Here is a 57,671-nt window from a genome sequence, read left to right on the forward strand (position 1 = left end):
ACTCAGGTGCGGCGTCAGGAAGGCGGCCGCAGCGCTGTGCCGTTTACCGGCCTTGAGTGTTTTCTGATAAAAACCGCCGACACCTTCTTGTTGCGCGCCATTGAAATCCCAATCCTCGCCGACAAACCCACGCTCGCCCGCTGCAGCCACGAAGCCCGAACAAATTGAATCCTTCGTACGCGGTGTAGTTACGCTCAACGGGCCGCCCACGCCATGATAAGCACAAGCGCCACGCTCATAGTCTTCCGACTTCTTGAAGAACGGCAGCACCTCGTCATAACTCCAGCCGCCGTTGCCAAGGGAACTCCAGTGATCGTAATCAAGCCGATGTCCGCGAACGTAGATCATGAAATTGATCGAGCTGCTTCCGCCTACGACCTTACCGCGCGGCCAAGGAATGCGGCGACGATTCAGGTTCGGCTCTTCTTCCGTCAGATAATTCCAATCCACGCCCGACTGCGGGCCTTGCAGCAAAAGGTAGCCGGCAGGGTCGTGGATTTCCCGGTTGTCGTCCGGCCCACCCGCTTCCAGAACCAACACGCTCGTGTCGCGATCCTCCGTCAAGCGACTGGCGACGACACATCCGGCCGATCCCGCACCGACGACGACATAATCAAACTCTTCTCGTTCGCTGGACAAAACTGTTGCCGTTTCAACTTGCTTCACCGCATTCGGCTTTGAACTCGCTTGCATCAGTTCAATTTCTCCACTCAATCAATTTCCGAACTACTTTGGCGTGCTCTTCGGTTACGATGATTTTATTCGGGTAAATCCACACGATGAAATCCTCCGCGTCTTCAGGAATGTCTTGATCTTCCGGGCTTTCCCAAAGAAGCGACTGGCACCAAATGATCCACTCATTGCGGGTTTCACACAGTATCCGTTGAACTGCCAAGGCAATCTCACGGAATGATTCGTACGCCGCGTAGCCATAAATTATGACTCGTTCCGTCCGGTGGAAGCCGCTGGTGTAGGGAAGATGAAAATCTTTTTCGTCCTTGAAATGTACTGAAAGTGCCTCGCGGATCTCGTTCACCAACCACCCACGCTCGCTGGCCAGCATCCTCTCATTACATTCGCCACTCCGAATCCCGAACGGCATTTTGGAATCGTAGTAATCAAAACTTTCTTGATTGACGACTTGAAGGTCCAGGGAGGGTTTGACGCCTTTCGCATCGGACTTGAATTCGCCGTTCCACGAAGTCAACCCCGCACGCAACGCGTGCAGTTCCGAAGCATCACAAATTGATTCGTCATCCATCCGCACCTCATGAAGCACAGGCAACCCGGCGAGGCATGTTAGCCTGTGAAGCTTTCGGCATCTGATAAACAAGGAACGCAATGCATACAATTCTCGCAGCGGCTCGACGCTGAGAGTCTTCGATGTGGATACGTTAACATGGGTCAAAGCCTTCAGTGCCTCCAACGAATTAAGCGACGAGTATCTTCCATTCATGAGGCTCAGAGCCTCCAAAGAACGGAATCTCTCGATTCCCGCCAAGTCTTTTACATTCCAAGCATCGAAGACCGCCAATGATGGCATCTTGGGAAAGCGACCAAGGTCTTCGATCGCATCGTCGCCGGTGATTTTTAATGTGTGAACCTTGAGCAGCCGCTTGCATTCGATGAAAGCAGGAACTTGATCTGTCGAGATTGAGAGTTTTTGAAGATTTGGAAAAGTCTCTAGCACGCTGAAAGACGCCACCGGATTTTCGGCAAGCGACAATTCTTCTAACAGCTGAAGATGCCCGATGGGTGATAAATCACGTATGCGATTGTGGTGGCAGTTCAGGTATTTGAGCCGAATCATTGAGGACAAGGGCCGCAAGTCTTCGACACAATTGTTTTGCAAAACAAGGCTTCGGAGATTCGTCAGACCCTCCAAAGGAGTGATTGTCGAAATTTTCTTGTCCACATCGTTCGTGGTTTGTTGACTAAACCAATCTTTCTCAACCAGTAACTTCCACGCCGCGTCCAACATTGCGGGATCAATCAATGAACGATAGTTCTTTCGTTTGCCTTCGAGCCAATGCCAGTCCCAATCCTCCTTAAGTTGCCATCCCACCGAATCAATCATCCGACAAATAGTGAATGCCGTCTCTTGATCGAGATCAGGCTTCCTCGCGAGCGCCAGAAATGGTGGTTGGCCAGTCTTCATCCCTTGAACGAATCCACCTCGTCCACATTGATTGTCTTGTAATGCCGGTAAATCGCGATGATGAGCGCCAGGCCGACCGCTGCTTCCCCCGAGGCAAATCCCAGCTTGTCGCCCACTTGATCCGTGTTAAGCTGTGGGCGTATGGCAAACCTGACTTTGGAAGCCACCATTGACCACGGACGCATCACCGTCGCCGAACCGGATAAACTGCCGGTCACGGGCAAGGCGTTGCTTACGGTGCTGGATTCCCCGGAGCGCAAGCCGGATTGGAACAAGGTAATGTCGGTTTTAGGCACCCTGAAAACGGACGTTGACGGAGCAGAGTATGAACGGCAAGTCCGCGCGGAATGGGACGAGCGCGAGCGCCGCGAATGGGGCAAACGCAGAAAGTAGTAAAAAGAGGAAAAACCAAATGAGTGCCACAGAGATACTGAACGAGCTTCCCAAGTTGAAACGCGAGGAGCGTCGCGCAATTGCCCGCCGCGTGTTTGAGTTGGAGGAGGAGCGCGAGGAATTGGAATGGGCCGCGCAAGCCACAGACCTCGCATTCCAGGAACTCGACAAACTGGAGGAACAGGATGCCTCGTCCAGTTCGCGGTGAGGTTTGGATGATCGACTTGGGGCTGGCAGCCAAGGTGCGCCCCTGCCTGCTGCTCACCGATTGGCCAGCCGACAACGAACTCGCCCTCATCACCGTGCTGGCTCACACGCGGACGCTGCACGGCAATCCGTGGGAACACACTGTGCCGAAACCGTTTCTCAGAGAAGGCGCGTTTCACCTTCAACAAGTTCATTCCGTGCCGAGCGTCAAACTGGAGCGGAAGCTCGGCGACTTGACCGCTGCCGAGATGAGCGTCATCGAACAACTCTTGCGAAAGCGACTCAAATTGTAGCTTGCCTTTGAAACTTGATTGGAGTTGGTCGGTCAATCGGTTCATCCCTTCATTGAATTCACTGCATCTACATTGGTCGTCTTGTAGTGCCGGTAAATGGAGATGATGAGCGCCAGACCGACCGCCGCTTCCGCAGCAGCGACGCCGATCGAGAAAATTACGAACATTATTCCAGTGAGCGTTTCCGGGTGTTCGCTGAAACGCCAGAACGCGATGAAGTTCAGGTTCGCCGCGTTGAGCATGAGTTCGATGCCGATGAGGACGATGATGGTATTGCGTCGCGTCAGCGCTCCGGCCAGGCCGATGGCGAAGAGCATCGCGGAGAGCAGAAGGTATGCGGAAAGGGGGGTCACGGTTCAAACCTCCAAATTCCAAGCTCCAAGCTCCAGAGAAACCCCAAATTCCAAGCGCCAAAAGCAGAGTGCGAAAGCTCGCTTGAAGCTTGGAGCTTGGTGCTTCTCTGGAGCTTGGAGGTTGGTGCTTGGTGCTTCACGTCTTCTCCTCCTTCATCGCAATGATGACTGCTCCAATCAAAGCGGCGGTCAGCAGCAGGCCGATGACTTCCAACGGCAGCACAAACCCGGTCATCAGCGCGTCGCCGATTTGTTTGACCGTGGCTTGGGCCGCCTCCGCTGGTTCACGCTGGCTGGCTATGCTCTTCATGATTGTCCAAGCCAGCACGCCAAACACGACTACAGCCACGAGCAGTCCCGACAACCATGAGGTGGAGAATACGGGCTTTTCCGGTGGCTCGCCGCTCCGAGTCAGCAGAATGGCGAACACGATCAAAATGGCGATGGCGCCGATGTAAATCAGCACTTGCGCGAAGCCGACAAACTGCGCGCTGAGTTGCAAGTAGAGCGCGGCGAGTCCGCCGAACGTAACCGCGAGCGCGAGCGCGCAATGGACGAGATTGCGCAAACTCATCGCGGCCACGGCGGCGGCGATGGTTAGCGCGGCGATAATGGCGAAAGGTAACGACATTTTTGATTTACGATTTACGATTTACGCTTGGATCACTCCGCATAGCGATAGGTGCGTTTCATTATCGTTTTGCTTGCGGCCAGCGCCGAACCGAATGCCAGATATGGCACCGCCACCACCAGCGAACAAACCAGCCAGCGCAGGAAACCGGCGGACATAAAATGCCAGAGAGCCGCAGCGACGAGGTTGATAAGCGCCATCGGCAGCATGAATTTCCAGGCGAAGTTCATGAGTTGATCCATACGCAACCGTGGCAGCGTGCCGCGCAGCCAGATGAAAACAAAAATGATCGCCAGCAGCTTCGTGAAAAACCAGACGTAAGATGGAATCCAAGTCAGCCACGAAAACGGCGCCGTCCAGCCCCCCAGAAACAGCGTGATCGCCAGACCGCTGATCGCGAACATGCCGAGGTATTCGCCAAGAAAGAACAATGCGAACTTGAAGCCGGAATACTCGATGTAATAACCGGCGATGATTTCCGATTCACCTTCCGGCAGATCAAAGGGGGTGCGATTTGATTCCGCCGCCGCCGCGATCATGAACAGAATGAAACCGGCCAGTCCCCACGGCGTAAAGACGAACCAATCCGGTAGCAGGCCGTTGTAGGTCGCCTGGGCTTCGACAATCTTCACCGTCGAGAGCGAACCGACCATCATGATCACCACCACAGCCGAAATGATCAGTGGGACTTCGTAACTCACCATCTGCGCAATCGCCCGCATCGCGCCGAGGAGCGAGTATTTGTTGCGGCTCGCCCAACCCGCCATGAACACGGACAGTTCGGTGGATGCGCCGACCGCGAAGAAAAAGAGCACGCCCGCATCGAGATCAATCGCGACCATGTTGCGGCCGATGGGCAGAACGGCGTAAGCCAACAGCACCGGCACGACGAGCGCAAGGGGCGCGAGGTAGTGGACGACTTTGTCCGCCGTGCGCGGCACGAGGTCTTCCTTGATTATGGCTTTGATGCCGTCGGCGATGAACTGGCCGAAGCCGAACAGGCGAATGTCCGTGAGCGGAATGCCGACGCGATTCGGGCCAAGCCGGTTCTGGATGCGGCCAAGCCCTTTGCGCTCGAGCACGGTGACAATCGCAAACAAAAGCGCAAAAACGAGGATGATCGCAGCAACGGAAATCACAATGGAGATAAGCCATTGAACGCTGCCAGGAAACAGCCCGACCAGCCCGTGTTTGAGCGTGACGAAGAGTTGGTCGAGAGCGTTGGTCATGCGGAAGAACCTCCAAGCACCAACACGTAGGGAGTTGTCGGCGATGAGCTCATTTTATGCAGTGAGAGGCGCGGGAGCAGATTTCGCCGCGACGGCTTTGGTTTTCGCTTCCGCATCAGCTTTCGCTTTCGCCTCGGCTTTGGCTTTTTCGGCGGCCAGACGCGCGTCCACTTCGGCGGCTTCGGTCGGGTGTATCTTGCGGTAGTGCTCGTTGGACTTTGCGAGTTTGTGTTTATCGAACAACAGCCCACCGAAACGATCGGTGTTGCTCAACTCGAATTCCGTGTCCATCTTGATCGCTTCAAACGGACAGACCTCCACGCAAATCTGACAGCTCATGCAAACCGAAATGTCGATGTCGAACACCTTCGGTTGGAACTGCATCTTGCCGGTGTGGTCAGGCTTCTTCGCCGTGTCCTTGACGATGTAGATGCATTGCGGCGGACATTCCTTCTCGCAAATGAGGCAGGCCACGCAGCGCAGGCCAGCCATCGGGTCGTCGCCGTCAAAGACGAGGAAGGGAAAGTTGCGCGCGGCTTCCTTGGGCGGGATGCGCTCTTCCGGATATTGGACAGTCGTCAGGCGTTCGTCATCGACATAACTGCCGACGAAGTTCTTCGCCGTTTCGACCATGCCTTTGATGATGCCTTCGCCGAGCATTTGTTTCGCCTATTTCCGTTGGTTGAAGAAAACGTGAAAGGCATCGTGCGCGAAAGTGAGAAAGTGAGAAAGTGGGAAAGTGGGAGGCACGCGCACAAAGGGATAACCCACCTGCCCACTTTCACACTTTCTCACCTGCCCTTCGTTCATCGATCCACCTCCCCCAGCACAATGTCCACACTGCCGAGAATCACGACGACATCGGCCACCATGTTGCCGAGACACATGTCTTCAAGAATCGTCAGGTTGATCAAGCTTGGCGGGCGGACGCGGTAACGATACGGATTTGGTGAGCCATCACTGATCACATAAAAACCAAGCTCGCCCTTCGGCGCTTCAATCCGGCCGTAAGCCTCGCCAGCTTTTGGACGGAAGCCGCGTAGTTTAGCTTTCGGATCAATAATGGGGCCAGACGGAATGTCCTTCAACGCCTGCTGTAAAATCTTGGCCGACTCATGCATTTCCAAAACGCGGATCATGAAACGGTCGTAGGTATCGCCGTGGTCGCCGAGCGGCACGCGGAATTGAAATCGGTCGTAGATGCCGTATTTGTCCACCTTGCGAATGTCGTAGTTCACGCCGCTGGCGCGGAGCATCGGCCCGGTGACGCCGGCGTTGATGGCGAGTTCCTTCGGCAGCACACCGACGCCCTGGGTGCGGGCCATAAGGATTTCGTTTTCGCACAGCAGCTTTTCAAATTCGTCCAGGAAACGTGGGAAATTATCGGCCACTTGCTTCGCCTCCTCGATCCAGCCGGCGGGCAGATCGCAGCGGCAACCGCCGAAGCGCATGTAATTGCACATCATCCGCGAGCCGCTCAAAGACTCGAACAGGTCGAGAATCTTTTCGCGTTCGCGAAACGCATACATTACCGGCGTGCCGAGCGCGCCCATGTCCTGCAACAGAAAACCGATGAGGCAGGAGTGATTGAGCAGTCGCGTCAACTCCCCCGTAATGACGCGGATATATTCGGCGCGTTCGGGCACAGCCAGACCTGCGAGTTTCTCGATGCTGAGCGCGTAAGCCCAATTGTTCGTCATCGAGCAAAAGTAATCGAGCCGATCGGTGTACGGCATCGAGCCAAGATAAGTCGTGTTCTCGGCAATCTTCTCGTGGTTGCGATGCAGGTAACCGAAGACCGGCTTGAGTTTCACGACGCGCTCGCCGTCGAGAACGACGTCCATGCGAAACACCCCGTGGGTGGACGGGTGTTGCGGCCCCATGGCGACTTCGAGGAAGTCGCCTTCGGCACCGGCCTTCGGTAACAGTTCAAAGTTCTTTGGAGGCATCTCGGCAACTGCACTCATGCTTTCACCTCCTCCGCCTGATGCTGCTTCACCTTCTCCAACACTTCATCGTGTGGTGTCGGCTCGTATTCGTAATCGTCCGGCTCGACATAATCTTTGCGCATGGGAAAATCTTTGAACTCGTCCCACATCAGGATGCGGCGCAGGTCGGGATGGCCGTCAAACACAATGCCGTAGAGATCGAATATCTCACGCTCCTGAAATTCCGCACTGCGCCAGGCCGGAGTGAGCGACGGCAGATGATTCTTGTCCGTGCGGTTCTCCGTGCGAAAACGAAGGATGACCGGCCCATGCTTCTTCTCCATCGAGTAAAGATGATAGACCGCTTCAAGATAGCCGGGGCGCAGGGTCTTCTTCACTTCCTCGACTTCCTTTTCCACGCCATCCACGATTTTCTTGACTCTTATCTTCTCGGTCAATTCGGCTTCCGGCCAGTCAACACCCGTGGCGTTTGCGCAATAATCCAGTCGCAGCTCCGCATCGTCGCGCAGAAACTTCGCGACGGCCAGTGCGTGCGCATTGTCCAAGAGCAACGAGTGCTGGCCGGACGGTGAATCATTGCGAATGATTTCCAACTTCGCGCCAGACACGGCGGCTTCGACTCGTGATTTTATTTGTTCCAACGCTTCCATTTTCTGTAGCGGTCATCTGTGACCACGGGAATCAGACGCCTCTCGCCAGTACCGGCGGCTGCCACACACCCGGATTATTGGTCGGCTCTAAATCGTGCGCGCCAAATTTTGGGACGGGAAATTCACTAGGTGCCTCCGGATCAAAATGACGGGCGCGGTCTTTGCCAGTCAGTTTTTGTTTATCGATCATCTTCTGCAATGTCATAAAAGCGTGCAACAGCGCTTCCGGTCGAGGCGGACAACCGGGGATGTGCACATCAACTGGAATGTAGCGATCAATGCCTTTGAGCACGTTGTAACCTTGTTTGAACGGCCCGCCGGAAATCGCGCACGCGCCCATGGCGATGACGTATTTCGGCTCCGGCATCTGGTTGTAGAGCCGCACGACCTGTGGCGCCATCTTCTTCGTCACCGTTCCAGCGACGATCATCAGGTCGGCCTGTCGCGGCGAGGGACGAAACACCTCCGCGCCGAAGCGGGCTAGGTCATAACGCGCCATTGAAGCGGAAATCATTTCGATGGCGCAACAGGCGAGGCCAAACGACAGCGGCCACACGGAATTCTTCCGACCCCAATTATACAAATCTTCAAGGGTCGTCGTGAAGATGCCCTGTTTCTGCAACTCGCTTTTTAATCCTTCGTCCATTTTGGGATTCTTGATCTTAATCCTACTCTTACTCTTAATCTTCTTCTTCGCTGCGACGCAGATTAAGATTAGGATTAAGATGAAGATTAAGGCATAGAAATCATTTCCACGTCAGCACGCCTTTCACCCAGGCCCACACCAGACCTTCGACCAGCAGCAGCAGGAAAACCATCATCGCAAGAAACGCCCCGACCGATAAACCGGTGAAAGCCACGGCAAACGGCAACAAAAAAACAGTCTCCACATCGAAAATCAGGAAGATGATGCCGTAGAGATAATATTCTGATTTGAACTGCACCCAGGCATCGCCTTTGGATTCCAATCCACATTCGTAGATCGCATTTTTTTCCGGACCGGGTTTGGGTGGAGAAAAAAATCTCGCCCACAGCCACGCTAGCGCCAGCGGTGTGAGGCAAAATGCGACGCCGCCGATCAATAAGACTGTAATGAACCAGTAGGGATTGTCTTCATTCATTGGGTCAGTCTTAGATTGTTACTTTTTTCACAAGCAACCGTACCAGTTGAAAATTGAGGCGTCAAGGAACGCAGCCGCTGATTGGATGATTCTCAGGCTGATAATGATCAGCTTCGTTCCGGCTTATGCTGGCGAAGTCCAACGGATTGGGCGATTTCGTCGAACTCCTCATGGCTGACGTCTTCGAGTTGCTTCCCCTTGGCCGCCAGCTTTTCGTTTATCTTGATGGCCTTCTCCGTCATCTCCTCATGCGTGTCGTGCGTGCCGCCGACGAGCGCAAAATTATGGCCCTGCGTAATGCGCTTGTGGCCGTCGGAGTCGAGGCCGATGCCGAGCATTACTGCTCTACGTCGCTTCCTTTTTTTGTCCGGCAAATTCGCCATGACAAAAAACTAAAGTTTCGCGGCCAAAGTGCAAGGTTCAAAGTGTCCCACCGGCATCAAGCCACGCTCGAAGGCTTGCCATTGTCACACGGTCCCAGTTGCAACAGGAACGGAACGGCCTTCTTCGCCCATTCATCGGCGGTGGGAAAACTGGACGCCGAATCGCCGAAGGAGCTTCGCAACATGTCGGTATTGATGATGCCGGGGTTTAGCGCAACCGCGGCCATTCCAGTTGGCAACTCTTGAGCGAGCGACTGCGTGAGTCCTTCAATTGCCCACTTGGTCGCGCAGTACGGCGCAACCTCGGCATCCGTAGAGCGGCCCCAGCCTGAACTGAAGTTCACAATGACGCCGCTTTTTCGTTCGACCATCGCCGGCACAAAATGGCGGATGACATTCGCCACGCCCTTGATGTTCACGTCGATGACTTCGGAGAATTCCTGAGCGGGCACTTTCCACAACGGCGCGTTTTTGTTGATGAGCGCGGCGTTGTTGAGCAACAAGTCAGGCGGGCCGTAGTTTTCCAGCACTCGACCCGCCCACAATTTGACCCGTTCATCCGACGCCACATCGACTTCCGCGAACTCATGCGGTCTTCCGAACGACATCCGCAGTTGCGCAATGGCCTGCCGGGAGCGGCCACAGCCCAATACTGTGTGGCCAAGACGAACGAATTCATCCACCATCGCCCGGCCGAGCCCGCGTGTAACCCCGGTTACCAGAATGACGTTATCGCGTGGCATTCGATCGAATTCTGTGTTTCAGACCATGGCGTTACAATTCAATTATTGCTGCAAACGTGCCTTTGCGTACTACCTGCAGGTTTCGACTGGCATGAGGCGGTTAAGTGCGACCTCCAGGTTTTGGTGGCCTTGCCAAAACTCTTGCAGGCTGGGAATCCAGCAGATTCAACGCCCGCCCTCATCCCGGCCTTCTCCCCCAAGGAGAAGGCGAATCGTTCGCCGACTCACTCGAAAACCCGTAGGAGATTTCGTGGATCAGCGACGTTCCCAAAAATATGCAACGAAAACTCTGAAGTGAAGAACTTCTATTTCGAACTCGGCAGGACGTTTGGTCAGACCTCCGCCTATGCGCCGGAAGTCTGCATGCCCATGCTCGGACAGATGTGGCAAGTGCCCAACGGCGAGGACCGGATTCTTTGGGGCACGGATTCCATCTGGGGTGGCAGTCCGCAGAGTCAGATCGTCCGCTTGCGCCGCTTGCAAATCAAAGATGAATTGATCGAGAAGTATCATTACCCGCAACTAACCGACGCGGTGAAAGACAAAATCTTTGGCCTGAACGCGGCGAAGCTGTTCAACGTGGATGTGAAAGCCGCGCGCAAAGCGATCAAGACCGACAAGCTCAACGCGTTCAAACAGGAATACAAAACCGCACCGCAACCCAGCAACACCCAGTATGGTTGGGTCCGGAAACCTGAGCGCGGGAAAAAACCAGCGGCGCCGATCAGAACTTGATTATTTCTGAGCCGTCACCGTCCGCCGATAGACTTTGTGCATGCCCGCCTGGTCGGTGGCTTTGATCAGCATTTCATCGATGCATACATGCGGTGGACGGCTGGCCGCCCAAACGATGGCTTCAGCGATGTCTTCAGCCTTGAGCGGGTTGGTGCCTTCATAGACTTTCTTGGCGCGCGCCGTGTCGCCCTTGAAGCGCACCACGGAAAATTCCGTTTCCGCCAACCCCGGATCGATGCTGCCCACGCGCAGGCCGCTGCCGCAGAGTTCAAGACGCAACGCGCGCGTGATTTGGAGTTCGGCGGCTTTGGCCCCGCAATAAGCCGAGCCACCTTCATAAGCCACACGACCCGCATACGAGCCGACGTTAAAAATGCTCCCACCAGGATTGTTCATCATCAGTGGCAAAACCGCGCGGCACATCCGCAGCACGCCCAGCACGTTGGTCTGCAACATCCCCTCCCAATCTTCGTCCTTCCCTTGGGCGACGGTGTCCAAGCCCAGCGCTCCGCCAGCGTTGTTGATCAGCACATCAACGCGGTCGGTGCGGGTACGAACCCACTTCACGAACGACTCCACGCTGGGCGTTTGCGAAACATCAAGTGCATGAAACAAAGCCTCGGGCGAGCCGGCAGCACGGCATTCTGAAGAAACCTTCTCCAGCCGATCCAGTCGTCGCGCGCCCAGCAGCAACCTCGCGCCCTCCGCTCCAAAAGCACGCGCCGTCGCCGCGCCGAACCCGCTCGATGCTCCCGTAATGATCACCCATTTGTCTGCCAGTCGCGATTTCATGGCGAAATGATTTACCAGAGAGAAATCAAAGTGGTAGTTTTTCTTTTGCGCACGCCCGGTTGACAAAGCACTTTTCGCCCGCACATTGAAGACGCTTTATGATCACGATTCGTAAATCCGCGGAACGAGGCCACGCCAATCACGGCTGGCTCGACACGTATCACACCTTCTCGTTTGCCGACTACTACGACCCGCAACACATCCAGTTTCGCAGTCTGCGCGTCATCAATGAGGATCACGTTGCTGGCGGCGGCGGATTCGATACCCATCCGCACCGCGACATGGAGATCATCACCTACGTTGTCTCCGGCGCGCTCGAACATCGCGACAGCCTGGGCAATCATGGCGTGATCAAACCCGGCGAAGTGCAACGCCTCACCGCCGGCACGGGCATTCAACACAGTGAATTCAACCACTCCGCCACCGAGCCGGTCCACCTCCTCCAAATCTGGATCTTGCCCGACAAGACATTTCTACACCCGAGCTATGAGCAAAAGGCGTTTGCCGATGAACCGTCGAACGGCCGGTTACGACTTGTCGCTGCCAAAGACGGCCGGAATGGTGCGGTCACCATCAATCAGGACGTAAATGTATTCCTCGGCAAATTCGGCCCTGGGGATGTTGCCACTCGTCACCTCAAACCTGATCGCCATGCCTGGCTGCAAGTAATCAACGGCGACTTGCTGCTCAATCATAACAAACTCAAAATGGGAGATGGGGCTGCTGTCAGCGACGAATCATCGTTGAAGATCGTTGGCAACGAGAAAACCGACTTTCTGCTGTTCGATTTGAACTGAGTCGGAGGAGAGGCCGGCAACTCGTCAACTCTTTGAACTACCGGCCTTCTCTTCTTTGCAACGGCAGTTCGAAATAGAATATCCGATTCTCGTCCTTGTCGCTTCCGACCTGGTCTGCAGAAATCTCGAGACGATTTCCCACGAGGGTATTGGCCAGATCGTTTCCATCCGGTCCGGTCACCAGGAACTCAGCCGGATGGACAAAGACGATGGGGATTTTGTTCTCGCGAGATCTGGATCGCACAATCGGGTCATTGCTCCTCGGGCCATACATGCCGCCAGATGGACAGATGAGAAAATCGGCTCCCGCCGCGCAGAAGCGCCGGACAATCGTCGGCTCGGTGCGGTCCGCGCAAATCATGATGCCGACGCGGCCGTAAGGCGTCTCAAACACCGGCGAGCTGTCGCCCGGCGTGTTGCGCACCAATTCGTGCTGCAATTTCTGTTTGTGGTATTTGCCGATCAGTTTGCCATCCGGCCCGATCAAGACCGAAGTGTTGTAGCGCGCGTCTCCATCCGCCTCCAACATGCCTGCGACCAGATGAATCTTCAGTTCTTTCGCGAGGGATGTCAGTTTTTGAAAATATTTTCCCGATGGAATCGGCTCGCCCAGCGCACGATATTCTTCCAGCGGAATGCTCTTGTCTTTGATCGCGTAGCCGTCCAGAAAACACTCGGTCGTGCAAACGATCTTCGCGCCATTCGCGGCAGCCTCGCGAATCATCGGTTCGGCGCGACGATAATTAGCCTCTTTGTCCGCGCGAATCCACTTGAGCACAATGCCGGCTACCCGGACAGTTTGCGGGGTGTCGGCATCTGCCGCTCGTGACGAATCAAACCCAAGCAACACCCCCGCCATGATGCCCAAAGGAAACCATCTGATTATCTTGTGAACCGCGCGCATGTTTGTATGTCTCGTCACGAAACTGAACGGCTAATTACTAAACTACTTCCTGAGGCGGAAAATCAGCAGTGCCGCAGCACCCAAACCAGCCAAAGCAAACGTTGACGGCTCAGGAATTAAAAAGACCTGAAAGTCGGTGAGGCCTGAATCAAAAATATTCGCAGCAAGTGATCCAGTTGTTATTGATGCCATGGTGAACGCTGCCGAGTGTCCTCTAGGTCCGTTGAGTGGATCGCCATAATACGTCCCCCCTTTCCAAACGACGATTTCGAAGGTAATAGGACCATTAATGTAATCCGGAATCGTCAGGATTGGGCCCTTGAAGTAGCCGGGTGGGGCACCATTAATGGCGAACATGGCTGGATAGCCAGCAGGTTGGCCTGAAGCTGTGAGCAATTGCAGATTTTGGGGGATTGCGGTTCCATCTGGATCGGCGGGTTCAGATACCGTGCCGAGTCCATAATAAAGTGCGGCTTGGTATGAGGAATCCACTCCTGTCCCTACTGGTCCAGGCGAGCCGTACCCACTATCCCCATAGGTAACCTTCCCGGCTGGCGAGTTGTAGTTGTCAAACCAGATGTGACCCTGTCCATAGGACGATGCTACAGTGGCGACGGAGGCGGCTATTCCAAGTATTGATGCGACGATTGTTCTTTTCATGCTCTTTGCTCCTCTTGAGTTTGGTCAGTCAACTTCACTTTTATGAAAATATTACAGACATTCGGCTCAAGGTTGTTTTACCGCAACTGATTTTCCATCGCTATTTTTGCCGGCCCAACTCGGAGAGAAACCGAACGAGATCCCGGAATTCGGCCCGACTCAAAGAGTCAGTCAATCCACTGGGCATCACCGAACCATTTTGTTTCTTCCCCTTGATCGCGGCGCGGCTCAAGCGGACTTCCTTGTTTTGAAGAACATCCCGCATCGTCAGCTCATCCTTGGTCTCACGAAGCTCATAGCCTTGGTACTCCTCACCATCCTTTGTCGTGACCGAGATCGACACGAACCCTTCTTTGATTTCCTTTTGTGGCTCGAGAATCGCGCCAATGATGAAATCAATCGGCTGCGCCGTCCCGAGCGCACTGAGATTTGGACCGATGTTTCCGCCCTGTCCGTTGACAGTGTGGCAGGCGATGCAGCCGAGTTGTGGACGGCGAAAAATCTCCGCGCCCCGTTTCGCGTCGCCATGGGCGCGAACGTCATCGCCGAAAGCCCGGATTTCGTCGGATGTCATTCGCCTGGTTTGGGTGCTGCGGCCGATAGCATCGCCAAGAACCTGGGCCAACCGTTCATTGCGCCGGCCGCTGGCGCTCATTAAACGCAAGCCAGTCTCTGCAACTGGTTGGGAAGGCGGCTTTGCCGCGAGCGCGTAGGCCAACGTTGCACCACCGCCTTTGCGTTGAAGAAAAGCAGAAAATACCTCGCTCACCAATGCTTCATCCTTGAGGTTCGCAAAACTTTCGCTCGCGAGCCTGGCGGATGCGCTCAGATCGAAACCACACAAGCCGGCAATCGCCGCGCTCCGCACCGGCGGTGGAGCTTCGCCGGCCAGGCGCAGGAGGATCTGGCGACTCGCATCGCCACCGAACAATGCCAGCGCCTCCACAGCGCGGCGACGAGTTTTGTCACTTGGCTGATCGTCAAGAATCAATCGCGCCGCCGACGAACGAAATGATTCCAGCTTCCAAACGCCGGCGAGCCGGATCGCTTCACTCCTCAAGTCCTCGTTCTGACTTTCGATCAATGGGCGGAGGGCAGCAACAAGGTCACCGCCGGGGCGGACATTGCGCACGAGCGTCGCGGTCGCAAGCGCCGGCAACAGGCGAGACTGGAGCGTGGCATCAGTCAGTGTGAGGATGGTGCCGAGGTCATTCGCATCGCCGACGTCAGCGAGAAGGCGAAGATACGTTTCGCGCATTACGGTATCGAGTTTGGGTGAGCGCAACTGGTCGCGCAGGATTTGCAGAGTGTCCGGAGTGCCGTCGGCGCGCACGAGCAGGTCGAGGCGCGGCGGTTTGTTTTCCAAATTCAATTTGCCCGCCTTGAAAGGCGCGAGCCAATAGGGCTTCAACGCAAAGACGGCCTGGTTCAACGCATAAGTCAAAAATTGATCGGTCGGAAAATCTGCGGCGAGGGCGGCGACTTCCATCGCCTCCGGTTTCGGCACATAAGTGCAAGCCACGACCGCGTGCAGTCGCACACGCGGATTTTCATCGGTGACGAGTGGACGAAGCAACGCCAGCGGGTCGGCCAGCCGGTCGGCCCAATTGCCCACAACTCCGGCGGCGTAGGCGCGCGCATTCGCGTTGGTGGCACGACAGAGGCGCGCAAGCAATTCCGGCGCGATAACTTCATGACTTTGGTAAACGCCCAACGCCTCGACCAGCGTGTGCTCGGACAAACCAGGTTGAACGCTCCATTCGTTCAAGGCTTTGGTGACTTGTTCCCTCGGACGATCCGCCAGCACGCGCTTGGCGAAGCGTCGCGTCCAACGGTCGGGAGATTTCAAGTCCTCCAACAACTCGGTCAAAGACGCTTCATGCAACTGCGGCGGTTTGGTCAACGCACGGCCCTTTGCCGTGACACGCCAGATTCTTCCGTGGGTCTTGTCGCGGTCGGGATGACGGAAACTGGCCTGGTAGTGGCCGATGATTGGATTATACCAATCGCAAATGTAAAGTGCGCCATCCGGACCGAACTTCGCGTCCACCGGCCGAAAATTACGGCTCGTGGATTTAATGAGCGGCGGCAAATCCTCGAGGCTGAAGCCCGCGCCGTCGTCGCTGATCTTGAGCGCCCACACGGCGTTGTTGATGTAACCGCCGAGGATGAGCACGCCCTGCCACGCGTCGGGGAAATGCGTCGTGCCCACGATGTCGCCGCCGCTGGACTTGCGACCATTGCCGTTTTTCCAAATCAACGCGGGCGGATCGTCGCGATGGTTCAGCACCAGGCCTGGCACCGGATAAATCGAGGAACTGTTGTTGCCCGCGATCACAATCGGTTCGCCCCAATCAGTGAAGACGTAGCCCCAGGGATTCTGCGGCTCGTGTTCCGACCCGTAGAAGCCTTCCAGTTTCAAACGGCGCGGCCACAAACGCCAGAGTCCGGCCTGTTCAAGGTGCACGATGCCCCACGGCGTTTCCACATGAGAACGAGTATGCAGTCCCTGGGAAAACCACAGTTCGCCGCCTGGTCCAAAAAGAAATGAGTTTATGTTCTGATGATTGTCGCCAGTGCCGAACCCGCGGAGCACAACGCGACGCTCGTCCGCTTTGCCATCGCCGTCGCTGTCTTTGAGGAATAACATTTCCGTCCCGTGACCGACATACGCACCGCCGTCACCCAACTCGATTCCTGTTGGAATCATCAGACCGTCGGCGAAGACCGTGGTCTTGTCACAACGCCCATCATGATTCGTGTCTTCGAGGATCAGGACCTTGTCGTTCGGTATCTGGCCGGGTTCAATCTGCGGATAGACTGTGCTGCCGATGACCCATAGCCGCCCACGCGGATCGAAACGAATTTGAATCGGTTTCACGACGCTGTCTTTCTCGGACGCGAACAGGTTGACCTCAAAGCCGTCAGCGATTTGGAATGAAGCGAGTTCGGCGGCGGGATCGTCAGGCTCGGCGGCGAAGGCGGCAGCGCCAAACCCCAAGCTCCAAGCTCCAATGAAGCTCCAAATCCCAACCTCCACAACACGGCGCGCGGACGCAATGATGCGAAACCAGCGTGCGGATCGAATTGGGGAGCGCGCCCGCCCCGGACGCAGCCGAGGACGCCCTCGTCGTCGGCATTCGGGCGTTTGCAAGCGAACCATTTGGTGCGAACGCCGCGCGGATGGTTTGGCGCGAGGGCGCGCCAAACTGCAGCCGGGGCGGCTGCGCTCCCCATGGTTGGAGGTTGGAGCTTTCATTTCGGGAGTTGGTTGATGAGTCCAACAATCTCAGTCTCCTTCGCTTCAATCAACGGCGGGAATTTTTCCATCTCCTCCGGAAACCAACGGACATTTGGGTTGCGATGGTCGCGGCTGCTCGGTTGCGTCGTGCGGTCGCCGCCGAGAAACGCCCAGTTTTGCGGACGCCAATATTCAAACCATAGCCGGTTTTTCGCGATGACCGTCTGACGAACGCGCTCGAAAGCTGCATTGGACCACCCACCGTTTTCATCAGGTTCACCCGCACGATTGGCAGTCTTGCCAAATCCAAGTTGCCGTGCGAACGCACACGCGACCAGCGCGTGACCGCGCGGCGTCAGTTGCAGACCATCCTCCGTCAAGCGCGGCTCACGATGTGACTCTCCACCCAACTCCGCGAACAAATCCACCAGCGGCAATCCGCGTCGGCGCGCCAGTTGGCGAATGGACTTTGCGTAGGCGGTGAGATCGCCATTGCGTTTCGACAAATCTGGAAAAAGCCCGCCGCCCTTCTCAAACGGCGGCGGTGTGACCAATACAAGTCGTGGTGTCTGGTGCGCACATTCGTCGAGCAGCTTCCCGTATGCGGCGGTAAAACTAGGCAGTGCGTCACGCCCGCCCAACGCTTCTGCGCGCCCATATTCCAACACGATGACCGAAGCGCACGCCCGTTGCAGATGCGATTGCAATGATGGAAATCCCACGTCGCGTGGTTGTGCAAAGATTGTGTCGCCTTCCCAGCCGAAATTACGGAAGCGCACACCGAGACCGCGATACTGCGCCGCAAGCAATGTCTCCAGATGGCCTGTGTGCTGCGCCGCGGCCACATCCGTGCCTCCGAGAAAAGCTACGACATCGCCTCGCTCCAAAGTCAAGCGGTTGCCGCGAAACGGCGACGGACGGTGTGCAAACTCCTGACCATTTAACCCAGCCTTGTGGGCTGAGGCGGGGGCATTTTCAACCGCGTATGCCGAAGTGGTTGCCAAAATGATCAAAAAGCCAAGCAGACAGCCGAGCTGAATTGTTCGCCCGGGCCGAGCACCTGTCCTTCGCGTCGAGTTGCGATACGTAGTTGGCATCCTGGATTCCGATGGTAATTACACGAAGCAAACGCACGTGGCGAGATCGAACTCCGGTCCGGCGAGGTGATGCATAAATCTAAAATTAGTTCCCCAAAACCTCCCGGCCAAATTCTCGTGGACAAGGAGAAAACCGGTGAATAGCGTCGCCTTCACAACAATTCACCCCACAAATTATGCGTAAGGTTAACACGAACAAACTGGCCGAGAACTCCTGGTCTTCCCCCAAGGGAAGATTCGTCGGCGCGGGCAAACAAGTCTCCGAAGCCCTTGGGCGCAAGCCAAAGTCCACCGATCTCAACGAGCGGCATCCCTTCGATGTCGAGATCCTCCGCATCCCGCCGCGTGCGACCCCCTACCCCTATCATTTGCACAGCGCGCAATGGGAATTCTATCACGTGATCGCCGGCAAGGGCATCGCCCGGGACAAGGATGGAAAGACTCCCATCGAAGCCGGCGACGCCTTCATTTTTCCGCCCGGCGAACCGCACCAACTCATCAATGACGGCGCTCAGGACTTAATTCTTTACGTCGTGGCGGACAATCCGATTGGCGAATCCGTCTATTATCCGGACAGCAAGAAATGGGGCGTGCGCGTGCCTGAGCGCAGAATCCTGCGCTCCGAGGCGCTGGATTACTTTGATGGGGAGGAGTGAGATGCCTCGGGACTCTTGAAGGAGCACACACCTCGTATCGGTTCGCCGCCTCCTGGCGACGCCGCGTGGGATTCAACTTCTGAGTTCACCTCAGGTGGTGCTGTGTTGCAACCTGCCGGCCTTGGCCATTGCTGCCCTTTGCTGTGCCAGACATTTCGGACAGATGCCGTGAGTAGTAGGGGTGTCAAATCCTTGTTGCATGAATTCTTCCAGCGGCATCCATTGCCCCTTGTAGTCGATGTGGTGGCACCAGGCGCAGACGCGCATGAACTTTTCCAGATAAAGAATGCGGTCGAGAATCCGGCGAGTGGACGCATTGACCAGAAACCAGACAGCCAGGACAAGCAACATGCCCAAAGTCGCATTGCCGAATTTCCAGACGAATGGATAATCCTGAAAAATCAGCGAAGGAAGTTTCAATAATTCATCGAGAAAACCGAGGACTATGATGACCAGGAAACCAATGTTTTGGTACATCAACAGTTTCGTCACGCGCGATTTCGTTTCCATAGTTACAACAACCGAAGTGGTGTGGCCCCACCACGAGGCGACTCCGAGCGCGGTTCCAACCACGATCGCGGAATTGTCGCTTCGAACAAATCCATCCCACTTCGAGCTTTGTGGACTTGCCTCCCTTAGGGCTGCAACAACTGTGCCACCCGTGAACATTCGACTCTTCCCGACCCGCGAAATTCAATCCGCGCTCAGCCGGCGCCGGAAAAGAAAGCTCATTCCACCGGTGGCAGGCCCGGCGAATGCGCGGCGCGGACTTCGGTTCTTTCCTCGTGATAATCCATGATTTTGCGGATGAAGAATTCCCGTCCCTCGAGATGCCAATCCGTGTCGCGCGTGTACCAGAGGCCATCGGGCAGGTGTTCGCGATTGAATTTGAAATTAAATTTCCAAAGCGCGCCCACCAGACCGCCCGCCACGCTCACTTTTTCCGTCAGGCGCAGGTCGGCCTGGACGATGGCGGCATCGTCTTCATCGACCCAGGCGCGCCCGGCGGCTTTGTTGATGAAGCGGTCTTTGATGGTGCGTTCAGGAAGATTCCTGCTGGCGGGAACAAAATCGAGCACCAGCGTGGGCCGGCCATTCCGCATTTCGCGTCCCACCAGTGTGAACTTGTACCGCTTCAACAAGTCGTCGTTCAATGGGAAATCAGTTTTCTCGAAGGCCTGTCCGCGCGGGGCCGTGCCCTCATTGGTGCCGGCGGTGGTTTTGCCGGCGGTGGAGCGGGATGAAGTGGCTGGAGTCGCCGGTCGCGGGCGGGCAGCCACGCGCTCGATGGTTGGATTGTGCTCCCTGGTCTGCTCGTCCTTCTTTTTCAATTCGCCCTGGGAATTGCGCGTTTCGGTCTGCTTGGTGCGGGAGTAGATGTACTGCGCGTTGAATTGATGGTCGTTTTCGCTCTCCTTCTCCACCCGTTCCAGCACGCGATGAAGCACGCTGTCAACCGAGGGCAACGGCGGTTCGCCGGGGTTCACGCCAGCAACTGGCATGGCCGCCGCGCAGAGAACGGCTCCCACCAGCAATTTTGTCCTCGTGTTCATACAGCCAACTCGGAGATTAGATGCCACGCGGCGGACAATAATTCAAGCCAGAAAGTGGAGCCGGAGTGGTTACAACCCGATGGGATGCCACGTCGTCTTGAATTCGATGGTGTCCAGAATCCAGTAAGGGTCCTCCGCTTTGGCGTTGAACCAATCGGCGGGCGACAGCGAACGATTGGCGTAGCGTTTCAAATTGATTGCCGTGCCCGACTGCAAGCTGGCGCTCAATGCAAGGTCTCCCGATCCGTCCACGATCGCGTTCACATCCATGTGCCCGGCAATGTGCGGCGCGAGTTCGGCCCGTTTGCCGGCAAGAATGTTCACCACGCCACCCGGCAAATCGCTCGTCGCCAGAATCTCGGCGAAGGTCAACGCCGGCAGCGGATATTTTTCTGAAGCGACGACTATGGCGGTGTTGCCGCTCAAAACCACCGACGCCACCAGCGAGACGAGCGAAACCAACGCCGGCTCCTCGGGCGTGAGCACAACCACTACTCCCGTCGGATCCGGTGTGGTGAAGTTGAAATGCGACGAGGCCACCGGATTCACCGTGCCGAAAACTTGCGAGTACTTGTCCGTCCAACCGGCATAGTAAACGAGCCGATCAATCGCCAGCGTCACTTCGCGTTTCGCCTTCCCCGCGCTGGAACCGGTTGAGCGCGTGATTTCCTTGACGAGTTCGCTTGCTCGGCTTTGCAGCATCTCGGCGGCGCGATAAAGAATCTGCCCGCGATTGTAGGCCGTGGCCTGGCTCCAGCCGTCCACCGCCGAGCGGGCAGCAACGACGGCATCCCGGAAATCCTTGCGCGACGCGTGCGCAAAATTGTCGAGCAGTTCCCCCGCCGCCGATTTCGCGGCCAGATAGCGACCGCTCTCACTGCGTGGAAACTTGCCGCCGATGAATAGCTTGTACGTTTTTTTAACGTGGAGAGGCGCGCTCATGATTGTTGGAGTTAGCGATCGGCGCTGAATCTAACAAACGATCGCGCTGGCTGCAACATCGCAACTCGGAGATCACCAGGGCTGCGCAACCGGGCACTACTTCGCTTCATTCAAACGCGACGAGCTTCGTAGCTTCCTGTTCCCACGCCGGACTCAACTGCAAAAGTTTCTCTTGAATGGCCACCAGTTCCCGGTTGACCTCCTGGGCACGGCCGGGTTTCTCATACGTCTCCGGTTTTTCCAGTTCGGCGGTCAGTTCGGCTTGCCGCTGCTCCAGTTCCAGAATTCCCTGCTCGAGGCGATGCACGATTTGCTGCTGCGTCTTCCGCCCGCGCGAGCGCGCCTGACGTTGTTCCGCTTCAAGGCGCTTTTGTTCCTTGCGCGAACCGCCCCGCACCCCATCCCTCTCTCCATCGGATGGGGAGAGGGTGGCGAAGCCGGGTGAGGGGCGTCGCGAATTCCCAGCGGTCAAAGCGGCGCGGGCGGACAACGCTTTCGTCTTGTCCAAGTAATATTGATAGCCGCCGGGATAATGCTTGAGCTGGCCGGCGTTGACGTGGACGACGTGATTCGCCAGGGCGCGAATGAAATAGACATCGTGACTGATGAAGATGAGCGTGCCTTGGAATTGATCCAGCGCGTAGGCCAGTGCGTCGATGCTCGACATGTCGAGGTGCGTGGTCGGCTCATCCATGAGCAACAGGTTCGGTGGGTCGAGCAGCAGTTTCACCAGCGCGAGCCGGCTCTTCTCCCCACCGCTCAAAACGCTGACGCGCTTGAAGACATCGTCGCCACGAAAGAGAAAACAGCCGAGCAGCGTGCGGACGAATTGCTCGGTGACGCGCTGCGGCGTGTCGAACGCCTCCTCCAGAACCGTGTGCGCCGGGTTGAGCATCTCGACCCGATACTGCGAGTAGTAACCGGCCTTGACGTTGTGGCCGAGCGTGCGGATGCCGTTCTGCGGCTCGAGCACGCCGGCAAGAATCTTGAGCAGCGTGGATTTGCCCGCGCCGTTCGGGCCGACGAGCACGGTGCGCTGGCCACGTTGGGCTTCGAAGTCCATGCCTCGATAAACCACGTTCTCGCCGTAGGCGTGGTCAATGTTTTCCAGCGTGATGACCTTGAGACCGCTGCGTTGCGGTTGCGGAAAACGGAAGCTGACCTTGCTGTCGTCATTCGCCGGCGCTTCGACTTTTTCCATCCGGTCGATTTGCTTGAGCTTGCTTTGGGCTTGCGCAGCTTTGGTGTTCTTGGCGCGGAAACGGTTCACGAATTCCATCAGGTGCGCGATTTCCCGCTGCTGATTTTTGTAGGCGGCGACGAGTTGTACCTCCGCCGCATCGCGCTGGACAAGGTACTCTTCGAAGTTGCCGCGGTAACGGATGAGTTTGCTCTGGCGAATCTCGACCACGCTGCCGACAAGCTGGTTCAGGAACTCGCGGTCGTGTGAGATGACGACGACGGCGCCGGGATAGCTCTTCAAATATTCCTGAAACCAAAGCAACGCTTCGAGGTCGAGATGGTTGGTCGGCTCGTCGAGCAGCAACAGGTCCGGCTCGTGCGTGAGCAAACGGGCGAGGTGCGCGCGCATGACCCAGCCGCCGCTCATCTCGCGGGCGGGCCGGGCGAAATCCTTTTCGCGGAAGCTGAGGCCGGCGAGAATTTGCTTGGCCTTGGCTTCGAGACGGTAGCCGCCCAGTTCGTTGAAACGATCGTGCACATCATCATGGATGTCCTCCGAATGCAACGCTTCGACGGGATGGTCTGCTTCCCAGGCCTTAATGATGCGGGCGAGCTTCGTGTATTCGGGCGTGATGGCGGTGGCCAGCTCAAGGACCGTCTCGTCGCCGACCGGCGCGCTCTCCTGCGGCAGAAAACCAATCGTGGTATTGCGTTCGAGCGCGACCTTGCCGTCATCCGGGGAATCGTTGCCGAGGATGATGGAAAAGAGCGTGGACTTCCCCGCGCCGTTCGGACCGACCAACCCGATGCGGTCCTGACGGTTCACCTGTAACGTGGCATCGGCGAACAACACCCGTTCGCCATACGCCTTGCTGATACCTGAAATGGTCAACATACGAATCCTGAGCTTACCGCGAAGCGACGCTGAAACACAAGCCGCGGAATTGTGGCAGCGTTCTATGAGGCCCATTCGGGCACTGGCACCGTTTGGAGTTCCGCCTTCAGGCGGTTCTGTGATTAAGGCCCGCCCCGGCCGCCTGAAGGCGGAACTCCAAACAAAGTGACCCACCGCTTCGGTGGTGGTGCGCAGATTCCCTGTCCGATTTGGGCTTCGGCGGCTACTCTATTATGGAATGACTCGGATTAAGATGAAGATTACGATTAAGAACCGATAGCGCTTTTCAAAATCTTACTCTTAATCATTCTCTTAATCTTAATCTGATCCAACGAATGAACAGTCTGACCGACCAACAGTTGTTGCGCGATTACGTCGGGAAACGCGCGGAGGCGGCGTTCGCCGAACTCGTGCGCCGGCACGTTGACTTCGTCTATTCCGCTGCGCTGCGGATGGTTCGCGATGTGCACCTGGCCGAGGACGTGACGCAGGGTGTGTTTGTCGCTTTCGCGCAAAATGCCCGCCAGCTCATGGAACGTCCCGTTGTTTCGGGCTGGCTGCATCGCACGGCGCAGAATCTTGCCGCCCAAACCGTCCGCACCGATATGCGCCGTCGCGCCCGCGAACAGGAGGCCGCCGCCATGAATGAATTGCTTGCCACCCAATCCGACCCTTCTCTTTGGGAACACATCGCCCCGCATCTCGACGCCGCGCTGGGCGAATTGAACGAGGCGGACCGCGATGCGCTGTTGCTGCGCTACTTTGAACGCAAGTCCGCTCAGGAGATGGCGCAAACCCTCGGCGTCAGCGACGAAGCCGCGCAAAAACGGGTCAGCCGCGCCGTCGAACGGCTGCGCGAATTCTTCGCCAAACGCGGCATCACCGTCGGCGCGAGCGGACTCGTCGTTGTCATCACCGCCAATGCGGTTCAGGCTGCGCCGGTTGGACTCGCCACCACAATTGCCACTGCTGCCGCCCTTGCCGGAACAGCCATCGCCACCACCTCAACTGCAACCGCAACCGCCACCAAAGCCATCGCCATGACCACACTGCAAAAAACCATCATCGCCGCGACGCTCACGGCCGCCATTGGAACTGGAATTTACGAAGCCCGCCGGGCTTCATCCTCGCAAAATCAGGTTCAGACGTTCCAAAAACAACAGGCGTCGCCCCTTGAACAGATCGAACAACTGACCCGCAAACGCGACGATGTCACGCGCAAACTCGCCGCGCTGCGCAATGAGAACGAACGGTTGAACCGCAATACCGCCGAGTTGCTCAAGCTGCGCGGTGAAGTCACACGGTTAAAAAGCGACGCGCGGGCGTCGACCCAGGCGAACGCCACGGACACCTCAACCGACGCCGCGGCAAAATCTTGGCTAACGCGCGTGAACAATTTGAAGCAGCGGCTCGAACAAACGCCAGAAGCAACAATTCCAGAACTTCAGTTCATCACCGAACAAGACTGGCTGAATGCCACTAAAGGCAAACTTGAGACAGATACAGATTATCGCAAAGCTTTGAGCGCATTACGGGGCGCCGGAGAAAACAAATTTGTAACTTTGTTGCACCCGGCCTTGAAGAAATACATGGAGGCCAACAACGGTAAGTTCCCGACCGTTATATCCCAACTGCAACCCTATTTTGAATCACCGGTGGACGAAGCCATTTTGAAACGTTATGCAGTCGTTCAGGCAGACGATCTCCCGAATACCAAGTTGGGTGGGGATTGGATCATCACGCAAAGAGCGCCAGTGGACGAAAAATATGATTCGCGATGGGGTATTGGCCCGAACGGCTACGGCACTTCAGGCACTAGCTCATGGAGCGATGAATCACTTGCTCTGGCGTCGGCGATAAAAACACTGTCCGCTCCACTGAAAACTTACAAGGAAGCGAACAACGGGAAAGAACCGATTGATCCATCGCAGCTACAGCCTTACCTCACATCGTCTGAACAGCAACAAGCGCTTCAAAAACTGATTCAAGCCGCCAAAGTCAAAAGCCAATCGGATGCGAACTGAATACGATCTGCACGGTTCATCACCTTCGCCGCAATGTTGCGACGGAAATGCGCGCCGTCGAAATGGATTTTCGTGAGTGCAGCAAATACAGCGGCTTGACGGGTCTGCCCGGCTGTCTTAATCTGTCTTACATGAGAGCTACCTTGACCATCAGCCTGCCGCCGGTGCTGCGCCGCGATGTCTCCCGCGCCGCCCGGGTGCAACGCGTGAGCGAGAGCGAATTCGTCCGCCGCGCCGTTCAGAAACAGCTTTGGGCGGACGCCTTCGAGGAAACCCGCCGCAGGCTTGCTCCCAAAGCCCGCGCCCAGCGCATCTACACCGACGAAGACGTGTTCAAACTCGTCTCTTGAAAGTCGTCGTTGACACCAACGTCCTCATTGCCGGACTCGTGGCCGAAGGTTTGTGCCGCGACATCGTCAAGCGCCGCCTGCCGGGCTGTGAGTTGTTCACCTCCCGCGCCTTGCTTCAGGAACTGGCAGAAAAGCTGCGCGAAAAATTTGGCGTCAATCCCAAGGAGTTGCCGCTGCTGCAAATCTACGAGGACTCAGCCACCGTGGTGAAGCCAGCCCGCCTGCCCAAGCCTGTTTGTCGTGACGCGGATGACGATGAAGCGCTGGCCACCGCTCTCGCCGCCCACGCTGGAATCATCCTCACCGGCGATAATGACTTGCTCACGCTCAAAGAATTTCAAGGCATCCGAATTCTCTCACCCCGTCTGTTCGTTGAGTGGCTGGATCAAAACCCATCACCGTAGCAGCCGGCGTAAGTCGGCTCACATTCTTCTATGTTGCCTGTCCGGTGCGAGCGCCAGTAGATACGCCGTTGTAGAAGGACTCGGATCAAGAGAAAGATTATGATTAAGCAGGCAGATGCGACGCAATACACGTTCCCTCGGCATCATTCACCGTCATACCGATACTTGAATCGCCCGTCGGGCGCCACGTCGCCGCTGACCAGGAAATCCAGGATGTCACCGGGATGTTGGAGATTGTCGGTCCATTTGAAATCGAGATGCAGGCGGGTTGAGCCTTTGGGCGGACCGAGCGCCGCACGCGGAATGGCCAGTTGCAGTTCGTTGCCTTGCACGCGAAATTTCACCGGCGCAGTCTTCTTCCATTTCCAAACGCCGTCGTTCTTTTCGAGCCAGGTCTTTCCGTCCGCGCCCACCGTCCGGTTCACGATGAACTCGAAGCCGTCCCAGCCCGTCGCCGGGTTCTGATGTAACACGCTACTCGATGACAAACCAATTCATCCCCTGCGCAGGCACTTGCACGGGCAATTCGATGGTGTAATCACGGTTGAGTTTGAAGGTTTTTGACTTCCTGGCCTGCTCGCTTACGAGGGCCTTATCGGTCAGGCCGGTGTAAAAAAGGTTCACACGCAGGGTCTTCTCCACCGACTGATTGAGCGGGTTGAACACGACGAGCATGCCTTTCTCTTTCAACTTCGGGTTCACGTGCAACATCCAGTCCAGGTCACGAGCGTCGGCGCGGCGACCGTGAATGAGATCGCTTTCGAGGATGTCGCGGTGGGCCTTGAACCAATCCACCCAGCGCTTGACCATCGCCTGCGTGCGCCCGGTGTCGTAGAGCCGCGGGCCGCGATAGCACGCCTGCACACCGAGCGCGAGGTTGCTGTAGAGCATCCGTTCGTAATGGTCCAGATGTTCGTCCAGCGGCTCGATGGTGGCCGCCGCGCCACCGCCTTGATATTCGGTCAACGGCACGAACATCCAACCCATGCTCGGCGTTTTCTCCCACGTGCCGTCGAAGATGTTCTGCCGCGTGTGAATGACCTGCTGCTCGCGCGGCAGCGACCAGTTATCTTCACGATATCCCATGCCGGTCTTGCTGGAGCCGGCGAGAAAATAATGGTCCGGCACGTTCAAATAAATCCCCTGTCCCCGGCACCAATTGTAGAAGTCAGAGATTTCGCGCCACTGGTTCCAGCGCGAGTCGGCCAGCCCCCGGTGACCGGGATGTTGGTCGCTCTGGCAAACGTCGCCGGGATACGAGCCATCGTGTTCCAGCAATGTGAAGCCGCTGTCGCGATGAAATTCGTAGAGGCGGCGGAAATAATTTGTGCCCCAGGTGCTGACCAGACACGGCGAGTTGCCAAAGGTTGGGCTTTGTCCGGGCGGCATCACCACGTCGTTGCCGCCACCGACGCGACGCGAGGCGAGCAGCGAGTAACTGCCAATCTCGATGCCCTTGCCGTGTGCGTAGTCGGCGTAGCGACGGGCGCGAGCGAGCGTCTCCGGCTTCTCGTTTTCCAGATCAAAACCGCTCCCGAAACTTAGTATGACCATCTCGAAGCCAACCTCGGCGCATTGATTTATGGCGTTGGTCACGGTGCGTTCGTCGGCCGAGCGAACGTGCATCATGAGCGGGTTCTCCGTGGCCCACGGCGCGATGACGCGATACATCCGGCGCACCGCCAGGCCACAACGCTCTCGATCAAAGTTTTCGAACGGCATCACCCACGAGTGGAAGGATTCGATGGTGCCGCCGGGCGCGATTTCCTGCGCCGGTCCAAGGTCAGGGCCGGTTTCAAGGAGACACGGCGTCTTGCGCTCGTAATTCACCTGTGATTTGAAATCGGGATCGGGCAACCAGCGAAACGAGCGGCGATTTGCGCCCGCCGCCATCATCCCGCCAAAGGCCATATCGGTCTCGACATGAATGTTGGGGGCCATGAGGCCGGCAGTCAGCGCATCCACCTCAGCGACGCGCTCGACCACTGCGAGCATTTCGCTGGAGAAGCGGTCGAGGCGAATGGGTTTCCCGGTGCCGTTGCTGACCGTCAGCCATTTGCTGTAACACGGAAGACCGTCGTAAAGCTCGTAATGCACGGAGACGCGAATCCGCGCTGGCGCTGCTCCGTTTGTTCCGGGTGGCGCATCGTAGTCCATCCGTAGATGAACGCCGGCCGGAGGCCACTTCACATCCGGCGCGTGATGGCGAACTTGCTTCCACGCGAATCGCTCCTTTGGCTTGCCGACTTCATAGCGGACGAAACGAAAAGCCGCCGGGTCGGCGCGCAACTGTTCGATCCATTCCGGCCGGAGAAACGCGTAGTTGGGCTGACCCTTCAGTCCGCCGATTTCGTAGCGGATGCCATCAATTTCAACGATCGCCTCCGGCTTCACTCCTCGGAGGAGGGCTTCGCCAGTTACAAGATTGTCGAAGCCTACCGTGGCGGCGTTGGGTGCGAGACGGAACGTGCGAGCAACAAGGCCGTTGGCCAGTTTGATTTCGCGTCCTTCGATGTTCGTTATCAGGCGGGCGCGATATGGCGCAGGATCGATCAGCCAGTCAGGCGGCGTAGTTGAAGCGGCGTGAGCCGATATAGGTAACACCACGACCGCCGCATAAATGAAGATTGATCCCAGCTTCATGGAAGCTAGCTTACTTAAAATCCGACGTGTGTCACCCGTCACTTCGCAATCGCTGACGCCGTGGATCAGGTCAACGGCGACGCGACACAGTCTTGCTGCGCTGGCAGTGGAGCGCGATTGAGTCCGTAGGACCATTAGCAACAGCTTCGCGAGGAGAGAGACTTTGGGATAAATTCGACGTGGCTGCCATTCTGACATGCTGCGGCTGCGCTTCGCCATAGCCGCGGTCCGCGGATGCTTTGGTCACGCCGCTGCAACACGGAACACTCGATCATGCCAGACTGCATGCCCTCTTCGAAAACGGGATCAATGTTCTTGAGGACGACCGAGCGCACATTCTTGATCGCAGACCGGCGGTCAGCGGACAATTCGGCAAGATACTGCTGAACGGTGGTCACTTTGCTTTGCATGGGTTGAGCGAGCCTAGCCAAAGTTACCGTCGGGCGCAACGCAGCACGCTTACTTCTCCAGCCGCGAGGCGATTCTCCCGGTCCACAACGACGCGAATTGCGTCAGCATGACGGAAATGAAAAAGAGAAAGAATCCGCCCTGCACTTTAATGCTAGCCAAACCACCGGATTTCACCGTCAACACCAAGATCGCGACCACAAACACGTCGAGCATGGACCACTTGCCCATGTGCGATACGAATTTGAAGAATGTCCGTGCCCGGTCGGCGGTCAGGCCCGGATAAAGCCACAACGCCAGCAGGGCGTTCATTTTCACAAACGGGAAACAGATCGTGAACACAAAGAGAATCATAAACAAAAACAGTTCGTCCCCCTTCCATAAAACGATCAGTCCGCGACATACGGAGATTTGATTCTCGAACAACCACAACTTGGTCACGGCGGTGAATGGCAGGAAAATGCCCGCTACAAAGAAACCCACCGCTGCCAGCAACATCAACACAATCGTCCAGCCGGCTCGCCGGTGAAATTTTATCAATGGAGAATGCTGTCGCATGAACGCGCCGCGAGTATAAACCAACACCGCCGCTAACGACAAACAGTTCTGGAACTGCACGACTTGCCTCTTTTCCGAACCAGGCATCAGTGCACGGATGCAACGGATCGATCCCCATACGAAGCCATTCTGGCAATGTCAGGATCCGCCGGGCAGACACCACGACATGCGCCGTGCGAAGTCCGACTGGAACGCCGGCCGCCATCGGCTGACGGCTTCGCGCCGATCCGTAACTTCTGTGTCAAAGTCGCGAAACCAGCCATCCGTCGCCTTCCGATACCGGCCGCCCCATCCAGGCTTCGAGGGAGCTTTCGGATCGTTGCCGCCCGGCGGAAGAAAGAAGAACCACGAGGGCGTGTCGCCTTCCTTGAGGCAGGCATTCGGATTTGGGTCGGTCCAGGTTTTGATTGGATACAATGCGCCAAGCGTCCCCGTCTTGCGCACGTGCTGCTCGATCCACTCGCGGCTCGTCAGCGACTCGTCCCCGCCGAGATACATGCCGCGATAAGTTCCCAGCCGACGGTCCTTGCCCGCGGGCGCTTTGCTCAGGATGTAGTGCATGCCGGGGAACTCGGTCCGCATCCATTCGGCGACGCCATCCTGATCACCAATGTCAAAGACCCGAAAACGCTTCGCAAACTGTGCGAACCCAGACGTTCCGCGATCGCGGCGGACTCGCCACAACGCCTGCGCGAGATCGGTTTGACCGCCCCAAATCGTGATATTGAGCGGGCGTTCGGGAGAGCCGGCATCCACGCGCTTGATCAACCAACGCGATGCTTCTGTGTCGTGTCCATCGCCGATGTACTCCCGCCCGCGATTTGGATTGCCCGACTTGACACATCCCAATAACGCGCGGGTTTCCGGCCAACCGTGCGCGTGGCGCATGAGATTGGCTCGCACCTCGCCATACGCGCGGACGACTTCACGGATCAAGTCGGGTCGCGTGACGGCGGTTTTCAGTTCACCCGGCGTGCCGGAAGCTGTGGCAACCAGTCCCTCGATCTCGAATTCATTGGCATAGACCATCAGCCGGACCATGGACTGCTGATCGTCCGGGTCACCACCGATGTCCGTCAGCACCAGCAGCCGGGGGCGTTCCTGGGCGGCCAACGCGCTGGCATGAACGAGCAGGCAAAGCGCGCAGATGTTGCAAAAACGCCTCGCTAGCCCCGGCCAGAATTTATTTGGTTGGCTGTTCATGTTTGGACGCAAGATAAACGCTTGCCCACCGCGACTCCAGCCGCAAACCGGACTCAACTCACAGCTTTTGTTTCGAGTGGACGGGACTGGATGGGCCGCAACCCCGACGCGGCGTCGGGGTTGGGTAGGTTTGGCGGACGGCGGCTTAAGTCGGAAGCGGCCAACCTCACGACGCGACGATGTGCCGTTTATGAATACCCAAATGAGCCAGCGCCCGAAGCAATTCTCCTTGAACCACGCCACGTCAAAAACCAAACTCCCTGCAGCATTCATTGAAGACAAATCTCTTCATCTTCTTTTTGGCGATCGGCCTCTCTCTCCCTGCTGCTGAAACGCAGCTTGCCGAGTGTGCGCCGCGCGTTGGGTTACCCAACTTCTTCGCCAAGCTGGATCGCGGCAACACCGTGCGCATCGGCTACCTCGGCGGCAGCATCACCGCGCAAGCAGGTTGGCGGCCCAAGACGCTCAAATGGTTTCAGCAGCAGTATCCCACGGCCACGATCAGCGAGATCAACGGCGCCATCGGCGGCACCGGTTCCGACCTCGGCGTCTTCCGCCTGCGCCATGATGTGCTGGAATTCAAGCCCGACCTGCTCTTCGTCGAGTTCGCGGTGAACGACGGCGGCGCGGCGTCGGAGCAAATCCACCGCTGCATGGAGGGCATCATCCGCCAAACCTGGCGCGACAACCCGGCTACGGACATCTGCTTTGTCTATACCCTCGAAGGCCACATGCTCGACAGGCTCAAGGAAGATAAACTCCCTCACTCCTACGCAGCGATGGAGCAACTGGCCGAACACTACGGCATTCCCACCATCAATATGGGCCTGGCAGTCGCGCGATTGGAAAAGGCCGGCAAGCTGGTCTTCAAAGGCAAGAAACCCGTCACCGAAGAAGAGCAGGCTGCGCTCGGCGACAAGATTCTATTCTCCGAGGATGGCGTGCATCCGTTCCCCGACACCGGCCACCAGGTCTATCTCGAATCCATCGTACGCGGCATGGCGCTGATCACACCCGCTGGAAAACCCGCGCCGCACAAACTGGGCGAGCCGTTTGCGGCTGACAACTGGGAACATGCGAATTTGGTCCCGCTAAGCCGCGCCCAGCTCAGTTCCGGCTGGACGAAACTCGACCCCGTGACCAACAAGCTGGCGAAAACCTTTGGCCCGCGCCTCCCGGAACTGTGGAAAGCCAATCGTCCCGGCGAAACCATCCAATTCAAATTCCGCGGCACCTCCGCCAGCATCTTCGATCTGGTTGGCCCGGACTGCGGACAGGTCATCGTCACGCTCGACAACCAGCCCCCCGCCGTCCGCCCGCGCTTTGATGCTTTCTGCACTTACCACCGCCTGGCCTCCCTCGCCATCGGCGTGAACCTCACCAACCTCGTTCACACAGTAAAACTGGAAATCCATCCTGACCAGCCGGACAAGGCGAAAATCCTCAGCCAACGCAACGAGAAGATGGACCATTCGGAACGCTTCAACGACCGCGCCTGGTACGCGGGCGCGCTCATGCTGATCGGCGATCTGGTCACCGAATAGGCGGGTGACTTGGAATACGGGATGCGCCTCGGCAACATTTAGAAGACCAGGTTTGCTGGCGACGGCACGTCGCCGACAATCCGGAACAGGCACGGCACGAGGCGGTCGTCGCCGAGCGGCTGGCGCGTGCTCGAGGAGTTTTCGCCAGCCTCGCGGTCGACGGCCAATAAACGTAACGGTCACAATCTCTCGCGAGCCATCATAACTTCAAATGCAGTCCAGCTACCGAAGAGAATTGCATAGATGTCGCTGTTCACTAAATAGTTTCTGTCAATGTCCATCTTGGTTGGTTTTCGGTTAAGCTTTCGGGCCAGCCGCTCATATTGGTAGAGGAGAATGCGGCGGATGTTGTGGCGAGTCGCGTAGGCCGGATCGAGTGTCTGGCTGGCGAAAACATCGATAACTCGGTCATCAAAGTTGACTTCGCAGCCCAATGGCAGATTCAAAATCTCTTTCCGCGTTCTCGCGCCACCGAGACCTGCCTGTTCGTCTTCTTCAAACGGAAGCAGTCCCTGATAGTCGAGAATCCTGTGCGCGTTTTTGAAGTTGCCAATGAAGTCGATGACGGTGCAGTGCGACTTCCCGACATATTTGCGCAGTCCACGCCCAAGTTGTTGATAGAAGATTCGCTTCGATTCCGTGGGCCTCAAGAACAGCAGGCATTCGATAAACGGCAGGTCTGCTCCCTCATTCAAAACATCCACAACGCAAAGAACGGGAACTGTTCCGCTCTTGAACTCCAGCAGCGTTTGATGGCGCTCCTGCCTGTCCGATTCGGATGTGTAAACCGCCGCAGCTATGCCTTCGGAGGCGAAGCTAGCGGCAACGCGCTCCGCGTGTTTAATGGAGCAGCAAAATGCTACCGTCGGCTTCCCTTCAGCTTTCTCGCGCCACTTCCGAATTATTGCGCGGTCTCGCTGCGGGACTATGAGTGCTTTTTCGAGGTCGCGAATACTGTAGGCCAGACCGTTGTGTTGGATTTGAGTGTAATCGACATCGTCGAAACATCCAAAGTAGTGGTATGGGCAGAGAACTCCGGTCTCGATTCCGAAGCGAAGCTCATAGCTGACAATCACGTTGCCGCTGCAAAGCTGCAGAATGTCCTGGCGGTCACCTCGAAAGGGTGTTGCCGTGAGCCCCAAGAGGAAACCCGGTTGGATACATTCGATGAGGCGGCGATATGATTTTGCCGCAGCGTGGTGAAACTCGTCGATGACGACGTAATCGAACTGACCGGCAGAGAGCTTCGCCAAGTTTTCCGCCAGCAGCTTGATCGTCGCGATGTTGACGCGGTTCAGTTGTCGGAATGAGGATGCTCGCTCCAAGCGAGCGACGCTGTCCGCGCCAAACTTTGCCTCGAACTCGGACTGGGCGACATCCAAGATTTCATGCGTGTGTGCGACGTAAAGCACGCAGCTTGGGTTGAGTGATTTCGCATCCTCGGCGGAGATTCGCGTTTTACCGCTGCCGGGCGGCAACACCACCAATCCAGTCTTTTGTTTCAGAGCGTGGGCTGTTGACAAGCCCTCCAACGCTTCCTTCTGTAGCAGGTTCAGAATCCGCTTCTTTGGCGAGTATCCACATTTGCATCGTCCGGCAGATATACGACTCGCGTCCTTGGGACAAAAGAATCCGTGAGCAACGAATAGCCGCGCCAAATCTACCACGTCGAAAATCGCATAGTGACAGCCAATCTCCTCGCATGTGGAGCAGAACTGTTCCTTAGCTGGGTCAAGGATCGTTCCCGGCGCGGCAAACACCGCGAACTTCAATCCGTCGATTTTCTTGAGCCGGTAAATCTGATGCGAAACATCGGATTGTCGAACCGTAGGGAATGACTTCCCCTTCAAAACGAAAGCCGCCAAGCCATGCTGGCCTTTAACCGTGACCCTGTGCGTGAAGATGTCCGCGATTTCCATTGGGCCATGCGGTGTTTGGCCGAAGTCGGCGAGGATTGAACGAAGGAAAGGTTCTAACTCCTCTCGCTCGTCAAGCTTCTTTACCGCACGAACAAGTTCAGGCGTCACATCTGACGCGGAGAATTCCTTCGCCTCTTTGAAGTTGTCGAACGCTTCGATTGGAATCAGCAGGCTCATTCTTTTGTTTGTTCTTTCAGTTCGAGCCTCCTCACGTCGGCTGCTACGGATAAAAGAGTTTTCACACCTTCGCCTTCACCGCCGCATCCATCTTGATGAGCGGCGGCCAGGGGCGTTTGAAGCCTTCGCCGGGGATTTTCTTCGTCGCATCGATGCCGAGTTTGCTACCGGACGGTTTCACGCGCGGGTCAGCGCGTTTGCGCTGATGAAAAGATTGCGCGAGCTGCCAGGTGACAACTCTTTTGAGCGCGCCGGCTTCGCATTCCGCGAGCAAACCTTCCTGCGCGAGAAAGTCGTCGAAGTTTGAACCGATATGCCCTTTCTTCATGGCGCTATTGTAGCAGACGCAGGCGAGATTTCGCCAATGTCAATTCTTCCTGCGGCGGCTTTTGAGATTTCTTGATGAAGCCGTGCAGCAGAATCATCCGCCGTGCGCCGGTGGTGAACAGCACTCGTGCAATCCCGTCAGGCAGCCGGATGTCGTTCATCAGCGATTGAAAAGTTGATCAATTCTCTCTTGCGCCGCTTCGGACATTTTGAGAGCGACGGTCAAGGACGTTTCAAACCTTCACCCGGCAATGTCTTCGTCGCGTCATTCATCATGGAGCACCCCCTCACCTTGGTCCTCTCCCCCGATGGGGGAGAGGAAATTGTTCGTCGCGTTCATCTTTGGTGTTCTTTGGCGTCCCCCTCATCCCGGCCTTCTCCTCCGGTGGGGGGAGAAGGAGTCCGAAAGGGGCGATGCAATTTTGGACGTGCGGCGTTGCGACTCCCTCTCCCCCATCGGGGGAGAGGGTTGGGGTGAGGGGGCAGGCTTGGGCAAGTAACCAGCGATTTCTTTGTGGCGACCCGTCCGCTCCATCAACGCGTGCCAGATTTCAAAGCGGATGGCTTCCAGTTCGCCGCGCAATTGGTGATTCCAGAAGCGCAACACCTTGATACCCTGCTCAGCAAGGAATTGATTTCGCTTCTCGTCTCTCGCCCGTTGGTCAGGGAAACCGTGTCCACCGCCATCGAGTTCGACGGCCAACTTGGCGAGCGTGCAGTAGAAGTCGAGGAAGTAGATACCGCAGGGATATTGGCGGCGGAACTTGAATTCAGAAAAGCGCCGGTCGCGGAGCAATCGCCACAGGCGTTTTTCCGCATCGGTGGATTCCCTACGTAGGTGGCGGGCGAAGTCGCGGGCGTCGGCGGTGCGAGTGCGGTGCTTGCCGGATTGCCCCCGTTGCCCCCTCACCCTGACCCTCTCCCCCGATGAGGGAGAGGGAATTCGGCGCGCGCCACCGTTGGTGTTGGATGTTGGTTGCGGCAGGGCGCGCGTTCCTCCTCTCCCCTCGGAGGGGAGAGGATTGAGGTGAGGGGTGGCGCCTTTGTTCATATTGAACGTGGGGGCAATCTTATGGGTTCCGAAAAGTTTATCCACCCTCGCCTGCACAGCTTTCGTCCATTTTGATCAGCGGCGGCCAAGGGCGTCATTTTGGCCCCTGAACGAGGCCGTGTAACTCAGCATAAGGATCCCAGGAGGGATCGCGGTGCCACTCATACTCGCTCCCATTGGCGAGGTTATCGGCGGTCTTTTTGCCGAAGAGGCGTTCGACGACATGCAGCGTCATGTCCATCCCCGCCGAGACGCCGGAGGAGGTCACAATCCTGCCGTCATCCACCCAGCGGGCGCGCTTGACCCACTTGACGTTCGGCCAGGGCGTCGTGGCGCGCGACCAAAAGGCCTTGTTCGTTGTCGCGGGGCGGCCATCCAGCAGGCTCGCGGCGGCGAGGACTGACGCGCCATTGCAGACGGACATGGTGATCTCGGCCTTCGCGGACCGCTCGCGGAGCCAATCCAGCGTCTCGGTATCTTTGAGGACGTCCAGCGCACCGAACCCGCCGGGGATAAGAATCAGATCGAGCGGCGGACAATCTTTGAACCCAAACTCGGCGACGGTTTTTGGTCCTTGGGATGAAGTGATCTCGCCCTTCTCGCGGGCGACGGTGACGACTTTGACCTTGCCCTTCAGGTTGCCCCACATTTCGAGCGGACCATAAGCGTCGAGCAATTCGAACCCGGGAAAAATCACGATACCCAGCGTACGCACTTTCTCCAACTGGGCGGTGGCGGCAGGTTTCGGTTGCTCCGGCTTTTGGTCATCCGCCGCGAGCGATTGCCCGACTGTGAGCGCCCAAACAAGGGCGATTGAGAATAGGGCCGATGCCCTGATGAGATGCGAGGTTTTCATGTTTTGGCTCCTTGAGTGAGTGAAAGAAATCTGCTTTTGCATGAAGGACACGATAAGCCTACAAAAGTGTGTGGCGCAAGAATGAAGCGGAATCAGGCCTCCAGCAGATTTGCCAAAATCACAGAGCCAATTCTTTGAGCATGGCGACGGTTTCATCGACAATCCGTTCGCCGGTGCCGGGTTCGGCGTAGCTGTGAAAGCCAGTCCAGCACTGGTAGCCGCCGAGCTTGTGGCCTTCCTGGTTCGGAATGTAACCGATCCAATCGTTGGCGAGTTCCGCAATGTAAGTGTGGCGGAATGGCGAACGGTTTTTGATGTCCAGACCCAGTTGCGTGAAGAACTCGGCGGGCACGGCGACAATGGCCACGTCGCCGATGCGCATAACTTGAAGCCAGGTTTCGCGTTCCTGCCCGCGCAGCGGAGCAAGTTTATTTCGCATGTTGCGAAAGACCGGGATGATCTGGTCGGCGTGACCCGGCGCATACTTCCGGCAGTATCGCGTGACGGCTTCCTCTTCGCGCGCTTCGTCAAAGTTGCGGACCTTGAATTTGAACGGGCGTTTGATGGCAGCCAGCTTTTCTACCGGGCGCGGCTTGGCCTGGGTGAGCGCGTCCTGGACGGCTTGCTTGATTCGTTTGGTCATCTCATCGCACGTCAGGTTGAGGTTGTGGGTCGAGCCAGAAGCGCCTTCCAGAAAGCAAACGGTGCCGCTGAGTTCAGTTTCCAATTCCTGCGCGGCCAGACCGTAAAACGACGGCGAACGGACTCCGGGTTTGCGCGTGCCGATGCTGTGCGTCGAATGGTTGAAGATGATCGCGCGCAGTTTGTCGGCGGGATCGCGAAAGGCTAGCAACGGCAGTTCGGGATCGAAGGGGCCGGTGGGCCGGACGAAATCGTCGCGCGGTCCAATCCAAAAAATCGACCCGTCGGCGAGCAGCATCCGGCTGTTCTGGCCCACGGTCTTTTCTTCACCGAGCTGGAAGTAGAACCGACAATCTTCTTTGGAAAGATCGGCGTTGGCTTCTTGCACGGCTTGGACGATGCCGCGTTGCACTCGTTTTGAAAATGTTTCGTCCAATCCATAACCATGCACGACCATGGTGCTCGGCGCATGGTGCGTGTGGGTGCAGTTGATGAGGATATTGGCTGCGGGAATGGCGGTCGTTTTTTCAATTTCGGCTACCACCGGATCAAGCCATTCGCGAGTGATCATCAAAATGTCGCACGCCACGATGGCCAGTTTGCCGAAGGGCCTTTGTTCGAGAACGACCGCAACAGCGCGCAGTTTGCCTTCCTGTCCAGTCGCTTTGCCGGGAGTGATGCCGCCCGCGATGATCATGGAATCGTCGGCCTCGAATTCAGCGGCAGCCGCACCGACGCGCAATCCAGCAAAGGCAGCAGGCGGATTGTTTGTCGCAAGTTTTTCCGCCGCCTGACCCAATGTCGTGAAAACCACAACGAAACAAATGATCGACCTTGAAACGGCAGTTGAGATGAACCCCGTGGAGTAGGCGGCAATACTCCACGGGGTGAACCGCGAACCACACGAACCACGCGAAAACAAGGCGCTTGAAAGGGATGGGAAGCGGAGGGGATCCTTTACCCGGCGGGTGAAGAAAGCCTTTTCCGAACGCCCTTCTCCGTTCGCGTATTTCGTGTGTTTCGCGGTTTCCTCTGCTTCTTTTAGGTTCACGGTGGAATTGTGTTCGCCTCAAACTCCCTTTGGCACGGCCCAGTGTCCGTCACGATACGTCCGGTGAACGAGACGATTCGCCTCTTCGTCGCCTTCAATTTGCTCGGTCACGGGGTTGAAATGGAGCGTGCGACCGACGCGCGTGGCGATGTTGCCCAAATGACAAAGGGCGGCGGAGAGGTGCCCGATCTCGACATCGGCGTTGGGCCGCTTGTCATTCTTCAGGCAATCCAGAAAGTTACGGTGATGGGCCGGGCCGTCGGGCTTTCCGGTCATTTTTTCGCGAGGTTCATTGCGCGGCCCGAACAGTTGCCAGCCGCCGCTTTTGCCGAGCACCAACATTCCTTTCGTACCGTAAAAGGCGTTTCCGTTTTCGTGACCTTCCTGCACGTAAGGCGACCAGATGCGCTGCTCGAAGATGAGTTGCTTCTTGCGCTGGCCGTCGCCGTGGTATTTGAAGACGACGTATTGCGTGTCGGGGAATTGCTGGTCGTCATCGAAGAAATATTTCCCGCCCAGCGCGGCGATAGTTGAAGGATGGGTCTCGACGCCCAATCCCCAGCGGGCGATGTCGAGATCGTGAACGCCGTCGTTGCCCATGTCGCCGGTGCCGAAGGCGTACCACCAACGCCAGATACCCGGGAGCAGGTTGGATTGATAGGACACCACCGGCGCCGGCCCGAGCCACGTATCAAAGTCGAGGTTCGACGGCGGATCGGAGGGTTTCGCATGGCCGATGCTGCGGCGAAGCTGGCTGTTCCAGGCTTTGGAAACGAGGATATCGCCAATCGCGCCATTGTGCAGAAGTTCCATCGCCTTCATCACATGCTCAGTGCTGCGGCTTTGCGTGCCGGTCTGCACAACGCGCTTGTTGCGTCGCGCGGCCTCGATCATCAACCGTCCCTCACGAATGTTGTGGCAGCACGGTTTCTCCACATAGACATGCTTGCCGGCGGCGCAGGCCAGGATGGTTGCCGGCGCGTGCCAATGATCGGGAGTCGCGATGATGACAGCATCGACGGATTTGTCCTCCAGGATGCGGCGCAAATCCTTCACGGACTTTGGCGCTTTGCCAGAAGTGGTTTCGACTTCCTTCGCGGCCTTGGCCATCCGGTCGGCATCCACGTCGCAGACATAGGCGAACTCGACATCCTTTTGAGCCGCGAAAGATTTCAAGAGGTTCGTGCCCATGCCGCCCGGCCCAATAACGCCCATGACGACTTTCTCGTTGGCACCAGCAGCGCGGGCTGGATTGGCGAATCCGAGGGCGGCAGTGCCGGCGACGAGCGCGCCGGTTTGTTTCAGGAATTGTCGGCGATCAGTAGTCTTCATAACGAATCAGCGGGTTTGAAGAATTGATGCCATGTTCCAAAATAATTGTCACGACTTTGTGATGTCGTAATGGATGACCACGGGAAGAGGTTGATGAAATAAAAAAGCCGTTGCGCGCCTTTCAACGGGCTACGCAACGACTTTTCAACCACCAAAAGTTATTATTTTTTCAGCGGCAACAAGGAATGTTAAATAGACCGTTTGGCGTTCCAATCGTAGGTCTTGCTTTCGCCGCTCCAGTCGGACTCGATTTTGCCCTTGATGGAGTTGCCGTCCAGCTTGCCTTTGAATTTAGCTACCTGCGTCTTGCCATCTTCTTCACGAGTGACCTTCAATGTCACCTCGTTGTCCTTGACCAGGCCTTCCAGGATGGGCGCTTCGTTGTCGCCCAACACCACAACGCCGGAGAGCTTATCGCCTTCCTGCTTGAGTTTCAGGCTCAGTTCAATCGAATCTCCACCTTCAGTGGTGAGCACCCAATTCCAAGTGCCGGTGGCGTTGCCCGCTCCGGCGCTTGCCGTGGCCGCGCTGCCGGCGGTTTTTTCCCGGCTGGCATTCCAATCGTAGGTCTTGTTTTCACCGCTCCAGTCGGATTCGATCTTGCCTTTGATGGAGTCCCCGTTGAGTTTGCCTTTGAATTTGGCGACCTGCGTCTTGCCATCTTCTTCGCGGGTGACTTTCAGGGTCACCTCGTTGTCCTTGACCAGGCCTTCCAGGATGGGCGCTTCGTTGTCCCCCAACACCACCACGCCGGACAGTTTTTCACCGTCCTGCTTAAGCTTCAGACTGAGTTCGATCGAATCTCCGCCTTCAGTGGTGAGCACCCAATTCCAAGTGCCGGCAGCACTACCCGCTCCCGCGCTGGCGGTGGAACTGGCAGCGGCTTTTTCGCGCGTGGCATTCCAATCGTAGTTGTGATTTTCCCCACCCCAGTCCGAATCAATCTTGCCCTTGATGGTATCGCCGCTCAGCGTGCCTTTGTACTTGGAGGTGAATTTCTGCCCGCCGGTATCGACGGGAATTTTGAAGGAGATGGCGTCGCCGACAACTTTGCCCTCCGTGATGGGAGCTTCGAAGTCGCCCATGCTGACCTTGCCGGTCACATTCTCGCCTTCCTGCTTCAGGTTGAGGACGAGATTCAACGCATCGCCGCTTTCGACGGTGATGGCGTATTTCCAGGAGCCCGTCGTACCCGCCGCAGCGCTAGACGCGGCGGCAGTCGTCGATCCTTCGCGTTTGGCCTGCCAGTCCGCGGTGCGGTTCTCCCCGCCGTAATTGGATTGCAGCTTGCCCTTCAGAGTGTCGCCGCTCAATTTGGCCGCCACAGTCGTCGTGATCTTTTCGCCGTTCCGTTCGCGGACCGATTTGATCGCAAGGTCGTCGCCCGTGAGTTTGATTTCGTCAATCGGGTATTCATTGCCATTGCGGCCAACGATGACACCGTTGAACTTGGCGCCTTCTTGTTTGATCTTGAGAGTGGACTCGATGGTCTGTCCATCAGCGGTGGTGAAGCTGGCCTTCCAGGTGCCCGCCGCATTGTTTTCCGCGGCCAGGGCTGCGGCATTCAGCCAGCCCAATGTGAGGGTCAATGCCGCCAATGGCAGCGTTGCTTTGAATGAGGATTGTTTGAGGAATTTCATGCGAATATTCATAACCGATCTTTGTTTAGGTGTTTCAACTGTTAAACTGGTTTCGCCCGAGCTGTGACTCGACGATTCAATGTTAAAACGGTCACCGAGTCAAACGGGTTACAAACCATTTAGCGGTTGTCATGCCAAGCTGATCGAGGTTCGATTGGCACCCTGTCAGTCAACGACTTCGCCCAAGCAAGGAGTTTCGCCGTGTCACCTTGCGGCGCTGGAAGTCGTGCAAAATGCAATGTGCCGGTTTGCATTTTGCAATGTCGTTCGCTCCACCGCGAGGCAGCGGGTCACAACAAATTGGCAGCGAGTTCGGCCAGGGCGGAGCGCTCCCCTTTTTGCAATTCGATGTGCGCGGACACCGATTCCGCCCGGAAACGACTGACGATGTAGTTGAAGCCGTTAGAAGAAGAGTCCACGTACGGATTGTCGATCTGGTAAGGGTCACCCGTAAACACGATTTTGGTGCCGTGGCCGACGCGCGTGATGATGGTTTTGACCTCCAACGGCGTCAGGTTCTGGGCCTCATCGATGACCATGAATTGATTGGCGATGCTGCGACCGCGAATATAGCTCAACGCCTCGACCACGATGCTCCCAGAGCGCATCAAGTCGCCGCTGCGCCGATGCTCGTTGCCCATGTTCAGGTCGCTCAACATTTCCAATGCGTCGTGGATCGGCTGCATCCAGGGCGCCAGTTTTTCCTCCAGTGAACCGGGCAAAAATCCAAGTTCCTTGCCCATCGAGATTGTTGGGCGCGCCACCACCAGACGACGATACTCGCGGTCCAACACCGTTCGCTTCAAACCGGCGGCCATCGCCATGAGGGTTTTACCGGTGCCAGCCTTGCCCATGAGCGTGACGAGTTTGACCTGATCATCGAGCAACGAGTCGAAGGCAAAGTGTTGCTCGCGATTGCGCGGCTTGATGCCCCAGACGCCCTCTCGACAGTCAATGATGGGCACCAGCTTGGTGCCCGTGGCATCGACTTTGGTCAGCGCCGTGCGCTTGGGGTTGGTTTCCTCGGTGAGCGTGCAGTATTCGTTGGGAAAATATTTCCCTTTGCCGGCGAGTTCGAGTTCGCCATTGGCACGGAAGGAGGCCATTTTCTCTGCGCTGACCGACAGCTCAAACATGCCTGAATAAAGGTCTTTGATCTGGACGCGATCGGTTTCGTAATCTTCAGCCTGCAAGCCGAGCGCGTCGGCTTTGATGCGCAAATTGATGTCCTTGGTGACGAGGATCGTCGAGTTTTTCGGATCGGCCTTTTGGACGTGAAGGGCCGAAGCCATGATGCGGCTGTCCGCGTTGCCGTGACTCAGCGTGCCGTTGCCGTTCTTGTGTTTGTTCTGAAAGATGATGCGCAGGCGACCGCCGTTGGGCAGCTTCACGCCTTTGCTCAGATGTCCCTGGCTGCGCAATCCGTCGAGCGTGCGCGAAACCGTGCGCGCGTTCTGTCCCAACTCGGTGGATTCGCGCTTGAAATGATCCACCTCTTCGATCACCTCGATGGGAATGAGCACATTGTTCTCCTCGAAACTGAGCATCGAGTCCGGGTCGTGCAGGAGAACGTTCGTATCGATGATGTAGTTTCTCACTTCGCGTCTGCGGATTTGATCCGGGCCATGGCGCCGTACCACGATTTGAGCCGGGTGTGAACGGCCGGCAGTTTGTAATGACCGGTGTAGAGAAAGTTTGCCAACATGCCGAACAAATCGAAATCGACAAACCGTGGCTGGTGACCGAGCAGAAAATCCTTGCCCAGGAGCATCTGTTCATACGGAACGAGCCGCTGCCTCAGTTCGGCCAGGAGTTGCCGCTGCTGCCGCCGCCATTCGTCCAGGCAGCCGCGACCGAACTTGCGTTCCTTGTGGCGCAGGAATCGAAGCTGGTCGGATGCCGGCACCATTTCCTTCCAATAAATGTCGTTGAGTTTGAAGCCGACCCCTTCGATCTCGTTTTCGATGCCGCGCCAGAGAATGGACTGCACCCCGTCCAGTTCCCTCGGGAACAGGCCCAGTTGCAGCTTGGCATCGAGATACTTGGCGATGACCTGCGAGTCTTCGTCGGTTTCAAACACCACCGTGCGCCCATCTTTGATGATCGGCACGCCGTAGTAACGCCGACGGGTCAGACGCCAGACCAGCGAGCGATCGCCATTGGGGATGTTGACGATCTGGAAACGAACCCCGGCAAACTCCAGGATGCGCCTTTGAACGATGCAGTAGGGACTCCAGGGAAACTGAACGAGTTCAATCATGTCATTCACGCGTCGCCGCCAACACCGTCCGCTGGCATTGCTTCCCACGCTGGCTCAAAACCATTGCGACCGGAAAACAATTTTTACCCGACACAAGCGCAATTTAATTCTGTCGCCGGTGCCTGACAAGCGCAAATCCATCCAACAATTCAGTCAACAGGCTTGAAGATTTTAACCACACGCGTGCAAAGAGTCAGATTGGTGGAGCGGCGACTGCACACTTATTGGCCCACGAGCCGGGCCACCGCCCCGGCGTGCGAGCGCGCGTGGGGTGTTGACCGTGCCCACACTGCTGGGGAGTTCGTCCGACCCCTTTCGACCGATCGCCCTTGGCACGAAGTCGCAAGCACCAAACTCCTCCGGCCAGAAACCGCGCCAGTCAAAAACCGGATTGCACTTCACGCCGCGCTCGACCATAACTCTGACCATGTTAGCCAAGGTCTGTTCCGCCGCCGTCAATGGCATCGAGGCTTATCCCATCGAGGTCGAGGTCAATGCCGGCTGGGGCGACACCAAGATCATCATCGTGGGACTTCCCGATGCGGCCGTGCGCGAGTCACAGGACCGCGTCAGCACCGCGCTCACCAATTCCGGTTTCAAATTTCCAATGGGCCGCACCACCATCAACCTCGCGCCCGCCGACGTAAAAAAAGAAGGGCCGAGCTTCGATTTGCCGATTGCCATCGGGATGTTGGCGGCCAGTGAGCAGCTTGAGACGGATCAACTGGAAAATTTCGTGGTCGTCGGTGAACTCGCCCTCACCGGCGCGGTGCGGCCCGTCAAGGGCGTTTTGCCCATCGCCTTGCGCGCCCGGGCCGAAGGCAAGGCCGGCATCCTTGTCCCCGCCGACAACGCCGCCGAGGCCGCCGTGGTCAAAGGTTTGCAGGTGATTCCCATTCAGAATTTGCGTGAGGCCGCCAGCTTTCTCGAAGGTGAAATAAAAATCACGCCGACGAAGGTGGATATCGTGAAAATCTTCGAGCACGCGCACGACGACGAAGTCGATTTTGCGGAAGTCAAAGGCCAGGAATCGGTCAAGCGCGCGTTGGAAATCGCCGCGGCCGGCGGTCACAATGTGCTGCTCATCGGCCCGCCCGGCGCGGGCAAATCCATGCTGGCGAAACGGCTTCCCACCATTCTGCCGCCGCTCACCCTGGAAGAAGCGCTGGAGACGACCAAGATTCACAGCATCGCCGGATTTCTGGAACCCGGCCAGGCCCTGGTGACGCGCCGACCATTCCGCACGCCGCATCACACCGCCAGCGACGCAGGATTGCTCGGCGGCAACATCAATCCCACGCCCGGCGAAATCTCATTGGCGCACCACGGCGTGTTGTTTCTCGACGAGTTGCCGGAATTCAAACGCAGCGTGCTGGAAACGATGCGCCAGCCGTTGGAGGACGGGCGTGTCACTATTTCCCGCGCCGCCGGCACGATGACCTTCCCCGCGCAATTCATGCTGGTGGCCGCGATGAACCCGACGCCCGATGGCAAGATGCCGGGTGAATCGCGCAGTTCACCGCGCGAGATTCAAAATTATCTGGGCCGCATCTCCGGGCCGTTGCTCGACCGCATTGATCTGCATATTGAAGTGCCGGCGGTAAAATTCCGCGACATCACGGCGGAGAAAACCGGCGAAACCTCCGCGCAAATCCGCGAACGGGTGGTGGCCGCGCGCCAGCGACAGCAAGGAAGGTTCGCCAGTAAATCGAAGATCACCTGCAACGCGCGGATGGGCAGTCGCGAGTTGAAGACTTACTGTGCCATCGACGAGGCCACGCTGGAGTTGTTGAGATTCGCAATGAGTGATTTGAAACTGAGCGCCCGCGCTTATGACCGCATTTTGAAAGTGGCGCGCACCATCGCTGATTTGACTGGCGCGGAGAAGATCGCCAGCGAACACATCTCCGAAGCCATTCAATACCGCTCGCTGGATCGGCAGTTGTGGACGTGATACTTTTATCATTAAACGGAGCCGCCGAAGAATGTCTTTGATGTTGTTGGTTATTTGGCGGTGGTCTCACGCAAACCACCTTGCACAAGAAAAGCCAGCAGGTCCGCCGCTTCCTGGGCGGTGAGCGAGGCGAGTAATCCCTCGGGCATCATGGAGAGCGCGGATTCGCGGGATTCCTTTACGTCCGCCAGTCGGATCATGTGATCGGTCAAGGATTCATCCCGCAACACGAGTTCATCGGCGGTGCGCTTCAGCACGAAGCCGGTCAGTTCCGTTCCATTGCGCAGGGTGACCATGGTGGTCTTGAATTCCGGCGCGATGACTTTGGAGGGATGCAGAACTTGATCCAGGGTCTGGGCACGATCGTATTTGCGGCTTAACTCTGTCAGTTCCGGACCGAAGGCGCGTCCCACGCCACGGCAAACGTGGCAACGCGAACATTGGGCGGCACCAGCGAAGAGTTCCTGACCGTGGGTCGCATCGCCGCGCAGGGCGAGGATCGTTTGCGGATTGATGGCCGCGCCGAGCACCTGTCGGCGTTGATCGGGCGGCAGGAACCGCTGGAACAGATCGCGCACGAGAGCGTTCGTGTGGTCGAACGCGGCCCGCGGAACGCGAATGTTGGAATCAACGGTGAGCGAATTCGCCAATGCCAGCGCGCCGTTCATGGTGGCAAGCAATTGCGCCGTGTCGTTTTGCTTCAGCGCTGCGTCGATGTCCGTGTCGAGTTTGACCGTCACGGCCTCTGTGTTTGTTGCGGGGAGCGATCGAATCCAGTCACCGACGAGGCGCATGCCGCGCTCGTCCACCAACCGGGAGCCGATGTGCGGCATGTGGCCGGCGCCTTCAGTGCTGATGCGATACACGAGCACTGATCGGAACGGATCACCGGGCGCGATGATGCGCGCACCAATCAGGCCGGAGTCACCGCGCGTCGGTTTCTCGTCGAGGGCGCGCCATTCGCCGGGCGGCTTGTCATAGTGCAGGAACATCGGGACGGCACCGCCTCCGTTGAAACGGTGACAACCCGAGCAATTGATGTGCAGCCAGGAGCGGGCGCGCTGGTCGAGCGGCTGGCTGGCAGCGTAAGGATCGACCAAAAAACGTTGCTCAGACGAAGGCGGCGGATCCTTGACGCGGAGAATGCCGAGATGGGCCAGGCGCTCCAGTTCAGTGGCGACGGACTCAGTTGCGTTTTCGATTGCTGATGCTTGAACTTGCTTCCGGCGGTCGTCACCGAGTTGAAGCCAGTTAAATGACAATGTGTCGCCTGCCCAACATTGATGACACCGGAGACATTCAGCGCGACCGAGAAAACGCCAGCGGATTTCACGTCGTCCACCTGGCGCGCCGGGGTCCGTCATCGCGAATACATCGTTGGTGCCCTCGGCGGGGACGAGTTCTGCGTCGGTCTGTTCCTTGTTCCAGCGAAACGTGTAGGCGTTCCACGCCTGACCCTCGAAATGCAAGAGTTGCGTTTCAATTCGCCGCGCGCTTACGGGTTTGCCGCGTTCCTGTTCCAGCGTGAGCGTGCGCGTAAAGACGGTGTTGGATGGCCAGTCCCACATTTTTCCGGCGATGGTCTGGCGGCCATCGGCGGTGACGATGACATTCGTGCCTGGCACCGCGACGAGCCGCTCCGCGCCGGCGTAATCACTCCACATTTCCGCTGCTGGTCGATACGCGACGACGCCGGGCGCAGGCGTGAGCTTCGCGGCATCACTGAACACGCCCGTCTCGCTCAAGCGGCGCGGGAAAGCGACATTCGCGGGAGGTGCAGTATTTGGCGTAAGCGCATAAAGGCCGCCGTGGTAATCAAGGATGAGCAATTCACCGGTGGCGTCTTCGGTGAATGAGACGGGCTGCAACGTGGTGTCGCAAAGTTCCTCAACCGACTCAAGTTTGTCACCTTGGTTGCGCAGCGCCCAGAATTTGCCCGTCTCCCAATCGCCGTAGATGTAAGCGCCGCGCAGCTTCGGCAATCTGGTTCCACGATAGAATCGCCCGCCCGTGATGCTCGCAGCCTCGCTGTGAGGATGCGCGATCATCGGTGGCAGGATGGGTCCTGGTCCCTGTCTTTCATCCGTCCGCACGCGAGTATTGGGTCCTTCAGTGATGCTCCAACCGTAATTTCCGCCGCGTTTCACACGGTAAATCATCTCCCACTGGTCCCAGCCAACATCGCCAACCCACAGCGCGCCGTCGGGGGCGAAACTCATGCGCCACGGATTGCGCAACCCAAACGCCCACACTTCGGGCCGCGCGCCCGGCGTCGTGCGAAACGGATTATCTTGCGGGATGGAATACGCATTCGTTCCGTCGGAACGGTCCGCGTCGATGCGCAGGATGCTGGACAGCAAGTCACTGATGTCCTGACCGGTCTTGCGTTTGCCGTCGGGCGGGTCGGGATCATCGCCGTCGCCCGTGGAGATGTAGAGGAAGCCATCCGGCCCGAACGCCAGCGTGCAACCGTTGTGGCCGCCGCTCAACCAGCGAATCATCGGGCGCTCGCTGGCGGGGTCAATCGTGGGCGGGTTGAGGGAGGAAACGGTGAACCGCGAAACATAAGCGCCGTCGGGGCGGCCGCCGGGTTCGTTGTAGTTGATGAGAATAAACCGGTTGGTTGCAAAGCCCGGGTGGAAGGTAAAGCCAAGAATATTCTCGAAAGGCTGATGGTGTTTTTTCAGATCGATCACCAGTTCGGGCTGCGAGCCGTTTGAGCGCGTGTCGAACGACCAGATTCTTCCACCCTGTTCCGCGACGAACAGTCGTGTTGAACCCGGCAGGAAGGCGAAGTCCACAGCGTTTTCGAAATTGATCGACGCGTATAGGCGCTCCACCGAGCAGGGTGCAGGCGGATTGGGAGAGCCGATGACGCGGTTGGATGTCCACGGCTCCCGCGCAACCAGCGCGGGCAGGGCACAGCATGACGCAGCAAAGCCCGCTCCAAATCTCCACCAACAATTCAGCCTGGGTCGCGAAGAGTGAATCATCACGTTGGGGCTATCTCTTCGCCAGTTCGGCTGCGTGTTTTTGGATCTTGCGAATGGCGTCGGCGATCTGGTCCATGTCGTCGCGCGGCCCGAGCAGCATGTTCTGTGTGAACCAAACGGCTTCTTCACAGACCTTGTCGTTTTGCGGACAGTGCTGTGCCTGCTCGAGCCATTCCTTCATCCGCTTCTCGCCATAGATTCTGAGGAAGTGCGGGTTCTTCGCGAGACCTTGGACGTATTCGCCTTTGTTCATCGTGCCGTAGCCACTGGAAGCGGGAACGCCTTCAGCGCTCAGCGCTGCGATGAACTTCGCGCGGTCCAGCCCGGCGAACTGCGCCTTGTCGTAGCGGAACATGAAGAGGTGATAAGCACTGCGCGTGACACCGGCATAAAGCTTTGCGGGTCGGACGCCGGGGATTTGGTTGAGCAGTTTCGTCAGATGATTGGCGTTGTCAGTGCGACGCTGGGTCTGCTGGATGACGCGGGTCATCTGGGCAACGAGCAGGCTGCCCTGAAACTCCGTGAGGCGCAGGTTTGATCCGCGGGTGCCGGAACTTGTGAAATTGACGCCGCCGAGCTGCTTGGCGCGGCCCTGGTTGTGGAAACTCGAGCAGGCCTCGGCGAACTGGTCGTCGTTTGTAAGGATGGCACCGCCTTCGCCGGAATTGAGGTTCTTGCTCGCCTGAAAACTGAAGCAGCCTGCCAGACCCCACGCACCGACTTTGCGCCCGCGCCACTCGGCGAGATGCGCCTGACAGGCGTCCTCGACGACCGGCAATTTATGCTTATTGGCAACCTCGAGAATTTTGTCGAGGTCTGCTGGCGAACCGCCGATATGGACAGGCAGGATCGCCTTGGTTTCCTTCGTGATCGCCGCCTCGATCTTGTCCGCGTCGATCTGGAAACTTTCGAGGTCCGTGTCCACGAAGATGGGCAGCGCGTAGTTCAGCACGATGACGTTGTAGGTCGCGACGAACGTGTATGGCGGGAGGATGACTTCGTCGCCGGGGCCGAGGTCCATTGCGCCGAACGCCGTGTAGAGCGCACTCGTGCCGCACGACGTGGCGACGCAATGTTTCGCGCCGGTCAACTTCGCGTAAGCCTCCTCGAACCGCGCCACGGCTTTGCCGCTGCCGCGATACCAGTGCCCGCTGTGCAACGTGTCGTGCAGCGCCTTTTCCTCGGTTTCGTCATATACCGGCCAACCGGGAAAACCGCCCGGGTGCGCCTTGGCTCCGCCGAGGATGGCGGGTTTGCTGCCCGCCTCCGCGCCGCGGGCGATGTGCGGCAACCCCAACGCCACACCCGCGCCAGCGATTGAAGTGTTGCCGATGAACTGCCGGCGATTCATTTCATTTTTCATCGTCGTTCTCCCGCTGCTCGTGGGTTCATTCAGATATGATGACCGCTTTTCAATCAAACTCAATCCGATCCGCGCGCGAATTCTAATAACCGGATCGTTCCGTGAGGCGCAAAAATATTCGCCGCCTGGCTAACGGACTTTCTCAACCAAACGCGCTACTGCGCCTGCGATTCGCTCTTCGATGTCCGGGCACCAGCGGCTGGCGGGAAGGCCATACACCTCGAACGCTCCCGCCTGATAACCACCCTCCTCCCAAAGCCGGCGCGACGGAACATAAGCCATGACATCATTCGCGTACCCGTTCACCCAAGTGCTCGAACCGTATTCCTTCTTAAAGCGGAGGGCGTAATCCACACAAACCTCGCCACCGAGCGCGATCCAAAGCTGGTCAGTGCCGAGCCTCCAGACTTGGACTGGATATTCGGGATAACCGCGTACGAAAGTTTTGCCGGTGGCCAACTCAGATGACAACCGGCGCGCCCAGCGAGCGCGGTAGTCGGTGCCCTTGCCCAGTGTTTCCAATTCGTCCTTTGTTGGCTGCTGACCGAAGTCCAGCGGGATGAATTCGAACGCTGCGCGAAACCTCGGCGTCACCGGCCGCATCGGTTTTTCGAGGACGACTTCCACTGCGGCGGCGAGATTCTCGCCGAGCTTTTGGCAAAGCTCAACCGTGCCGCGCGGCACGGCACTTTGATCGCTGCCGCAACCCTGGAAGAACATGGCCGCTGCTTCCGGATGTTTTGCTTCGAGCGCGCGTTGCGTCACGCCCGCGTAGTCGGCGGAGTAGAGGTAATTCTGCGTGAGGGCCGAGGTGTGCGCGGCATAACCGAAAACGACGGTGCGCAACTTCCCGTCCGGCGAACGCACGGCGAGAACGGGCACCGCGAAATCCGAAGGACCCTTGGGTGATTCACCACGGCGCAACAGCTCCGCAAGCTTGCCCTCGTCATTCGTGCGGCGGTTCATGGCGAAGGTCGCCTTGCCTTCGCCTGCCCAGAGGGTGGCGGGACGTTTTGAATCGAGGGCCTTGCCGATGGTTTCGAGGATCGTCGTTTCCAGCCAGACCGAATACTTCGCGATGAGCGCCCGCTGCGGGTCGTCGAGCGGATAAATGTCCTGGAGCGCATCTCTGAGCACCGGCCCGGAATGGGTGTGGGAAGTTGCGAATCTGATCTGACTGCGCTTGAGGCCATGAAGCCGATCCAGTTCGCGGCAGAGGTCATCGTAAAGCCACTTCGGAATGCCCACGAGATCAGCGGTGACGAGAACGGCTTTGCCGCCGTCAGACACTTCGAGCGCAAGCACCTTGATCCACAAATCATCCAGCGTGCCCTCGGCCGGTTTGGTGCGCGACGCGAACCCTCCCATCCAAATGAGTTCTTTGGGTGTGATCTTTGCCTGAGCGGTGCCGAAGCTCCAAGTCGCCTTCTCACCCGCGTGGCCCGTGCTCGGGGCCACCATTAGACTGAAAATTAAACCGACAGTGCTGACGTAACGCATAACTTCAATTCGCATTTCGCGAACCGCAGTTTACTTCGGCCAAAGTTTAACGCCAGCGAGTTCGATCAAACAACGCCGGAAGCGAAGGAGCGCGGACCGCCGAGTCCGCGGGGAGCTTGGTTCGGAATTGGAACACGCGGACTCGGCGGTCCGCGCTCCGCACCACTTCACTGCACTCCTACGCGATAAAAATACGGCCCGCGGTTGGTCGCGCTTGCGTCCGTGTAGGTCTTCGTTCCCGCCGCACCCGCGATGTTCGTGGCGATGGATTGGAACGGCGGCGCGTTGCCGAGATTGGTCGCGCGCTCCAGCCAATAGCTTCGTGTGGAAACGCTTTGCCACGTCACGTTCAAGCCGAATGCGGTGTTCGTGGCAGTGACCATCCGGAGCACGGACAGCGCGTTGGTGGGAATCGTGTCCGCCTTCCACTCCCGCCAGTTGTTCATGCCGTCATTGTCGGAATCAGTGAAATCCACAGAACCGTCGGTTGGCAGGCCATGGTGTTGCGCCCAGGCGTAGGAAAGCACCGAGCGTGGCGTTTGAAACTCATAAGCGCCCATGTCCGCCGTGCCCGCTGCGATGCGCGGATTGCCGTCCAACTCGGTGTTGGTCGTGACGTAGCCATTCTTGCCTGCGTTGATGCAGGGGGAATTGGATTGAAGACGCAGATTGCTCCAAACGTTGGTGTCCTCGAACAACGGCTCGTCCGCGATATTGCCTAGGCCGGGAGGCAACGGGGTTGTGCAGGAATAGGTGAGGCTCGAGTATTCGTTGCAGTTCGGGTTGTTCGTAGCGTAATTGTAATAGACAATGGAGTTGTAGATACTGCTTCCCGCCGCTCCACCAGCGGAGAAAGCCGAATTGCCCACCAGCGTACAGTTCACGAGTGTCCCAGAACACGCTCCGCCGCCGTTGCTCGCCGAATTACCAGTCAACGTGCAATTGTTCAGTTGTGCAACTAAGGACGACCCGACAGACACCCCACCGCCACAATCGAAAGCCAAATTGCCGCTCAACGTGCAATTGTTCAGCGTGCCGGAACTTGCCCCGCCACCATTCCTGGCCGAATTGCCGGTCAACGTGCACTTGTCCAAGGTGCAGGAACTCGCTCCGCCACCATCTCCGGCCGAATTGCCGATCAAGGTGCAGTTGGTGAGGTTGCTGTACCTCGCCCCGCCTCCATCTCCGGCCGAATTGCCGGTCAAGGTGCAGTTGTTCAGCCAACTACCATACGAACCACCGCCAGCCATGGCCGAATTGCCGGTCAACGTGCAGCCATTTAGCGTGACATAACACGCCCCGCCCCCAAACGTGGCGTACGAATTACTGCTCAAGGTGCAGTCGGTTAGCGCGCCATAATATGCTCCACCGCCATCCACAAGGACCCAGTTTCCGCTCAACGTGCAGTTACTCAACGTGGCCCAATATGCCCCGCCGCCCCATCCAGCCCAATTACCAATCAGTGCGCAGTTCTTCAGTATGCCAGAATAGGCGCCACCACCAAAGAGATCTGCCGAATTATTAATCAGCGTGCAGTTGGTGACGACACCGCTTGACTCGCACCACACTCCCCCACCGCACCGCTCCGTATTCGGGAAATAAACATTCCGGGTGTAGCCGTTGGTCAGAGTGAACCCGCTCAATATCGCATTCGTTCCTACATACGCGCACCTGATCGCGCCTTCGCTGTACTGGTTAATGCCAGGCGAGGGCTGGCCGGTGATAAACGTCACCAACGGCCCATTCAGGCTCCGCACCAACAGCGGCTTGTCAATCGCCACCCGGTTGGTCATCGCCCCATACACCGCCCGCCCCCCGCTGACATACACGCCGTTGGTGACCACGATTTCGTCTCCGGCGCCGGCCACATCCACCGCATCCTGAATATTCGTCGCCGCCGTCGGCCAATTGGTGTAAGGCGGCGTGGGGCTGGGGCTATTCAATTCCACGTAACGCGTGACGGCGGCGGCGTTCAGGGTGAACATGGCGAGCATCGCCGGAATCGCTTTGCGGAATTGTGCTTTCATGCCTTGCTGCTTGTCAGGCTTGTCAGGTTGGGCTTTTGTAGCACCCGGCTTGAGGTTGTTCAAGGTTGAAGTTGTGGGAATTCGTAGCATCGAACGTGAGTTCGATCCATTTTCCGCTCATCCTTGGCGGTTTGGATTACTGGAGCGTTAACTTGGAAGTTAGAGCGGACTTACGTCCGCTGCTACGACTTACCTCGGCCAGAGCTTTGCACCGGCGAGTTCGATCAGGTCCACTTCGTTGGCCGGTCCTGATGCAATGGGCGCGTTACGGTTCGCTAAATCAATTTCAAAACTGGTCTGATTATTTTTCGCGCGAATAACGAGACTGCCAACCTGTAACGATTTGCCTTTGCAGAAAAGCACGTGCTGAGGTTGCCGGGCGGCATTGAATCGGATGAGGCACAAGTCGCCGTCGAACTGCACGCCGCTTTGCTTTTCGACGAGCAAAGTTTCACCGGAAGCGGACTGGCCCTCGACGTTTCGGGAAAGGAAAACATCCCGGCGTCCGTCTGCGAGTTGTATTCCAACTGCGACCTCGGAATCGGAACGGGGCTTGCCCTGCGCGTCGTGAAGTTCCAGTCGGCGAATTGCAGCAAGGTGCGCTTTGGTTTCGTACGGTTCCAACACACCGATGAATGTGGATTGAAGCGGCGCTTGTTCCGCTCCAAGCCGCACGAGCAGGCTGGGAATCCAAGCATCCGCAGTACCGCCATAAAGTCCGACGGCGACCCACGCTTCCGCCAGTTCCACCTCTGCACCGCGAGTAAGGTCCGTGTGGCAGAGATGCACGTCGCTTGACGGCGGCAGGTATTTCAAATGGTCCTCGATTTTCCAATCCACGCTCCAGCCTTCCGATGGTTTGGTGTCGCGTTTGAAGTTGCGCATCACCTGCCCGTAGCGCGTCTGTTCCACCGGAGCGAGTGAAAGACCCTGTGTCGAAACCTGGCCGAAGTGGCCGTGCAGGAAACGCGTATGCTCGCCCCCGCCCGCCACACGGAAAACATCAATGAGGTAGGAAACCTTTTCGGAAATGTCCACCAAAGCGACCGTCCGTTCGTATTGCCGTCCGCCGATCAACTTCGGTCCTGAGGCGCGCACGGCGCGAAACTGATTGCCGTCGAACCAGAGCGTCGTCTTCCCGGTGCCCGGCTTTGTGTTCTGCCCGTCCACCGCGACGGTGTTGTGAGCGGCGGTTTGAGTGTACCACACCGCACGCGGTGCGCTCCAACCGCCATATTGGACCGGCGGATAACCGAAGTCCGGCAACAGGTCCAGGCCCATGGCAAAAAGCCCGAGGTTCATGCCGTCGGCGTGGCCGTGAATTCCGCCGGAACCATAATCGAGCCAGGCTGCGCGGGCATTCGTTCCTTCGCCGCTGCGCAGGATCGCCAGGCCCCACTCGGTTTTGTTCACGCTCGACAGCTTGATTTCCGCGACACTCTCGGCGATGACCTTCGCCACCTTCGCTTGGAAGCTGGTTGGGGCGGCGGCGAACAAGTCGTACGGCAGACCGTCGGTCGAAGAGTTGTTCGCGCCGTGGATGACGCGAATGAAATCCTTGTCGCCCGTCGCTTCGAAAAGTTCCCACAGAAAAGCGTAGGCGGACGGGTTGATACCGGGATTCTTGGAGAACGCGACGCCAACGTAACCCGGGTTCTTTTCCGCAAACGAACCCGTGTCGCCGATGCGCGGGTAATATTGCCCCAGGCACCACGTGTCCAAATGAAACCGGTACATCGCCTGAAGCCGGGGATGGCGACGAATGGCTTCGCGGATGAAACCCGGATCGCTTCGCGCGTATCGGCCAAGCAGTTCGGCAATCTGCCGAGGTGCAATCACCGAATAGCCAGCGATTCCTTTCTCTCCAGTGACACCGTCCACCGCGGTGGCCTTGCTAATGATTCCGTCGAGCATCGCCATGATCTCCGCACGATTGGCCGGCCAGCCCAGCACGGTGTGGATCGTCGTCATTGTCACGTCAGTCATTGGATAGTTCGACTCGATCTTCGGACGATGATCGAGTGTGTCTCGGAAGATTCGGTCTTCGATGTTGCGCTGAACATCCGCGAAAGAGGACTTGGAATTGGCGAGCTTGTGCTTCGCTGCTTTGGCCGAGAGGAATTTCATAAGTTCGGCATCGCGCGCCAATCCGTCGAAGACCGCGTCATAAGCCAGCGCGAGGTCGTGGACCTCGACACACGCATCATGCCAGGTGGAAACGTAGCCCGAGCGCGGCGCACCCTCGTACATCACGCCCTCCTTGCCGAAGTCGAACGTCGGATAGAGATCAGCAACGCGATCGAGCAGCACCCCGGCCTTGTGCGCATACGCGAGGTCGCCCGTCGCCACGTAGGCGGCGGCCAGATTCCGGATACCGTTCACGATTCCCTGCTTCCACTGGCCGAAGATCAGATAGGCGTTGATGAAGCGCCAACGCTTCCCGTCCGCGACGTAACCCTCGCCGTCGTCCACACCAAATCGATGCAACGGATCGGAAGCATCCGGATGTTCCACGTTGAAGAGCAGCGAGCGGTCAGCGCGTTGCGGATCGAATACGTTGTTCTCGTTCAACCCAGAGCGGTAGAATTTCGCGAAATCATTTTTTGGAAACAGTTCGCTGCACCTCGGACAACGCATCTTCCACGGCTGGTTCAACGCGTCGGGCGCCCACTCGTACATCGGCACCGGCTTTTTGCAGGACGGGCAATGGCCGTCCGACCAGACCTGCCAGGCGCGTCGAATCGTATTGCCGAACATGAGATTCCACAATTCGTCGTCGGACAATTCCCTCCAAGGTTTTGCAGCAGCCACGAGCGAGTCGCGAATGTCCGCGGCCCAGGGGTAATCGCGAGCGTTGGCTCGCGCGCGGGCGACCAACTCAACCGGGAAAAACGCGCTGGCTGTTTTTGAGGAATTCCCCGAAGAAGAATTCCGCGCCTCGAACCGTTCAGCCGTAGCAGCCGACGTGAGTCGGCTCTGACTTGCTCCGAATGCAGATGGAGCGGACTCACGTCCGCTGCTACGCGTCGTTGGTGCGAGGTTTTCATCGAGCCATCGATAAGCTGCCTCGCGTCCGGCCTGCGGAAAGTTGTGCGGCCCATCGAACGACTGCCACGCGAGCGCGTTCGTTGCGCCGTAAAGCTTGTAAACCTGCTGCACGTCTTTTAACAGCCCATCCAGATTTTCCGTCTTGGGAAAGATCGAATCCTTCGTCGCGTACCACACAAACAGTTTTCGCGGCGCGGCCTGCGCAAGAACGTGCTGCCAATCAAACGGGATGCTCGCCACGTCCGGCAGGTAGAAACCGAGCTGCGGCATCAGCGCGGCGAGATGGGACCAGCGCTCGGGATTCGGATCGCTGCGAAACGTCGTAAAGCCGCAACTCGCGACCGCCGCCGAGATGCGCGGTTCAAACGCCGTGGCGAACAGTGTCCCGTACGCGCCATGCGAGTGACCGATGCTGCCGATGCGTTTCGGGTCCACGGACGGCAGCGTTTCCAAATAATCAATCACTCGGCCCACGTCCCAGATCATCTTGCCCATGAATGACCACCCGGGATGTTTGCGGTAAAACGCGAGGCTGTCGTGATAGGGCTGCTTGCCCGCGGGAATCCGTTCGCCAAAACCGATCACGTCCGGCGCGATGCAGACGTAGCCGCGCTTCACCAACTCGACGGCGAAGGCCAGCTCTGGATCACCTTTTATCCCGCACGGTTCTTCTTTGCCTTGGGCGACGGTTTGATGAAGGCACAACATCGCCGGCACGCGCGACGCAGAAAGTTTTTTCGGCACGAGCAGATAGGCTGGGATCCAATCATCCGGCTCACTCCTGATCATCACGTGTCGGCGCGTGTAGCCCTGCAATTCCTCAACGCCCAACT

At 57.6% G+C, this 57,671-nt stretch carries 52 protein-coding genes (2 of these 52 cut by a window edge); 11 read left to right on the forward strand and 41 right to left on the reverse strand.

What is annotated here, in order from left to right; all coding sequences use genetic code 11:
- The 3 genes from HY298_15080 to HY298_15090 form a co-directional block, all read right to left on the reverse strand.
- Window positions 1–693 carry the start of a GMC family oxidoreductase N-terminal domain-containing protein gene (locus HY298_15080; GenBank protein ID MBI3851580.1) on the reverse strand. It extends 954 nt beyond the left edge of the window, so 693 of the gene's 1,647 nt are visible here — the first part of the coding sequence; its start codon is at window positions 691–693; its stop codon lies off the left edge, out of view.
- Between the two features lie 4 nt (window positions 694–697).
- Window positions 698–2,077, reverse strand: a complete 1,380-nt coding sequence (locus tag HY298_15085; protein ID MBI3851581.1) for a leucine-rich repeat domain-containing protein — start codon at window positions 2,075–2,077, stop codon at window positions 698–700.
- A gap of 77 nt (window positions 2,078–2,154) precedes the next feature.
- Complete coding sequence (locus tag HY298_15090) at window positions 2,155–2,274, reverse strand: NADH-quinone oxidoreductase subunit K (protein ID MBI3851582.1); 120 nt, start codon at window positions 2,272–2,274, stop codon at window positions 2,155–2,157.
- Window positions 2,275–2,299: 25 nt separating this feature from the next.
- On the opposite strand from HY298_15090, the gene HY298_15095 reads away from it, so the two are divergent.
- Genes HY298_15095 through HY298_15105 form a run of 3 tightly spaced genes read left to right on the forward strand, consistent with a single transcriptional unit; the run spans window position 2,300 to window position 3,051 of the window.
- The gene (locus HY298_15095; GenBank protein MBI3851583.1) at window positions 2,300–2,551 is read left to right on the forward strand and encodes a hypothetical protein; all 252 of its coding nucleotides are present in this window, start codon (window positions 2,300–2,302) and stop codon (window positions 2,549–2,551) included.
- A 19-nt stretch (window positions 2,552–2,570) separates the two neighbouring features.
- Window positions 2,571–2,759, forward strand: a complete 189-nt coding sequence (locus tag HY298_15100; protein ID MBI3851584.1) for a hypothetical protein — start codon at window positions 2,571–2,573, stop codon at window positions 2,757–2,759.
- Complete coding sequence (locus tag HY298_15105; protein ID MBI3851585.1) at window positions 2,737–3,051, forward strand: type II toxin-antitoxin system PemK/MazF family toxin; 315 nt, start codon at window positions 2,737–2,739, stop codon at window positions 3,049–3,051. The genes HY298_15100 and HY298_15105 overlap by 23 nt, the downstream gene beginning before the upstream one ends.
- Before the next feature lie 41 nt (window positions 3,052–3,092).
- On the opposite strand, the gene nuoK is transcribed toward HY298_15105, so the two are convergent.
- The 10 genes from nuoK to HY298_15155 form a co-directional block, all read right to left on the reverse strand.
- Window positions 3,093–3,404, reverse strand: a complete 312-nt coding sequence (gene nuoK / locus HY298_15110; protein ID MBI3851586.1) for an NADH-quinone oxidoreductase subunit NuoK — start codon at window positions 3,402–3,404, stop codon at window positions 3,093–3,095.
- A gap of 136 nt (window positions 3,405–3,540) precedes the next feature.
- Window positions 3,541–4,035, reverse strand: coding sequence for an NADH-quinone oxidoreductase subunit J (locus HY298_15115; GenBank protein ID MBI3851587.1), 495 nt, complete (start codon window positions 4,033–4,035; stop codon window positions 3,541–3,543).
- Window positions 4,036–4,067: 32 nt separating this feature from the next.
- Window positions 4,068–5,264 (reverse strand): NADH-quinone oxidoreductase subunit NuoH, encoded by a 1,197-nt coding sequence (nuoH, locus tag HY298_15120; protein ID MBI3851588.1) that lies wholly within the window; start codon window positions 5,262–5,264, stop codon window positions 4,068–4,070.
- 54 nt (window positions 5,265–5,318) lie between these two features.
- Window positions 5,319–5,924, reverse strand: a complete 606-nt coding sequence (locus HY298_15125) for a 4Fe-4S dicluster domain-containing protein (protein ID MBI3851589.1) — start codon at window positions 5,922–5,924, stop codon at window positions 5,319–5,321.
- Between the two features lie 146 nt (window positions 5,925–6,070).
- On the reverse strand, window positions 6,071–7,213 hold the full coding sequence (locus tag HY298_15130) for an NADH-quinone oxidoreductase subunit D (protein MBI3851590.1): 1,143 nt from the start codon (window positions 7,211–7,213) through the stop codon (window positions 6,071–6,073).
- A 14-nt stretch (window positions 7,214–7,227) separates the two neighbouring features.
- On the reverse strand, window positions 7,228–7,863 hold the full coding sequence (locus HY298_15135; GenBank protein ID MBI3851591.1) for an NADH-quinone oxidoreductase subunit C: 636 nt from the start codon (window positions 7,861–7,863) through the stop codon (window positions 7,228–7,230).
- Window positions 7,864–7,894: 31 nt separating this feature from the next.
- Window positions 7,895–8,509, reverse strand: coding sequence for an NADH-quinone oxidoreductase subunit B (locus HY298_15140; protein MBI3851592.1), 615 nt, complete (start codon window positions 8,507–8,509; stop codon window positions 7,895–7,897).
- Between the two features lie 100 nt (window positions 8,510–8,609).
- Window positions 8,610–8,984, reverse strand: coding sequence for an NADH-quinone oxidoreductase subunit A (locus HY298_15145; protein ID MBI3851593.1), 375 nt, complete (start codon window positions 8,982–8,984; stop codon window positions 8,610–8,612).
- A gap of 107 nt (window positions 8,985–9,091) precedes the next feature.
- On the reverse strand, window positions 9,092–9,367 hold the full coding sequence (locus HY298_15150; GenBank protein MBI3851594.1) for a hypothetical protein: 276 nt from the start codon (window positions 9,365–9,367) through the stop codon (window positions 9,092–9,094).
- 56 nt (window positions 9,368–9,423) lie between these two features.
- Window positions 9,424–10,110: an SDR family oxidoreductase gene (locus tag HY298_15155; GenBank protein ID MBI3851595.1), complete on the reverse strand. Its 687-nt coding sequence runs from the start codon at window positions 10,108–10,110 to the stop codon at window positions 9,424–9,426.
- A 294-nt stretch (window positions 10,111–10,404) separates the two neighbouring features.
- Between HY298_15155 and HY298_15160 the strand changes: the two genes are divergently transcribed.
- Entirely contained in the window at window positions 10,405–10,845 is a 441-nt protein-coding gene (locus HY298_15160) for an amidohydrolase family protein (GenBank protein ID MBI3851596.1), read from the forward strand.
- Here HY298_15160 and HY298_15165 read toward each other — a convergent pair whose 3' ends face one another.
- Window positions 10,846–11,637 carry an SDR family NAD(P)-dependent oxidoreductase gene (locus HY298_15165; GenBank protein ID MBI3851597.1) on the reverse strand — a complete coding sequence of 264 codons (792 nt, stop codon included), beginning with the start codon at window positions 11,635–11,637 and terminating at the stop codon, window positions 10,846–10,848.
- Between the two features lie 98 nt (window positions 11,638–11,735).
- Here HY298_15165 and HY298_15170 point away from each other — a divergent pair, with 98 nt between their 5' ends.
- Window positions 11,736–12,434: a pirin family protein gene (locus HY298_15170; GenBank protein MBI3851598.1), complete on the forward strand. Its 699-nt coding sequence runs from the start codon at window positions 11,736–11,738 to the stop codon at window positions 12,432–12,434.
- 37 nt (window positions 12,435–12,471) lie between these two features.
- Here HY298_15170 and HY298_15175 read toward each other — a convergent pair whose 3' ends face one another.
- From HY298_15175 to HY298_15190, 4 genes are all read right to left on the reverse strand, one after another.
- Window positions 12,472–13,338: a carbon-nitrogen hydrolase family protein gene (locus HY298_15175; protein MBI3851599.1), complete on the reverse strand. Its 867-nt coding sequence runs from the start codon at window positions 13,336–13,338 to the stop codon at window positions 12,472–12,474.
- 42 nt (window positions 13,339–13,380) lie between these two features.
- Entirely contained in the window at window positions 13,381–13,998 is a 618-nt protein-coding gene (locus HY298_15180) for a PEP-CTERM sorting domain-containing protein (protein ID MBI3851600.1), read from the reverse strand.
- 100 nt (window positions 13,999–14,098) lie between these two features.
- Entirely contained in the window at window positions 14,099–16,999 is a 2,901-nt protein-coding gene (locus tag HY298_15185) for a c-type cytochrome (GenBank protein MBI3851601.1), read from the reverse strand.
- A gap of 254 nt (window positions 17,000–17,253) precedes the next feature.
- Window positions 17,254–18,132 (reverse strand): hypothetical protein, encoded by an 879-nt coding sequence (locus HY298_15190; GenBank protein MBI3851602.1) that lies wholly within the window; start codon window positions 18,130–18,132, stop codon window positions 17,254–17,256.
- A gap of 380 nt (window positions 18,133–18,512) precedes the next feature.
- Between HY298_15190 and HY298_15195 the strand changes: the two genes are divergently transcribed.
- Window positions 18,513–18,992, forward strand: a complete 480-nt coding sequence (locus tag HY298_15195) for a cupin domain-containing protein (GenBank protein ID MBI3851603.1) — start codon at window positions 18,513–18,515, stop codon at window positions 18,990–18,992.
- Window positions 18,993–19,082: 90 nt separating this feature from the next.
- On the opposite strand, the gene HY298_15200 is transcribed toward HY298_15195, so the two are convergent.
- The 4 genes from HY298_15200 to HY298_15215 form a co-directional block, all read right to left on the reverse strand.
- Window positions 19,083–19,502: a hypothetical protein gene (locus HY298_15200; GenBank protein MBI3851604.1), complete on the reverse strand. Its 420-nt coding sequence runs from the start codon at window positions 19,500–19,502 to the stop codon at window positions 19,083–19,085.
- Between the two features lie 218 nt (window positions 19,503–19,720).
- Complete coding sequence (locus tag HY298_15205; GenBank protein MBI3851605.1) at window positions 19,721–20,545, reverse strand: hypothetical protein; 825 nt, start codon at window positions 20,543–20,545, stop codon at window positions 19,721–19,723.
- A 69-nt stretch (window positions 20,546–20,614) separates the two neighbouring features.
- On the reverse strand, window positions 20,615–21,487 hold the full coding sequence (locus HY298_15210; GenBank protein MBI3851606.1) for an aldehyde dehydrogenase family protein: 873 nt from the start codon (window positions 21,485–21,487) through the stop codon (window positions 20,615–20,617).
- 106 nt (window positions 21,488–21,593) lie between these two features.
- Window positions 21,594–23,564 carry an ABC-F family ATP-binding cassette domain-containing protein gene (locus tag HY298_15215; protein ID MBI3851607.1) on the reverse strand — a complete coding sequence of 657 codons (1,971 nt, stop codon included), beginning with the start codon at window positions 23,562–23,564 and terminating at the stop codon, window positions 21,594–21,596.
- A gap of 335 nt (window positions 23,565–23,899) precedes the next feature.
- Here HY298_15215 and HY298_15220 point away from each other — a divergent pair, with 335 nt between their 5' ends.
- Genes HY298_15220 through HY298_15230 form a run of 3 tightly spaced genes read left to right on the forward strand, consistent with a single transcriptional unit; the run spans window position 23,900 to window position 26,342 of the window.
- Window positions 23,900–25,588, forward strand: a complete 1,689-nt coding sequence (locus tag HY298_15220; protein MBI3851608.1) for a sigma-70 family RNA polymerase sigma factor — start codon at window positions 23,900–23,902, stop codon at window positions 25,586–25,588.
- 47 nt (window positions 25,589–25,635) lie between these two features.
- Window positions 25,636–25,938: a CopG family transcriptional regulator gene (locus HY298_15225; protein ID MBI3851609.1), complete on the forward strand. Its 303-nt coding sequence runs from the start codon at window positions 25,636–25,638 to the stop codon at window positions 25,936–25,938.
- Window positions 25,935–26,342: a putative toxin-antitoxin system toxin component, PIN family gene (locus HY298_15230; GenBank protein MBI3851610.1), complete on the forward strand. Its 408-nt coding sequence runs from the start codon at window positions 25,935–25,937 to the stop codon at window positions 26,340–26,342. The genes HY298_15225 and HY298_15230 overlap by 4 nt, the downstream gene beginning before the upstream one ends.
- Before the next feature lie 143 nt (window positions 26,343–26,485).
- On the opposite strand, the gene HY298_15235 is transcribed toward HY298_15230, so the two are convergent.
- The 4 genes from HY298_15235 to HY298_15250 all read right to left on the reverse strand — a co-directional run bounded on the left by HY298_15235 (window position 26,486) and on the right by HY298_15250 (window position 31,154).
- Window positions 26,486–26,815: a hypothetical protein gene (locus tag HY298_15235; protein ID MBI3851611.1), complete on the reverse strand. Its 330-nt coding sequence runs from the start codon at window positions 26,813–26,815 to the stop codon at window positions 26,486–26,488.
- Between the two features lies 1 nt (window position 26,816).
- On the reverse strand, window positions 26,817–28,985 hold the full coding sequence (locus HY298_15240) for an alpha-galactosidase (GenBank protein ID MBI3851612.1): 2,169 nt from the start codon (window positions 28,983–28,985) through the stop codon (window positions 26,817–26,819).
- 459 nt (window positions 28,986–29,444) lie between these two features.
- On the reverse strand, window positions 29,445–30,011 hold the full coding sequence (locus HY298_15245; protein ID MBI3851613.1) for a paraquat-inducible protein A: 567 nt from the start codon (window positions 30,009–30,011) through the stop codon (window positions 29,445–29,447).
- 78 nt (window positions 30,012–30,089) lie between these two features.
- Entirely contained in the window at window positions 30,090–31,154 is a 1,065-nt protein-coding gene (locus tag HY298_15250; GenBank protein MBI3851614.1) for a DUF1593 domain-containing protein, read from the reverse strand.
- Window positions 31,155–31,453: 299 nt separating this feature from the next.
- Between HY298_15250 and HY298_15255 the strand changes: the two genes are divergently transcribed.
- Window positions 31,454–32,698, forward strand: coding sequence for an SGNH/GDSL hydrolase family protein (locus HY298_15255; protein ID MBI3851615.1), 1,245 nt, complete (start codon window positions 31,454–31,456; stop codon window positions 32,696–32,698).
- Window positions 32,699–32,877: 179 nt separating this feature from the next.
- On the opposite strand, the gene HY298_15260 is transcribed toward HY298_15255, so the two are convergent.
- The 10 genes from HY298_15260 to HY298_15305 all read right to left on the reverse strand — a co-directional run bounded on the left by HY298_15260 (window position 32,878) and on the right by HY298_15305 (window position 43,953).
- Entirely contained in the window at window positions 32,878–34,794 is a 1,917-nt protein-coding gene (locus tag HY298_15260) for a DEAD/DEAH box helicase (protein ID MBI3851616.1), read from the reverse strand.
- Between the two features lie 61 nt (window positions 34,795–34,855).
- Window positions 34,856–35,122 (reverse strand): hypothetical protein, encoded by a 267-nt coding sequence (locus tag HY298_15265; GenBank protein MBI3851617.1) that lies wholly within the window; start codon window positions 35,120–35,122, stop codon window positions 34,856–34,858.
- A 4-nt stretch (window positions 35,123–35,126) separates the two neighbouring features.
- Entirely contained in the window at window positions 35,127–35,282 is a 156-nt protein-coding gene (locus HY298_15270; protein MBI3851618.1) for a type II toxin-antitoxin system RelE/ParE family toxin, read from the reverse strand.
- Between the two features lie 203 nt (window positions 35,283–35,485).
- Complete coding sequence (locus HY298_15275; GenBank protein MBI3851619.1) at window positions 35,486–36,172, reverse strand: DUF559 domain-containing protein; 687 nt, start codon at window positions 36,170–36,172, stop codon at window positions 35,486–35,488.
- 94 nt (window positions 36,173–36,266) lie between these two features.
- Entirely contained in the window at window positions 36,267–37,028 is a 762-nt protein-coding gene (locus HY298_15280; protein ID MBI3851620.1) for a DJ-1/PfpI family protein, read from the reverse strand.
- Window positions 37,029–37,146: 118 nt separating this feature from the next.
- Window positions 37,147–38,721: a hypothetical protein gene (locus HY298_15285; GenBank protein MBI3851621.1), complete on the reverse strand. Its 1,575-nt coding sequence runs from the start codon at window positions 38,719–38,721 to the stop codon at window positions 37,147–37,149.
- A gap of 18 nt (window positions 38,722–38,739) precedes the next feature.
- On the reverse strand, window positions 38,740–40,053 hold the full coding sequence (locus HY298_15290) for a Gfo/Idh/MocA family oxidoreductase (protein ID MBI3851622.1): 1,314 nt from the start codon (window positions 40,051–40,053) through the stop codon (window positions 38,740–38,742).
- 188 nt (window positions 40,054–40,241) lie between these two features.
- Window positions 40,242–41,693 (reverse strand): hypothetical protein, encoded by a 1,452-nt coding sequence (locus tag HY298_15295; GenBank protein MBI3851623.1) that lies wholly within the window; start codon window positions 41,691–41,693, stop codon window positions 40,242–40,244.
- A gap of 290 nt (window positions 41,694–41,983) precedes the next feature.
- Window positions 41,984–43,291 carry a PhoH family protein gene (locus tag HY298_15300; GenBank protein ID MBI3851624.1) on the reverse strand — a complete coding sequence of 436 codons (1,308 nt, stop codon included), beginning with the start codon at window positions 43,289–43,291 and terminating at the stop codon, window positions 41,984–41,986.
- On the reverse strand, window positions 43,288–43,953 hold the full coding sequence (locus HY298_15305; GenBank protein ID MBI3851625.1) for a glutathione S-transferase: 666 nt from the start codon (window positions 43,951–43,953) through the stop codon (window positions 43,288–43,290). The genes HY298_15300 and HY298_15305 overlap by 4 nt, the downstream gene beginning before the upstream one ends.
- 427 nt (window positions 43,954–44,380) lie before the next feature.
- On the opposite strand from HY298_15305, the gene HY298_15310 reads away from it, so the two are divergent.
- On the forward strand, window positions 44,381–45,907 hold the full coding sequence (locus HY298_15310) for a YifB family Mg chelatase-like AAA ATPase (GenBank protein MBI3851626.1): 1,527 nt from the start codon (window positions 44,381–44,383) through the stop codon (window positions 45,905–45,907).
- A gap of 50 nt (window positions 45,908–45,957) precedes the next feature.
- Here the strand turns inward: HY298_15310 and HY298_15315 are convergent, their stop codons facing one another.
- The 5 genes from HY298_15315 to HY298_15335 form a co-directional block, all read right to left on the reverse strand.
- On the reverse strand, window positions 45,958–48,708 hold the full coding sequence (locus HY298_15315) for a PQQ-dependent sugar dehydrogenase (GenBank protein MBI3851627.1): 2,751 nt from the start codon (window positions 48,706–48,708) through the stop codon (window positions 45,958–45,960).
- Between the two features lie 202 nt (window positions 48,709–48,910).
- A complete protein-coding gene (locus HY298_15320) occupies window positions 48,911–50,263 on the reverse strand; it encodes a DegT/DnrJ/EryC1/StrS family aminotransferase (protein MBI3851628.1) in 1,353 nt (450 codons plus the stop codon).
- A 129-nt stretch (window positions 50,264–50,392) separates the two neighbouring features.
- Window positions 50,393–51,778 (reverse strand): hypothetical protein, encoded by a 1,386-nt coding sequence (locus HY298_15325; GenBank protein ID MBI3851629.1) that lies wholly within the window; start codon window positions 51,776–51,778, stop codon window positions 50,393–50,395.
- 152 nt (window positions 51,779–51,930) lie between these two features.
- The gene (locus HY298_15330; GenBank protein MBI3851630.1) at window positions 51,931–53,880 is read right to left on the reverse strand and encodes a hypothetical protein; all 1,950 of its coding nucleotides are present in this window, start codon (window positions 53,878–53,880) and stop codon (window positions 51,931–51,933) included.
- A 99-nt stretch (window positions 53,881–53,979) separates the two neighbouring features.
- On the reverse strand, window positions 53,980–57,671 hold the 3' portion of the coding sequence (locus HY298_15335; protein MBI3851631.1) for a heparinase II/III family protein. 424 nt of this gene lie beyond the right edge of the window; only the last 3,692 of its 4,116 coding nucleotides appear in the window; its start codon lies beyond the right edge, outside the window; it ends in the stop codon at window positions 53,980–53,982.

The sequence above is a fragment of the Verrucomicrobiota bacterium genome, assembly GCA_016200005.1.
Lineage (GTDB): Bacteria > Verrucomicrobiota > Verrucomicrobiia > Limisphaerales > PALSA-1396 > PALSA-1396.

Coding starts and splice junctions, on each gene's coding strand:
- HY298_15085 (MBI3851581.1), bottom strand. CDS start 2,077: ATGATTGATTCGGTGGGATGGCAACTTAAGGAGGATTGGGACTGGCAT.
- HY298_15095 (MBI3851583.1), top strand. CDS start 2,300: ATGGCAAACCTGACTTTGGAAGCCACCATTGACCACGGACGCATCACC.
- HY298_15100 (MBI3851584.1), top strand. CDS start 2,571: ATGAGTGCCACAGAGATACTGAACGAGCTTCCCAAGTTGAAACGCGAG.
- HY298_15105 (MBI3851585.1), top strand. CDS start 2,737: ATGCCTCGTCCAGTTCGCGGTGAGGTTTGGATGATCGACTTGGGGCTG.
- HY298_15115 (MBI3851587.1), bottom strand. CDS start 4,035: ATGTCGTTACCTTTCGCCATTATCGCCGCGCTAACCATCGCCGCCGCC.
- nuoH (MBI3851588.1), bottom strand. CDS start 5,264: ATGACCAACGCTCTCGACCAACTCTTCGTCACGCTCAAACACGGGCTG.
- HY298_15125 (MBI3851589.1), bottom strand. CDS start 5,924: ATGCTCGGCGAAGGCATCATCAAAGGCATGGTCGAAACGGCGAAGAAC.
- HY298_15130 (MBI3851590.1), bottom strand. CDS start 7,213: ATGCCTCCAAAGAACTTTGAACTGTTACCGAAGGCCGGTGCCGAAGGC.
- HY298_15135 (MBI3851591.1), bottom strand. CDS start 7,863: ATGGAAGCGTTGGAACAAATAAAATCACGAGTCGAAGCCGCCGTGTCT.
- HY298_15140 (MBI3851592.1), bottom strand. CDS start 8,509: ATGGACGAAGGATTAAAAAGCGAGTTGCAGAAACAGGGCATCTTCACG.
- HY298_15145 (MBI3851593.1), bottom strand. CDS start 8,984: ATGAATGAAGACAATCCCTACTGGTTCATTACAGTCTTATTGATCGGC.
- HY298_15150 (MBI3851594.1), bottom strand. CDS start 9,367: ATGGCGAATTTGCCGGACAAAAAAAGGAAGCGACGTAGAGCAGTAATG.
- HY298_15155 (MBI3851595.1), bottom strand. CDS start 10,110: ATGCCACGCGATAACGTCATTCTGGTAACCGGGGTTACACGCGGGCTC.
- HY298_15165 (MBI3851597.1), bottom strand. CDS start 11,637: ATGAAATCGCGACTGGCAGACAAATGGGTGATCATTACGGGAGCATCG.
- HY298_15170 (MBI3851598.1), top strand. CDS start 11,736: ATGATCACGATTCGTAAATCCGCGGAACGAGGCCACGCCAATCACGGC.
- HY298_15175 (MBI3851599.1), bottom strand. CDS start 13,338: ATGCGCGCGGTTCACAAGATAATCAGATGGTTTCCTTTGGGCATCATG.
- HY298_15180 (MBI3851600.1), bottom strand. CDS start 13,998: ATGAAAAGAACAATCGTCGCATCAATACTTGGAATAGCCGCCTCCGTC.
- HY298_15195 (MBI3851603.1), top strand. CDS start 18,513: ATGCGTAAGGTTAACACGAACAAACTGGCCGAGAACTCCTGGTCTTCC.
- HY298_15200 (MBI3851604.1), bottom strand. CDS start 19,502: ATGGAAACGAAATCGCGCGTGACGAAACTGTTGATGTACCAAAACATT.
- HY298_15205 (MBI3851605.1), bottom strand. CDS start 20,545: ATGAACACGAGGACAAAATTGCTGGTGGGAGCCGTTCTCTGCGCGGCG.
- HY298_15210 (MBI3851606.1), bottom strand. CDS start 21,487: ATGAGCGCGCCTCTCCACGTTAAAAAAACGTACAAGCTATTCATCGGC.
- HY298_15215 (MBI3851607.1), bottom strand. CDS start 23,564: ATGTTGACCATTTCAGGTATCAGCAAGGCGTATGGCGAACGGGTGTTG.
- HY298_15220 (MBI3851608.1), top strand. CDS start 23,900: ATGAACAGTCTGACCGACCAACAGTTGTTGCGCGATTACGTCGGGAAA.
- HY298_15225 (MBI3851609.1), top strand. CDS start 25,636: ATGCGCGCCGTCGAAATGGATTTTCGTGAGTGCAGCAAATACAGCGGC.
- HY298_15240 (MBI3851612.1), bottom strand. CDS start 28,985: ATGAAGCTGGGATCAATCTTCATTTATGCGGCGGTCGTGGTGTTACCT.
- HY298_15250 (MBI3851614.1), bottom strand. CDS start 31,154: ATGAACAGCCAACCAAATAAATTCTGGCCGGGGCTAGCGAGGCGTTTT.
- HY298_15260 (MBI3851616.1), bottom strand. CDS start 34,794: ATGAGCCTGCTGATTCCAATCGAAGCGTTCGACAACTTCAAAGAGGCG.
- HY298_15265 (MBI3851617.1), bottom strand. CDS start 35,122: ATGAAGAAAGGGCATATCGGTTCAAACTTCGACGACTTTCTCGCGCAG.
- HY298_15270 (MBI3851618.1), bottom strand. CDS start 35,282: ATGAACGACATCCGGCTGCCTGACGGGATTGCACGAGTGCTGTTCACC.
- HY298_15275 (MBI3851619.1), bottom strand. CDS start 36,172: ATGAACAAAGGCGCCACCCCTCACCTCAATCCTCTCCCCTCCGAGGGG.
- HY298_15280 (MBI3851620.1), bottom strand. CDS start 37,028: ATGAAAACCTCGCATCTCATCAGGGCATCGGCCCTATTCTCAATCGCC.
- HY298_15290 (MBI3851622.1), bottom strand. CDS start 40,053: ATGAAGACTACTGATCGCCGACAATTCCTGAAACAAACCGGCGCGCTC.
- HY298_15295 (MBI3851623.1), bottom strand. CDS start 41,693: ATGAAATTCCTCAAACAATCCTCATTCAAAGCAACGCTGCCATTGGCG.
- HY298_15305 (MBI3851625.1), bottom strand. CDS start 43,953: ATGATTGAACTCGTTCAGTTTCCCTGGAGTCCCTACTGCATCGTTCAA.
- HY298_15310 (MBI3851626.1), top strand. CDS start 44,381: ATGTTAGCCAAGGTCTGTTCCGCCGCCGTCAATGGCATCGAGGCTTAT.
- HY298_15320 (MBI3851628.1), bottom strand. CDS start 50,263: ATGAAAAATGAAATGAATCGCCGGCAGTTCATCGGCAACACTTCAATC.
- HY298_15325 (MBI3851629.1), bottom strand. CDS start 51,778: ATGCGAATTGAAGTTATGCGTTACGTCAGCACTGTCGGTTTAATTTTC.
- HY298_15330 (MBI3851630.1), bottom strand. CDS start 53,880: ATGCTACGAATTCCCACAACTTCAACCTTGAACAACCTCAAGCCGGGT.